Origin of the sequence: Sporanaerobacter sp. PP17-6a (assembly GCF_900095615.1) — a bacterium.
GTDB classification, from domain to species: Bacteria; Bacillota; Clostridia; order Tissierellales; family Acidilutibacteraceae; genus Acidilutibacter; species Acidilutibacter cellobiosedens.
Genome location: NZ_FMIF01000015.1, coordinates 1 through 57,671, shown reverse-complemented (window position 1 = coordinate 57,671; position 57,671 = coordinate 1). Strand labels below are relative to the sequence as shown.

Here is a 57,671-nt window from a genome sequence, read left to right as displayed (position 1 = left end):
TATTGTTGATTTGTTGAATGTCGATACGCATATCGGTTTTTCCTATTCCCATATACGTGATGAATTCCTTTGAGGAAATGGTGTTGTACAAATTCCGGGGAACAATAATAATAAAGGCTGAAATTACAAACACCATAAACATTGTGGTATAAATTTTTTTCCTTGAGAGAACATCTTTAATGGCGAGAAAAATATTTGTATCAAACAGTTTGTTCTTGCTTAAGCTAAAATTTTTTGCACCTAAAAGTTTTTCTTGTGAGGTACCAAAACGTATTGCTTCAGCAGCTGATATTTTTCTAAAGCGTTTTAGAATATTATTCACATAAATAATAATTGAAAGGAATATAAAAAGAACACAAACCATTCCAAAGAGCAAAGCAAAAGAAGAATTTTTACTTTTACCCATATAAAGCCGTATATTTTCAAGAAGCATGCCTCTGAATAAAAACGAAAGTATAAATCCAAGAATACAGCCTATTCCTCCAATTGCCGTATACTTTACAAGGTATATTTTCTTTATATGGTTAACCTTAAGTCCAATTGCTTTCATAACACCTATTTCCCGATAGTCATCCTCTATTTTTGCAAGAAGCGTGAAGCGTATGCACATAAATGCAATTGCAACGACAAGCAGACTTACAATAAGGATAACTCCAATCATCAGTCCGTCGGAAATTGCATTGATCGTTTTTAAAAGGGGATACGTAACCACTGGTCCGTTTGATTCAAGTCCTGCTGAGGTATAAGCAGTTTCAAATGCACCAAGGGTGGATAAGTCTTTTAATCTGAATTCAATTAAATATTCTGTGTTTCCTAAATTCCTTATTTTTGCATAATCATTTTCGTTTACGAGGAACCTTTTTGATGAGGCAAGTAACGAATTCATCTGTGAATCCCGGAGAAATCCCGCAACAGTAAATTCTTTTCCGCATATAACAACCGGCTCTCCCACTTTTGCACTGCCATCTTTCATGTAGGATATGGGAATGTAGATTTCTTCAGGGGATACTTTTATAACTTTCCCGTCAAGGTCAAGGAGATAATCAAATCTTTTACTCTGTGTACATAAGCCGTTATCCTGAACACTATTTGCAAGTGAGTTTTTTCCAATTATAATCTGTGCGCCATCAATGTTGAGAAATTCAAGTACCTGGAATTCATCAACATTGCCGTTTTGTTCTGCAAAGGCCCCAAGCTGTGAAATATCAATTTCTCCTGAGTGCATCTGCATAAAATGCGGAGTTTTTGCTTGTTCCATTAATGTATCTATGGAGCCTAAGAGATTTATTCCAAGTATCGCTGCAAGGGAAACAAGCATAGCTGCGGCAACAACGAATATCATTGTCGTAAGTGTCATAGTCTTACTTTTTAAAATGTCATTGCGAATTATTTTGTAATACATAAGTCACCTCCATTTTTAAAAGAATTTTTCCATTATTTATTGCTGTCTTCATTTTTTTTATCAAACATCTGCATAATATCCGTAAGACTTCCTTTTTCAGCGCCAAGGAGTCTTCCCACGTTGAAAATAAAAGCCTGTATACGTAAAGCCCTTTCTTCTTTTGTCATTTCAACCATATCATTATCAAAAATAGTATTCGTATATGCAACGATCATTTCCATACATTCATATGGGAAAGGCGTATCAAACAGCCCTTGTTTAATTCCTTCACAAATTATTTCCGTCAGTATTGGTACAATGCCGCTTAATATAACCTTTTGTATTTTTTGATGCATAAGTGCATTCTGAGGCTTATGAATATGGTCGATAATCCCATTGCCTCCCTTATTGCTTATATCCAGCGCCATTACAATGCTGATAATACGTTCGTTTATGGGTATATCTTTATCTGCGGCGATTTCCTGTGCTGTACTTAAAAGGCGGACATTATATCTCTCAATTAGAGCGTTCATAATATCTTCCTTCGATTTAAAATGATAATATAAAGTTCCTCGTGCAATCCCTACCTTTTCAAGAATATCATTTGTGCTTGTGGCATCAAAACCCTTTTGACGGAAAAGTTCATCTGCAGCGTCGAGTATTTCATTTTTACGTTCTTCAGCTTGTTTTACTATCCTCATTTTTAATATCTCCTTTATATAGACCGACTGTCTATCTATTATAGAATAATATATTGTTTTGGGGCTGTCAAGAGTGCCTAATAAAAATGTTATAATATAACATATATATAAAATAATAATTAAAAAGAAAGCAGCTGAATATAAAATTAGAAAATTTTTAAATAATATATTGTTTGATGTTAACTAAGGGGGCAAAGAGGATGAAAAGGTTTATTATTCCTTTAATAATCATATTATTAGTCGTAGTCTTATTTAGCATTAATTATAAAAAGAAAGGGACTTTTGAAGAACTGGTATTAAATGAATATTTGGATACTGCCAAAGCCAAAAATTTTGATCAGATTGTTTTTTGGAACGATAATTCTCATAAAACGGAAAACGACACTGACAAGATTGATGAAATACTGAATAAATTTAACAGCCTTCAGGGAACGGAATATAAAGATGGTCCCAATGCTTGGTTCCTTTATACCATCTTTTTAAAGAATAGTACTACCGGTGAATCTTTAGCCGTTTCCGTAATGGAGGATAATTGGCTGTGGATTCATGAGGATGTACTTTCCATAACTGAAAATAAAAAAGACAACATAACCGAGATGAAATACGTAAAGGCAGAAAAATATTTTAAAGTTACAGATGGAAATATAGATTATGATTATTTTGCTACTCTGATGAATTCTATTGATGAGTAAGGCAGATAAAATACTGCCGAATAAAGATTTCAGATATCCCTCGTGGAAAAGTTACGGCGGCAACCTCTTTATGCCGCCGTTTGCTGTTGTATAAGCAAAAAAAATGATGGCTTTGAATTTTGTTTCAAAACTGCCGTTTAAGCTTGATGCTTGCAATAGGCGTGTACGGCCAGTAACAGGAAAATTGGAATTTCAACTGCCGCAGCCACCAGTATAACATCAGGCACCCAAAGGCTAATTTGACCAATATGCAAGTAGTTAAGGTCATACAGTTGATATAGCAGATTATTCCTCATACCAACTCCTGCTGATGGCAAAATAGAACTAATCCAGTTTTCACCCACGGCTGAATACGCAAATATGGGAAGCAAACACGATACAAAGGCAATCAGAATGACAGTCAGCGAGTCTTTGCATTTAGCTGATAAAAATAATGTGAAGCTGACCGTTGCAAGCAAAGAAAGTAACCCACCGGCAGCTAAAACAATTTGTAATTGTCCGAGATTGAGAGCGGGTAGGCTGATCGTTGAGAATAACATCTGCATGGATGTTTTCAGGCACTCCGGCCCAAAGGCAAGATCGGAAATGAGTAAATGTAAAAGGATACATACAACGAAAGTTACAACAAAAATCGTTAAAGCGGCCGCTACTTTCATAATTGCCAACCGGAAACGCCCATGCTTTGTGCAACGCAAAATACTGTCAGAGCCTGTCTGATATTCACTTGAAAATGTAGGTGCGGCAATAGCGGTACAAAGAATGACACATACAAAAATGAAAAATTCAATGTAATCAAAGGCATCCCTTGAATATCCGGCATATAACTGAAAAGGTGTTTTTACCTCTGCGTATTTTTTCACGGCCTTCTCTTGTGCAACTGATCCCTTTTTCTCTAATTGCATGTAATCTTTTAGGTGCTGCACAGTTTGCTCATAAAAGCGATCAAATTCGTCCGGAGAAATATCCTTTAAATCTGCCGCCATACCGGTTTTGGGGTCAGCAAACGCTTCTCGCACTCCTCTTCCTAAAAGTACGCTGATTGGAGAAATCTTTTCCGTATAGACATCAAACGGAAAATTTTCACTGTCAACGTCTCCATATTGGGAAACAGTGTTTTGATATGTTTTCAAGGCAGCTTTGAGCTTTTCGGGTGTAACTTTACCATTATGGACGGAACGAATCGATTTTTTATAGGCAATCGCCTTCAAACCATTTAATTCAACGATTTTTCCGTTATCGTCTTGATAGTTGATGGATTCAAACATTACGGGAAGCCAAGCCATTGCCGCAGCCATTACTAAAGTAATAAGCAGTAGAATCATAGTGCGGTGTGATTTCAACACACGCCTCATTTCCAGCCAATAGATACGCATATGTTATTTTTCCTCCTTTCCAATATCATCTTGTGGGAATAGCCACAAATACAAATCTTCTAAGCGCGGGGAAGCCATAACCGAGTTGCTTACTTTTGGTTCATCGGCCAAATAGCGAATGGATACTTGATTGTTGTCCTCGCCGCGCTGGTTGATAATACGCAACTGCATTTCATACATCGGCAAATTGTCAGCAGGTACTATGCAAGTCCAGACTTTTCCCACGACTTGCTTCACTAATTCGTCCGTTGTGCCGACATCAAGAATTTTACCGGCTTTCATAATAGCATTTTGGGTGGCGATGTACTCAATGTCAGATACAATATGCGTCGATATGAGAACAATGCGGTTATGGGAAAATTCCGAAATGAAATTGCGGAAGCGAACCCGCTCGCCTGGGTCAAGGCCAGCAGTCGGTTCATCCATAACAAGGATTTTGGGGTCGTTCAACACCGCTTGTGCAATTCCAACCCGGCGCCTCATTCCCCCGGATAGTTTTACGATTTTTTTGTTTTTTGCATCAGAAAGGGTGAGGGTATCCAATAGACTATCAATTTTTTTTCTTGTTGTTTTTGTCGGTACGTCCTTAAGGGCAGCAACATATTCCAAATAATCTTTAACAGTAAAATCATGAAAGAAGCCAAATTCTTGCGGCAAAAATCCAAATAGATTTCTGTATTCTTCCCCCATAGTATGAATATTTTTTCCATCATAAAGGACTCTACCGCTGGTCGGTTTCATAATGTCTGCAATCATCAGCATCAACGTAGTTTTACCGGCCCCGTTGGCACCAATCAGGCCCCATACACCCGGCGTAAGGCTCAGGCAGACATCATCAACGGCGGTTTTATCCTTAAACTGTTTGCTAAGGTGTTCAATCGTCAGTTCCATGTCATTTCTCCTTTTCTTCTATTACAAAAGCAAACGCCCTTGTTCAATACATATTGTACTGAGCAAGAGCGTTTGAAACTTTAAGATGAACCGAATAAATTCCTAAGAAAATCCTAACATCGAATTAATGTTTTCCTAAGTCATAGTTGGCAGTGACACGGTAAACGTGACGGTATCATTTTCACTATGAGCGGAAATTTCTCCCCCGTGTAAATGGACTATTTCTTCTGCAATAGATAAGCCAAGTCCCGCTCCCCCTGTATCTGATTTGCGGGCTTCATCTAAACGATTGAATTTCTCAAAAATAGCAGATAGTTGATCAGAAGGGATCGTCTGTCCATGGTTTTCAAATGTAATAACGATTTTATTTTTGTTCGCTTTTGCGGAAATAATAATTTCCGTATTAGGATAACTATATACAACAGCGTTTTTCAGAATGTTGTTGAACACTCTGGCTAACTTTTCTGAGTCTGCATAGACTGTCAAATTTTCATCTGCATGGAGAGTAGCATAATTTCCCTTGGCAGACAATATGGGATAAAATTCATCGATCAACTGTACGAGCATATAGTATAAGTCTACATTCTCTTTGGTTATCTTGATTTGCTGCGCATTGTATCGTGTAATTTCAAAAAATTCATTGATGAGCTTTTCCAACCGTTGTACCTTTTTTAGTGCAATACCTACATATTTTGCCTTTTGTTCAACCGGAATATCGGGTGATTCATCAAGTAAACTTAAATAACCGATAATAGAAGTCAACGGTGTCCGAATATCATGAGCCAGATACATCACTAATTCATTCTTTTTGTTCTCTGTTTCTTTTACCGCCTGCTGACTTAACAGGACAGACATTTTAATTTGGTTCATTTGCTTTTCTATGTTCTTAAGGGGTTCGGATAGCTCTATGGTACTATCGTTTTGCTGATACACAGTTTGGGTAGCATTTATAATTTCCTGTAAATATACCCAGGGCTTTTTCCAATAGTAATAGAAGATGCAGCAAAAACCAATAATCAGATACAAAAAATAGACCAAGTCAATTCTCAAATGAAACCACCTAAAAAACGGATTTGAAGACTGATTAAACCCATAGTCGGTTATCATGACTAAGGCATAACCAACCAGAGTATAGACTAACAGAGTAATATACAGCCGGAGCCGTAATTTATTTTCTATCGGATGATTTTTCTTAACCAATTTTATACCCCACTCCCCATATAGTTTTAATATATTTCGGTTCGTCTAAGGTATCCCCCATTTTTTCACGCAAATGCCGGATATGAACAGTGATCGTGTTATTGCTTTTGCTGTAATATTCATCATGCCATATCTCATGAAACAATTCTTCGGCGCTTACTACGGTTCCTTTGCGTTCAAGCAAAATACGAAGTATGGAAAATTCCGTAGGGGTCAACGAAATAGGCTCTTCATTTAGCAGGCATTCATAGGTTTTTGTATTTACTTCCAACCCAAGATAGGAAAAAACCGGACTTATATCAGTTCCCTCTTTGAAGGAATTGTATTTTTTGTACCGGCGCAACTGCGCCTTTACTCTGGCAACCAGTTCAAGGGGGCGAAAGGGCTTTGTAATATAATCGTCAGCCCCTAAGGTTAAGCCTGTAATTTTATCTGTTTCCTCGTCTTTGGCAGTCAACATAATCACCGGGAAAGTATATTGTTCGCGAATTTTCCGGCAAAGAGAAAACCCACTTATGTTCGGCATCATAATATCCAGAATGGCAAGGTCAAGTTCTTCTGTTTCAATGCAGGTTAAAGCATCTTTAGCAGAATAGAACTTGTAAACAACATAATTTTCATTTTTCAAATAGACTTCTATTAAGTCCGCAATCTCATATTCGTCATCAACGACAAGAATTTTATCGTTCATGGAATAACGCTCCTTTCTGCTATAGCTAAATATATTATACCAGAATAAGTTTCCCCAATTATGAATTTTAACATAAGAATTTACTAAGATTTTCATAAGATAGCAAAGTCATTTTTGTATTCATATAAGGAACAGAGCCGTATGGGATTTTGATACTAAACTTCTATATTTCTATCATATTTGTAATTGTAGCTAAGAATTCATCATAATCACTGCAATTTATTAATTTCTGTACATTTTTAGGTTCTGATAATATTTCAATTAAAATATCAAAGACATCTCTAAAGGTGGAACGATCGGTTTCACTTATTCCTATAAGTACAATGATATTAACATATTGATTTCCCCACTTCATGGGTTTTTCGTTGATTACCATGGATATAAAGGATTTATAAGCATTATGCTTTAAAGAGTGCGGCACAGCTACTAAATTATTAAAGGATGTAGGTGACATTTTTTCTCTTTGCTCTACCTCTTCATAGAACTCAGGATTTGCATATTTCAAGGCAATGACTTCATTTGTCAAATTTTTAATCATTAAATGTTCATCCTTTAAATAATAATTTCTTTTAAATAAAGTACTGCCGAATAAAGATTTCAAATACCCCTCAATTTTTTTTTGCTTCTTTGCTCTTTTTATCATAGTTAGTTTAGAATTTATATTACTTACATCTTCATCACTTATAAATGGTGAAACTACTATTACATTATCATCATCGGATATTATTGGTACACATGAAATTATCATATCGGTTTTAATTTCTTTTAAACAGAAATTGTTTATAGAAACCATATTGATTATTTCTAAACTATTTTCAAAGATTTTTCTAATTTTATTATAAGCCTTTAGATGAGTATCATAATAATCTAAGTATACAAATACAGCCGTAACTTTTTTATTAAAGCTGTTATTTTTCTCTATTTCAGCGCCAATGTGTATTGCAATAAAGGCTATTTCATCTTCAGATATATAAACATCTTCATATCGCTGTAATTCCAATGCAATAAAGACTGCAATTTCATATATTAAAGGGTATGCCTCTTTAATCTTTGCAGTTAAAGGATTTTTTGTATACATACCGTTATATGTTCGTATCATCAAATTACGGATATGTATTGTAAATTTAGGCAGAAATTCATCGTCAAAGATATCGAAGGAAAAGACCTCTTTCACTTTTTCAATAGCTTGCTTTGCTATATCTATATATTTACCTTCAATGAAATCCTGTATATTGTGTGAATTCACTAAAGAATAATTTATTTCCGAAGTGTAGCTTGAAATGGTTAGTGTTAAATAATAAAATTCGGATTCATTCATTGTAATACCGTAAGAATTATTTAAATACTTTTTGATTTCATCTGCAACTTTAGCTTCCTTAGTGTTTTGAATTTTTTCCATTTGAACATCTTCAGCAATATTTAATCCTTGCCTGATTCTTTGAACCATAACTATCAAATGGAGTGTTATATTGTTTAAGGCATAATCGTTGACAAATAGATTATTTTTGTTTAGAATTTTGTGAATTGAGTTTCTTATATTATTGTATTCAGTACTGTTTAATTCCATAGAAAACATAGCAAGAGCTTTCGTCGGAGTGAAATTTTCCGAACTTTCATTGTTTACAATGTATCTTATCATCTTTCTTTTATCTCTTTCAAGTCCAGACAGATAAAAATCCATTGAATTATTTTTTTTAATTACTATACTAAAATTTTTAAAAAATGCCTGCAAACTATTTATATCAGCTAAAATAGTTTCTTCGCTGACAAAAAGATCTGAACTAAGTACAAACAAGTTATAACCTTTAGGATGGGTTATTAATTTATTTCTAATAAAATTTATCCTTTGCTGAGGCGTTTCTACAGTGTTGTATTTATCATTGTTATTTAATATTAAATAGTAATTTTTTTTGTTAATTTTATATCCTCTGGAGGAAGAGAATATTAGCTCGTACCCTTTGTAAGTTGTATTTAGTTGTTTGATATAATTCCTTACAGTTCTTGTAGAAACAGACAGTAATATGGATAGTTCGTCAGAAGTAACCCAATCATTTGTTTTAAGAAGATGTGCTAATAACCTTTTTTTATTTTCCTCCATATTCGACAGCCCCTACTATTTTTTATTATATCTCAGTATATATAAAATAATTTGACATAACAAATATATTTATTTCCTACCCTTGGGAAATAGAAATACTTGTTATGGGAAATACAATTGAATATTCTATAAATTAAGAGAAGTTAATATGAACAAATAACATAGATGGTTAAAGATCAGAAGGAGGAAAACATGAAAAAAATAAGAGTTTTGTTGGTATGCGGTTCTGGAGCCAGTTCCGGATTTATGGCAGTAAATATCAGAAAAGCGGCAAAAGTCAGAGGAATTGATATTCAAGTTAATGCAAGAAGTGATTCCGAAATAGGAAATTATATTGACGATTGTGATTTGATCTTTGTCGGTCCTCATTTAGAGTGCATGATTGATGAAATCAAAGAATATGAAGAAGAATTCCCTGTTAAAGTTGCTTTAATGAAACCGGAGTATTATTCGACTTTAGACGGAGATAAGGCACTGAATCATATTTTATCGTTATTTAATGAAAATTAAAAAATAAAGGAGGAAAAGGGATGGATAAGTTAATAAATTGGTTAGAAAATTCATTTGCGCCCAAATTAAATAAAATAGGTCATTTGAGCTGGGTCGTAATATTAAAGGATTCAGTTATGCAGATATTGCCTTTTATTTTACTTGGTTCGGTATTTTGTGTATTAGGAATTCTTAATGATTATTTTCCGAACCTCCCCAGTTTTTGGACCCCTTTCGGTTGGACTATGGGAAAGTTGTCCTTATTTGTAGCATTTCTTGTACCGTTCAATTATTGTAAGAGAAAGAAATTACGTAAGCAGAGATTAATCGCGGGATTGACCGGATTAATATTTTTCTTGATCTGTACTACGCCGGTTATTGTTAAAGAAGGAACTGTAGGTTTTGATTCATCTGCCCTTGGCGCCGGAGGCATGTTTGTCGCAATTGTTACCGGTATTATTACATCATTAATATTTGGTGCATTTGGCAAGTTTTCGTTTTTTAAAGAAGATTCGCCAATACCGGAATTTGTAAGAGTATGGTTTGATCAAATGCTTCCGATTTTTATAGTCGTATGTTTGGGGTGGCTTGTTGTACAAGTTAAAAATATTAATTTATACAATTTAATTGCTAATCTGTTCATGCCATTGCAGAAAGTTTTAAATACTTGGTATGGGTTTACAATTATGAATTTTATTATATGTTTTATTTATTCCATGGGGATTTCGCCATGGGTACTTGATCCGGTGACTCAACCGGTTAAAATGGCAAGTATTGCAGCAAATCTTGCAATGATAGCTGCCGGGACAGCTACAGTAGCCAATATGAATATGTTTACAGAAGGAACTATTTATGTTACTTATATGTGGGTAGGTGGAATTGCATGTACCATGCCTCTTGTAATCATGTTAATACGCTCGAAAGTAAAGAAATTAAAAGCATTGGGAAGAGCGTGTATTGGGTCGAGTATTTTTAATATCAATGAACCTGTAGTATTCGGATGTATTGCATGGAATCCATTGCTAATGCTGCCCATGTGGTTGCAGGGTATTATCTTACCTCTTCTGACATGGTTCTTTTGTAAGGTTATTGCTTTTGCTCCAATACCAAGGATTCAATTTGAACTATGGTATATGCCGTATCCAATTGGAACCTGGATTTCGACAAGGTCAATTAAAGCAATTTTATTTTTAATTTTGTCTGTTTTTGTGTCAGCATTAATTTGGTATCCATTTTTTAAAGCGTACGAAAAACAAGAATATGAAAACGAACAAGCAAGTATACAAGAATAAATCAAGATAGGAGCAGATAAAATGAATGAAGAAATGGTTCAGAATGCAATGCAGATTATTCTTCATGCCGGAGATGCAAGGACAAGAGTAGAAAAAGCGCTTATTGCGGTTTCTATATTTGATTTTGAAACTGCGGAAAAAGAAATGGAACTTGCTCAAGTGAAGATTACCGAAGCGCACAAAGTTCAAACCGATGCAATTCAAGATGAAATTCGTGGAACGGCATCTGAAAGTTCATTATTGTTCACACATGCACAGGATACCTTGATGACAATTTACAGTGAGATCAATATTGCTAAACAACTTATTAACATTGCTAAAAGTTTAGATCAACGATTAAAAGTTTTAGAAAAATAAAATATATGAATTTCTAAAATTATTATTTAGAGAAAACGGAGGATAAAATGAAAAAAATACCGGAAGGTTTTCCAAAAGAATTCTTGTGGGGAGGCGCATTTGCCGCCAATCAAATGGAGGGTGCTTACCTTGAAGATAGGAAGGGATTATGTGTATCGGATATCAATGAATTCAGGGATGATATATCAATTGAGAAGAAATACAATAAAGAAATGACAAGAAAATATGTTTTAGAAGCATTAAAAAGCAAAAATAGAATATTTCCTAAACGTACTGGCATTGATTTTTATCATACCTATAAAGAGGATCTGAAATTACTGGGGAAGGACGGATTGGGCTTAAAATCCTATAGAACATCTATCAATTGGGCTAGAATTTTTCCTAATGGAGATGACAAGGAGCCGAATGAAAAAGGACTGAAGTTCTATGACAATTTAATCGATGAAATTATTAAAAACGGAATGATTCCCATGATTACCATGTCCCACTACGAAATGCCGTTAAACTTAACTTTAAAATATAAAGGTTGGTATTCAAAAGAAGTGATTGATTTTTTTTCAAAATATGGGAAGGTCCTTTTAGACAGGTATCATGACCGGGTAAAACATTGGATAATTGTGAATCAGATTAATCTGATTAAGCATGAGTCATTTAATCATCTCGGCGTTGCCGAAGATGCAGTTGAAAATGTTATTGAAGCAAAATATCAAGCAGTGTTCAATGAAATGATTTCCTGTGCTCACATTACAAAGTATTCCCATGATAATTATCCTGATGTGAAGATCGGGATGATGTTTTCCGGAGGTCCGGCCTATCCGGCGTCAGGTAAACCTGAAGATGTTTTTGCTGCGATGAAGCATAATCAGATGGAGTATTTGTATGGAGACGTTTTATTGAAAGGGTTTGTTCCGGGATATGCCTATCGCTATTTTAGCGACAATAATATAAACATTGTCATCACAAAAGAGGATGAAGAGATTCTTAGAAATCATTGTGATTTCCTCTCTTTCTCATATTATTATACGATGTTATGCAGCAAAGAAAGTTATGAAAATAGAAATGAAGTTTTCAGAAATCCGGGTTTACCCGCCAACCCGTGGGGGTGGTCAATTGATCCTTTGGGATTAAGGATTTTATTAAATGAATTCTATGACAGATACCAATGCCCCATTTATATTACAGAAAATGGAATAGGGCTATATGACAAACTTGAAAACGGAGAAGTGCGAGACACCTACCGCCCTGATTATTATCGGAAACATATAGAACAAATGAAGGAATCAATAAAAGATGGGGTAGATTTGAGAGGCTATTATGCATGGGCACCCCTTGATATCGTGAGTTGTTCTTCAAGCGAGATGAGTAAACGATACGGGTTTATTTATGTCGACTTAGATGATTATGGAAATGGCTCAGGGAGACGTATAAAGAAAAACAGTTTTGACTGGTACAAAAAAGTAATTGAAACAAATGGAGAAGTTTTATAAAGGGTAAAATATAATTAAATTAATATTGTGTACAAACTTATAAACAAGTTAGGGAAATATAGAACCTAACTTGTTTATTATTAGAATCTAAATATCCTTTATTGTTGGCTTGACAACGATTTCTTTATATGTTACCATATATTTGATAAAACGTTTTATCATTATATAATACAAGGAGAATGCTATGAATAATATTGTTATTTTAGGAAGCCTAAATATGGATTTAGTAATTGATATCGAACATTTACCTAAAATCGGAGAGACGATTTGTGGGCAAAGCATTTCTTATTTTTTAGGAGGAAAGGGAGCCAATCAAGGGGTATGTGCATCCAGAGTGATAGATGGAGTATCATTAATCGGATGTGTAGGAAATGATTTTTTTGGCACTGTATTGTTAAAACAGCTAAAAAAAGAAAGATTAGATATCTCCGGAGTTAATATTATGGAAGGAATTTCAACCGGTGTTGCCTCAATTTTTAAAACCAGATATGATAACGCGATTGTTACTGTTGCCGGAGCCAATAGCTATTGCGATGTTCAAAAAATTAAAGAACAGACAAATCTTATACGAGATTCAAAAGTGCTATTATTGCAGCTGGAAATTCCAATAGATACTGTTACTTATGCTATAAAAGAAGCAAAAAACAGTAATACTAAAGTAATTTTAAATCCGGCTCCTTATCGTAATTTACATAATGAACTGATAGATTCAGTTGATTATATCACTCCTAATGAAACGGAATTTGAATATATGTATGGTTCAGAATTTAATGATGATAAATCCCTGGAGAAAGCAATGGTCTGTTGGCAGATGAGCCATCCTAATACCAGGTTGATTGTTACAAGAGGTAGAATCGGAGCTTCCTATGTTAAGGAAGAAATTGTAGCAACATCGGAATCTTTAAAGGTGAATGTTAATGATACCACAGGGGCCGGAGATACATTTAACGGATTATTTGCCTGCTGTATTGCATCGCAGAAGGAATTGGACTATGCAGTTAAATTTGCAACAACAGGTGCATCATTATCTGTTCAATATATTGGAGCCCAAACAGGAATGCCAACTCTAAATGAAATTAATAAATATATGGTTCAAAATGGGTAGAAGAAATGTTTATAGAGGGCCGTTTACAGGATATAGGCCCGCAGGCCGTTCTTATCTTAATTTTTGTACACTGTTTTTTTCAATTAAAACAGGAGATAAACTTATTATTTGATTTTTTGTAATGTTATTCAAATTTTCTTTTAATAAATCATAAGCTTTCTTAGCTAAAATAGGGATATCTTGGGCAACTGAAGTAATTTCATTTCCTAATAAATAACGATATAATACATTATCATAGCTAATGATTGAAATTTCATCCGGAACACTAATTTTGTGCCGAATTAGATAATTCATACAGCCAAGGGCCATCATATCATTGCTTACAAATATAGCTGTAATATCTTCGCTTATGAGCGTCTTAGTTGCGTTGAATCCTCCTAAATATCTGAAATCACCATCAACAATGTATTTTTTATTTATTTTTATGTTGTTTTCTTTTAGGGCATGACAGTATCCCTTAAATCTTAAAATAGAATTATTTACTTTATCCGGTCCTTTTATGCAGCCTATTTTAGAATGACCATTTTGTATTAAATAGGAAACAGCCTTATAAGCACCCAATTCATTATCATAAAAAACTTGATTACATTCAAAATTATCTAAATTTCTATCTACTAATACAAAAGGAATATTTAAATTTGCTAATAATTCTTTTATCTTTTTTTTATGCCTATAACTTTCTTGACCTAATACTATAAAAAGGCCATCTACCTTTCTTGAACTAAGCAAAGATATCGCCTTACAATCTTCATGATAACTATCATTTGTATTTATAATCATCAAAGAGTAGCCATCCTTTTTACAATTGCTTTCAATACCTTTAGTAAGAGACGAAAAAAATAGATTTTCTAAGTCGGGAACAATTAATCCTAAAATTTTTGATATATTAGTAACAAGGCTTCTTGCAATTAAATTAGGTCTGTAATTACTTTTTTTTGCTATTTTAATTATTTCTTCTCTTTTTTCTTTTGATATTCGGCAAGGTTTATTATTTAACACTAAGGAAACTGCACTAATGGAAACGTTGGCCTTTTTAGCTATACTTTTTAGGGTGACTTTTTGTGACATTACTAATCATGCCTTTCTCTTAGTTAACTCTGTAACCGTATTTTATAATATTGTATAATAAATATAGCATATGTTAAAATATTTATCAATTATTTGAGTCTTCTATTTATTTAAATATAATATGAGGTGATTCAAAATGAGAAAATTCATCATTGCCGCACTTCAATTGAATTCGAACGATAATAAGAAACAGAATTTGAGAAACGTAATAACATTAATTGAAGAAGCGGCAGAAAGAAAAGCCAAAATAGTAGCAATGCCTGAAAATATGAATTATGTCGGAGTCGAAAAAGAATCGGAAACGATTCCGGGATATACAACAAATTTGTTGGCTGAACAAGCAGTTAAGTACAATATATATATCCACTGCGGCAGTATTAGTGAAGATAGTAAAACGGGCAGACCTTACAATACAACGGTATTTATTAATCCGAAAGGTGAAATAATTTGCAAGTACAGAAAACTACACATGTTTGATGTTGACATAAAAGAAGGACCTTCTTTCAGAGAATCCGATAACAAAACACCTGGGAGTGAAATAGTAACCATTGAAACGGAATACGGCAATTTAGGATTTTCAATATGCTATGATATAAGGTTTCCTGAAATGTACAGAATCATGGCATTAAACGGAGCACAAATAATTTTTGCACCGGCCTGCTTTGTAATGAATACCGGAAAGGATCATTGGGAACCTCTATTAAGAGCAAGAGCAATAGAAAACACATGTTATATAGTAGCACCTGCTCAAATAGGGATTAAACCGTCATATCAAGCATACGGAAAAACGTTAATCGTAGACCCGTGGGGAAACGTGATTGCAAAAGCTATGGATAAGCCATGTGTTGTAACGTCAGAAATAGATCTTGATTACCTTGAAAACATAAGAAAGCAGGTTCCAAGTTTAAAAAACAGGCGTTCTGATATTTATGACTTAAAAAAAGTAATTAAAAATAATTAAGATTATATTTTGCAAGTATAAAATTTTATAAACACTCTGTCCTTGACAGTGCTGTAAGATAAGTGCTAACATTGGAGGGTGGGCAATGCCTAAGTGTAGCTTAAGGAGCTGATCTGATGACGCGTTTTCGAGGAATTGTATGTGTAGCCATTTCGGCTATTTTGTTTGGATGCATGCCGTTAATGGCTAAAAAAATATATTTATGTGGAGGAAATCCGGTAAACCTTGCGTTTAACCGGTTTGTATTTTCATTACCAATTTTATTTTTATTAATGAAAAGATTTTCGGACAATATATACATAAATCCAAGACAAATTTTAAAAGTCTTTATTTTGTCTCTCGGATTTTCGGGAACTTCGATTTTGCTTATGTCTTCTTACAACTATATTTCATCATTTACGGCTACAACGATTCACTTTATATATCCCACTATTGTTATACTGATGGATGTTATAATATTTCGTGAAAAGATTAAGCCTGTTAAATATATATGCGCTATCCTTTGTACCATAGGGATCATGCTGTTTTATACTCCGAATCAATCGGGAAATATTATCGGCATAATTTTTGCACTTACTTCAGGAATTACATATGCTTTTTATATAGTTTATCTTGACAAAAGCAATATCGAAGAACTACCGGCCTTTAAACTTGCTTTTTATTTGTCGCTTATTTCATCAATCGAACTATTTTTATTTTCTTTTGCTACAAATAAATTAACATTTAATATTAAACCGTCAGGCTGGATACTAACTATTGTTTTTTCCATTCTTATTTCCACAGGTGCAACTACTTTATTTCAAATAGGAGTAAAAATTATAGGAGATCAGCAAGCTTCTATTCTCAGTACTTTTGAACCAATTACCAGCATGATTTTAGGAGTATTGGTTTTTAAAGAAATGTTGAACATGAAAATTTTTACAGGAGTATTTTTTGTTATCCTATCCATTATATTAATTACTATGTTTGACAGATCTACTGATAAAATAACTTTAAAATAAATTTTTTATAATCTAAAGTGAGTTTCAAAAGGGGCCTCTTATTTGATGGAAGCCCTTTTATTTGTTCCCGAATTCGTTTTAGATTCTTTTTAATAATTCCTCTTTTTCATATTTTTTAACTATACCATACCATTCATCTTGAATTGGTACATTATTTATATGGCAATAGTAGTTCCAGATATCTCCGAAAGGATAAGATTTAAGCTCCTCCATTAAGACTAATCTCTTAGTAAAATCCTCTTCTTCTTGTAGTTTTTTCAACTCGTCATTAGGCAAGAGAAGGGCAAACAATAAAGCCTTTATCATATTTCTGGTACCTAAAACCCAAGCAGCAATACGGTTTATACTTGCATCAAAGAAGTCTAAGCCAATTATTACCCTATTTAATGCATCATTTCTGACTATTTCTTTAGCAATTTCTTGCAATTCATCGTTGAAAGTTATAACATGATCGCTATCCCAACGGACCGGTCTGCTAACATGCAATGCTATCTTATCATTAAACAATAACATTGATGATATTTTATCCGATATGACTTCAGTAGGATGAAAATGTCCCGTATCCAATAGATAAATTTTGTTGTTTTTAGCCGCGTAATTCATGTAAAATTCGTGGGAGCCAACAGTATAGGATTCTACTCCTATTCCAAATAATTTAGATTCAACGGAGTCTATATTGTATTTTTCATCTATTTTTTCTTCAAATATTTTATCTAACGAATCTTTTAGTCTTTTTCTTGGAGTGAGTCTGTCACTGGGGATATCCTTAAATCCATCGGGGATCCAAATATTTGTTAAACACGGTTGACCTAATTCTTTTCCAAAATATTTGCCGATTTTTCTGGACCTCTTACAATGTTCTATCCAGAAATTTCGGATGTCTTCATTCGGATGGGAAAGAGTAGCCCCTTTGGCTTTTGGATGAGAGAACAAAGTAGGATTAAAGTCCAATCCCAGCCCCATTTTTTTAGCCCAGTATACCCAGTTTTGAAAATGTTTTGGTTCGATTTCGTCTCTATCAACGGCTATGCCATTGGTTTCAGCATAAATGGCATGGAGATTGACTTTATGTTTTCCGGGTATTAAACTTAATGCTTTTTCCAAATCCTTTCTTAATTCTTCAGGATTTCTGGCTTTTCCGGGATAGTTTCCCGTTACACCTATACCGCCGGACAATGAACGTTCTTCAACTTCGAATCCTGTAATGTCATCACCCTGCCAACACTGGATTGATATTTTAACTTTAGATAATTTTTCAAGAGCTTTTTCTACGTCTATACCTAATTCTTCATAATCTTCTTTTGCCGATTGAAATCTTTTGTTGATATCCATATTCTACCCTCCTAATTAATGTTATTTAAAAATATATAATCGATTTCAGTTTATGGGATTACGTATGAAATTCATATATAATGAATTGTTATACTAAATTATATATTTAAAAAGAAGGTATTTTAATATCTATATTTGTTTAGTTTATTAACCTTATTTGCATAAAGGATATTTCAGTTAATTGAATTCCTAAAATTTTTAGGAGTTGTATTGTACTTTTCTTTAAAAATTTTATAAAAATATGTCAGGTTTTCATATCCTATGGATTGAGCAATTTCTGAAATCGGTAAATCAGTAGATTTAAGCAGTTCTACTGCTTTGTTTAAACGTTTTTCCTGTAGCAGTTCGTTAAACGTTAATTCTGTATATTTTTTAACAATACGGCTTAATTTATAGTTGGGCTGTATTAATTTTTTGGATATTTCAAACAATGCTGCGGTTTTATAATTTGTATCAATATAGTTTAAGGTATCCAAAACCAATTTTCTTTCATAATTATTGGCGGAATAGCCTTCAATAGAATCGGAGTTTTTGGCTAATTCAATTAATAAAAGACCTATTAGCAATTTTATTTTAGCTTCACTCATAGTGGAAGGCTTGTATAATTCCCATATGATTTTATATATGGTTTCATGAATTTCCTTGTTTTTCGATACTTTGAAATACAAATATTCCGCTTTGGCATGATTTGTATATAATGTGGTCAACAGAAAATTGCAAATAATATTATCATTATCTAAGAAGGTTAAAATATAATTAAAGAATTCCGGTTTTATTATAAAATTAATTGCGATATCCCTGTACTCCGATGGAAGGATTTCGTGATAGATTTGTTGATTTAAAAAGATTAATTCCCCCTCTTTTAGAGTCAGTTCTTGAGAATTAACTATATGTTTAAAGCTGCCTTTATAGACGTATATAATTTCAATAAAATTATGCTTATGCTTGGGGAAATGTATGAATCTGGGATGTTTACGAATAGCTATCAGTTTATTTTTAGTCAATAATTTATTGCTGTCTACAATAAAATCGGCATAGTCCGTATACAGACCTTTGTTTACATTAGCTCCTTTTAGAATATCAATTTCTTCCTTGGTTAATGCCAATAATTTATAATACATTTGATTTTTCAAGGAATCACCCTCTCAATTTTGATTATATATATTCTACTAAATATTGAGCATATAGTTCAAGAGCAGGATAAAAAATAATATTTATTTTTGTCCATATCATTAAGCTGTAATTTTCTTGACAATAAAAATTTAGTTTTATAATATATATGTAAATCTTTTGGACAAACATCAAAGAGTACTTTGGTAACATAAGTTAAGAAGGAGGAAAAATTATATGAATAATTTAGGTTCTAAAGTTTGGATTATTCCGGATGGATTTTTACCTTTAAAAAGCAGTGGAAACCTTAAAAGCCATGAGGCGGTATGTGTGCTAAATTTAGGAGAGAAAGATGCAAATATAAATTTGAGTATCTATTTTGAAGACAGAAATCCTATGGAAAATTTTAAAGCTGTCTGTGGTGCCAAAAGGACTAACCATATAAGATTGGATAAGATCATGGACAACAAAGGGAATAAAATTCCTGTAAATATTCCTTATTCGATAAAAATAGAGAGTGACGAACCCATAATAGTGCAGCATAGCAGGATGGATACAACACAGGCTGAGATGACTTTAATGACAACTATTGCATATGAATTAAAATAATAGGAATTCCAAAGTATAATAAATGCTTCTATTTAAAATCAAACAAAGAAAATATACCAATAGTTTGAAGACCTAATTTAGTTCATTGCAGGTTTCTTCGAATTCATGGTTAATAAATTATGAGTTACTATCTTATCATTATATAGTTTTTCTATTAGTATTCCTCTAATGATACGGCTATTTTATAATAGCCGTATCATATTCTTCAGATCAAATGATTTTAATATCCAAATTTTATCCATTCATTATCTGTATTTACTTTATATTCTATATTTTCCTTTTAAAATTTTTCACATATCTTATATCTTGTCCCCTGCTCGACCTTATAATTTGTTATAATTATGCGCTACTGCCTAAAGCAGTTAGGAAGCTAAATGGCAATTTTTTAACTAAACAGTATTGTCACGTATACAATAGGACTAATCTGATAATTATTCTATTTACTTGATTTAGCATAAAGTTTCAGTACAGTGAATGTTCTGAAAACAACAAAGATTGGGATGAATTGGAGAAGACATTGTTAAATGTCTAAGTTATAATAAAACTAAAGGAGTGATTTGTATGCAAATAGATTCAACAATGATAAGTATCCTTGAAGATATTTGTACTAATGGAAGCCTAAGCATCTTGGAACTGGAATCAAAATATAATTTTACAAAGAGACAGCTCAGATATTGTATAGAAAAGATAGATGAATATTTAATGTCAGAAGGATTTAATTTGATAGTAAATGATAGTGAAGGATTTTTCGCAATTAATCATGAAAGATGTAATGAGCTCATGGGAAAGATAAGCAGTATCAAAGTCAAAAATTATTATTTCAGTAAAGAGGAAAGAATTAGGCTTATAATACTTTTTATTATCAGTAAAGAAGAGGAATTATCACTCCAGCATTTTATTAGTGCCTTAAAGGTAAGCAAAAATACAGTATTAAATGATATCAAGGCTGCTCAGAAATTATTAGATGCATACAATTTAGAAATACAGTATTCAAGAAGCGAAGGATATGAAATCGTTGGAAATGAGTTTAATATAAGAAAATGCTTATTGGAAATGATTAATAGCGTGTTAAACTTGTACAATGAATTCTTAAATATTAAAGAACTATGTCATTTAGAGGAAAAAAATCTAAAAGAATTTAGAGACAGGCTTATAAGTATTGAAGATGAACTTCATGTAACTTTTACAGATGAAAGGATGGAGACAATTTCCTACTGCCTGACGATAGTTAAACGAAGAATATCCCTGGGGAAAAGGTTAAGCAAATCAGATATTATTTATGAAGAATTAATTGACACAAAAGAGTATCAAATTGCCGATCGTTTTATGAGTGAATATGGGGAGTTGTCAAAGGAAGAAAGATTTTTTATAACACTTACTTTATTATCTGCCAATTTATCTACTTTAACTTTGGATGCTCTTTCGGAACCCGTGGTTCTAAAATTAAAAATAGCTATAGAGCAGTCTATTAGAAATTGTGAAATGAAATCCTGCGTATTTATACCGGATAAAAGCACATTGATATCAAATATTTTACAGCATCTAAGGCCTGCCTATTATAGAACAAAATATAATCTGACTTTATTTAATACTTTTGTGGAAGTTGTAAATAAAGAAAGTCATGATAAGTATTTTATAGAATTTTATAAAATCGTGGAAAAATCCTTTGAACCTGTAAACGAAATATTTGGATGTAAGATTCCGGAGATAGAGCTAAAATGTATAACCTTGATAATATTAAGTTGGATAGGGAGACAGGGCAAAAAGATACGCAGAAGCCTTAGGGCCATGATAGTTTGTCCAAACGGTGTATCCGCTTCAGTAGTATTGCATAGTACCTTGAGAGATATTTTCCCTGAAATTTTGTTTTACGAGCCCATGACTATAAGAGAGTTCAAAGAATTTGATGAGAATGAATATGATATAGTATTTGCTCCTATATATATTCATACTAGCAAAAAGCTTTTCGTGGTTAATCTTCCATTAACGCAAAACGGGAAAAACAAGCTCAGAAATATGGTTACGAGAGAAGTATATGGCAGCAGTTCAGTTGTACTGAACGTAGATAGAATATTAGAAATAATCGATGAAAGCTCTGAAATAAAGGACAGAAAAAAACTGAAAGCAGATATAAAGAAATATCTATTTGATGAATTAGGTGCGGAGGACGTTTCTGCAGAGGAAAACGAAACCCCCAATTTATCAGGTTTTATAACAGATAACCATATACAAATAACAGAACAGGTTATAGATTGGAAGCAGGCTATAGAAATTGCATCTATGCCGTTGTTAAAAGAAGGTTACATTAATCAAAGTTATGTACAAGCAATGCTCGATCAATATAGTTGGGATAGCCGCACAGTGATATGGGGATATGATATGGCTTTGGTTCATTCTAAGCCAAGTGCCGGAGGAAACCGGGTAGGTATGGCATTGCTTAAACTGAAAAAAGGGGTTGCCTTTGCAGGAGGAAAGTCTGTTCATGTAGTGGTAGCTCTGTCCGCTATAGATAAAAAACGGCATTTAAAGGCTGTTCTACAGTTGTCAAACTTGGCGCTTAATAAAGAAAACATGGCTTCTATAGTAGAAGCAACAACAAAAAAAGAAATTATTGAAGTATTAAAAAAATATGATGAAAAATTGTAGAAACTAAACAAGGAGGAAGACATGGAAAGTAAAAATATGTTTTTTAAAGAAGCAATATTTTTGGATATAGAGGCCAAAAGTACCGATGATGTTCTTGATTATGTTTATAACAAATTACATTCTTTAGGCTACGTAACGGAGGAATTTAGAGCTGCTGTAAAAGAAAGGGAAAAGAAATATCCCACAGGGTTGCCAGGTCCCATATATGATATTGCCGTACCCCATACTGATCCCGATTATGTTGTTAAACCGTTTATAGCAGTTGCAAGAACAAAGGAAGGAATTCCCTTTGTACAAATGGGAACCAGAGATTTACACCTTAAGACAAGGATAGTTTTTGTTTTGGGTTTTAAAACAGGCAAATATCAAGTAAAAATTTTGCAGACCCTTGTGGACTTGTTCATTCAGGGAACCATGGCTGAAGAATTTATGAAGGTTAATGACGAAGATGAAGCTTTAGAATTATTAAAAAATATAAAAATCGAAGGAAATTAAAAAGGACTCTATTATAAGCATCTTTTAATGCTTGATTATAATAAATAGTACGGCCGTACAGGAATTGTTTAACAAGCTTAGGAGTAATGCCCATATAGATATATAAATTCAGGAGGTGTTAATTGTGAAAAAATTTATTGTTGCATGTAATAATGGAGTTGCTACATCACAGACAATTGCCAGTAAAGTCAATAGCTTGCTGGAAGAGAGAGGAGTGAAAAATGCAAGGGTTGAGGCTGTAGATATAAAATCAATTGATACCTATTTATCTACTGCAGATGCTTATATCTGTGTTATAGCTCCCGATAAGGAATATGATTTGCCTGTAATTAACGGAGTTTCATTTTTAACTGGTGTGGGAGCTGAAGAAGAACTTCAGAAATTAATTGATATAGCAAATAGTTAAATAAAAAACCGTTTATGAGATATGATTGATGATTATTAAATTACGAAGGGAGTGTATTTAATGAGTACTATTATCAATATTTTTAATTTTATAGTAAACGATCTGGGTTCAACTTTGTTCTTACCGGCTTTAATGATGATTTTAGGATTGTGTATGGGAATGAAGGTTAAGAAAGCCTTTTCAGCAGCTATTACCTTTGGCGTGGCTCTTGCTGCCATGTCTTTGGTTATAGGTTATATGACCGGTGCAATTTCACCTGCAGCCCAGGCTATGTCAAAGACTGTAGGTAAAACGTTTGATGTGGTAGATGGCGGCTGGGTGACATTAGCCTCAATAACATGGTCATGGAAGTATGCATTTTTACTTTTCCCATTTCAAATTGTAATAAACCTATTGATGTTTTTCATGGGTAAAACAAAAACTATAAATGTTGACCTGTGGAATGTCTGGGGAAAGGTATTTCAAACTATAGTTATTAAAGCTATCACAGGGAGCATATTGTTAGGTTTAGTTGTGGCTGCATTGAGAATAGTTCTTGAATTGATACTCGGTGATGCATTACAGCCTAGGGTTCTTGAAAAGTCAGGAGTTCCCGGAGTTACTTGTCCTCATAGTTTATTTTTATTCGGCAGCGTTATATATCCTATAGATATGCTTTTAAGAAAAATTCCGGCTTTAAGCAGGAGAAAGTTTGATGCCGCATATTTAAAGGAAAAGATAGGGATATTTGCCGAAAACCATGTAATGGGATTTATTTTAGGTGTTCTTTTTGGACTAGTTGCTAAGTACAGTGTTGTTAAGTCTTTAACTTTGGGGATCACCTGTGCCGCCGCTATGACCTTATTGCCAATGGCCACAAAGTTATTTATGCAAGCCTTGGCTCCTATATCGGACGCTTGCACATCTTTTATGAAGAAGAAGGTTAAAGGCAGAGAGGTATTTATTGGTCTTGATGCACCTATAATCTTAGGTAATCCCGAAATCTGGGTCTCATGTATGATTACCATACCGTTTCTTTTAATCTGGGCAGTAGCATTACCTCAGAACAGGATGCTTCCTTTTGCAGGGATAGTTAACTTAGCATTGGCATTATGTGCTTTCTATGTTTGTGACGGGAATCTTGTCAGAATGTTGATAATAATGTGCGGTGTCGGCGCTCCGATATTCCTTCTTTGCGGTACTGCTATGGCTCCTATGATTTCCGAACTTGCTGTGCAAAATGGGTTCATTGCTGCCGGGACACTTGTTTCTAACTCTGCTTTAGATGCACCGGTCTTTTGCTATGCGTTCTCATTTATATGGAAGATTACGAAAGGTAATTTATTACCGTTAATCTGTGTAATATACTATATTTTCGGATATATATTGATGATCCGTGATTTGAGAAAAACTTATGCTAAACAAGATTCAACCAATGTAGTAAGTGATTAAAAAATGCAAGTAATATATAAATTTATATAAATTTTAAGAATGGAGTGATATTAAATGATGGATTATGAAATTAAAAAATCAATAGTGGATGTAGCTCATATGATGAGTGATAGGGGATTGGTTGGCACTTATGAGGGCAATATTTCTGTAAAGGATGGAAATAGAGTTTATCTTACACCTTCGGGACAGAGCAAGGAACTTCTAACAGAGGGAAAAATAATTGTAACGGATTTAGATGGTAAGGTATTGGAAGGACAATTAACTCCAACTTCCGAAACGCCGATGCATACGACCGTTTACAAAATTCGTCCTGATGTAAAGTCTGTCGTTCACTGCCATGCGCCTTTCTGCACAGCTTATGCACAGGCTAATATCCCTATAGAAAGTAAGATAAGCCCGGAATTTATGATTCTTTTTGGAAAAGTACCTGTAATCCCTTACGGAACCCCGGGGACCCTTGATATAATTAAGGGCATTGATGAGTATTTAAAGGATTATGATGTGGTATTATTGGCAAATCATGGTGTACTGGCAGTCGGCTCATCGCCATTGGAAGCTTTTTCAAAGACATTGTCCTTAGAAATGCTTCTTCGTACTGAATTTATCAGAAAGACTATTGCAGGAGATAAGAATACTGATTTACCGGAAGCAGAATGTGCTAAGCTTATTGCTATGGGCAAAGGGAAACACGGTAATCCGGCATTAAGAAAGTAACCGTAAGGAGCACAAAATGTATAAGGAAACAGTTACGATTGTTAACCCTACGGGATTGCATGCAAGACCTGCGACAACTTTTGTCAGATGTGTATCAAAATTTAATTCTCATGTCTTAGTTAAAAAGGTAAATGAAGGTAAAATGTTTGATGGCAGATCTATAATAATGCTTTTATCATCGGGATTGGAACAAAATACTGAAATTGAAATTTCAGCAGAAGGTGATGATGAAGAATTAGCTGTAAAGTCCTTGGTAGAGTTTGTTAAAAGTTTGAAAGACTAAAAATGTATCTGAAAATATAGAAAAGTTTTATAATATAATTTTAAAAAGTCGTGTATCTGTTTGGTATGCGACTTTTTAAAAGGAGGTATATACGTCTATCTTTCGATGCAGGTATAATATTTTCTAATAAAATATTGGTAATGGTGTAAAGTACCGTAATGGAGGGAATTATGAAAAAAATAATAAATGATCCTAAAAACTTTGTAAATGAAATGATAGAAGGGATATTATTAGCTCATCCTAAAGATTTAAAATTCATTAATAATGACTTAAGATGTCTTGTGAGAGCAGATGAAAAGAAGAAAGGTAAAGTCGGAATTGCAACCGGAGGAGGCTCCGGACATCTTCCTTTATTTCTCGGATATGTAGGCAAGGGGTTAGCTGATGGAGTTGTTATCGGAAATGTTTTTGCTTCGCCGAGTGCGCAACAGATGTGTGAAGTAACTAAGGAAATTGATAGTGGAGGCGGAGTACTTTACATTTATGGAAATTACGGCGGAGATGTGATGAATTTTGATATGGCGGCAGAAATGGCAGAAATAGATGATATAAGGGTAGAACAAATTTTATGTACGGATGACGTGGCTTCTTCGCCAGAGAGTAGTAAAACCAAGAGAAGAGGCGTGGCGGGTTTATTTTTTGCATACAAGATCGCAGGAGCTTATGCCGAAGAAATGGCTAACCTTGATGAAGTGAAAAGGGTTGCGGAAAAAACCGTTAACAATACGAGAACCATGGGAGTAGCACTAAGCCCATGCATAGTGCCTGAGGTAGGGAAACCTACATTTGTCATAGGCGATGAAGAGATGGAAATAGGAATGGGAATTCATGGGGAACCCGGCATAAGCAAAGACAAACTCATGACTGCAGACGAAATAGTAAAAATAATGATAGATAAAATAGTAGAAGATTTGCCGTATAAATCGGGAGATGAAGTTTCCGTACTTGTAAATGGTTTAGGGGCAACACCTAAAGAAGAATTATATATATCATATCGAAAAGCACACAAATTATTGGAGAGCAACGGTATAAAAGTTTATAGAACATATATCGGAGAGTTTGCGACATCTATGGAGATGGCAGGAATGTCTATATCGCTTTTAAAACTTGATGATGAACTTAAAAAATTGCTTGATGCACCTGCATATTCACCGTTTTTTCAGCAGATGAAATAAAGCATGTTATGGAGGGGAAAAATGGAAGAATTTAAAATAGGAGATATAAAAAAGATATTTGAATCCATAAGGGATACTATATTAAAAAATAAAGATTATCTTACGGAACTTGATTCCAGGATGGGTGATGGGGATTTAGGACTTACCATGAGTAACGGCTTTGCCACTATTGTTGATGAAATTGAAAAAATAAGCGAAGATGATATAGGTATTCTTCTTATGAAATCAGGTATGATAATGGCAAATGCCGTTCCTTCAACTATGGGAACCTTGGTGGCCACGGCAATAATAAAAGCAGGAAAAACTGTAAAGGGAAAGCAGCAGATAGGCTTAAAAGATACAATTGACATGGGAAGTGCTGCCATTGATGGGATAATGCAAAGAGGAAAAGCAAAAAGAGGAGAAAAAACCATATTGGATTCTTTGTATCCGGCTCTTGAGGCTTTACAGGATGTATATAAATCAAAAGGCACTTTTAGTGAAGCATGGGAAAAAGCATATGAAGGTGCCGCTAAAGGAGTTTTGGAAACAAAAAAAATGAAATCCGTACATGGAAGAGCAGGGTGGTATGCAGAAAAAACTGTAGGATATCAGGATCCCGGTGCTATGGCAGGAGCGTTTATTATTGAAGGTATAAGAAATTATATATGCGGTATGTCAACATAAAAGGAGTGGAGAGATGGATATTATAAATTTGGCTTTCGATTTTGGAGCGTCCAGCGGACGATTGATGATGAGCAGATTTGACGGAAGAACAATTAAACTGGAAGAAGTGTACAGGTTTCCTAACGAACCCGTTTGGTTTAACGGAAGATATTATTGGGATTTTTTAAGATTATTCCATGAAATGAAAGTAGGCCTGAAAAAGGCTGTCCAAATGGATGCCAAAATTGCAGGTATCGGAACAGATACTTGGGGTGTGGACTACGCTTTTTTGGATAAGACAGGTCATATATTATCTAATCCGATTCACTATAGAGATGAACGAGGGAAAGGGATGTTAAATGAGATTGAAAAGGATACCTCCGTTGATTTTGATGAAATCTATAAAGTAACCGGCATCCAAAATATGAATATAAGTAGTATGTATCAGCTTTATAGGGATACTATAAGATTTTAGAACGCAAAGAAAGAGCTACCAGTACTTTGCGTAGAATAAATATGATATAATATTTAATCGGCGCAGAGCACTGGTTTTTAGATGTTTATTCATTTATATTCGAATCCCTTTTCAGCTTTCTTATCTTCAGACTGAATCTTAAAAGATTTATAACCAATAATATTTCGGCAATTCCGAGAACTATTAAAGAAATTAATTTGTTTGTTTCGGCGTTCAAAAAAGATGATCCTGATTGAGAACCAAAATTTACAACAATCATCATTACTCCTATAAAAATTAACATAGAAATGGTGGGTTTTCTCATAATCTCCAAAGCATTAATTTTGTCTTTAATACTTGTATAGATTTCAAAAGGACCATCATTTTCTTTTTCCAATATTAAAAATTCTTTTTTTATCATTCCCCTTGAAGTAGCTAACCTTCCTCCCTTGTCAGCATAAGGTCTCCATCTTATGTTTCCAAAAGAAACCTTTCCTACGCTTCCCGGTTTTTCTATATATCTTATGTTCGAGTCTTTTAAAAATCTCTCATAATCATTTAAACTTTCATATGATCGATTTGCAACATAATCCACGGCATATCTGTATTTGCCTCTTTCACATTCTTTAAAATAAAAGAATGTATTATCCACTTTTATCAATCTGTAACCTTTATCCGACATTTTATTTAACCACTTGGTTAATCCATCAATTGGACTAAAAAAGAATTTAAATTTTCTAATCATAATTAACTCCCCTTTTCTCTAAAACTTTGACCCCTATATCATAGACTTCTTTTAATCTTGAAAGTTCTTGTTTTACTTGGTTTAGTCCATCTTCGGTTATGATATAATTCTTTTTTCGTTCTTCCGGATCAGTGGGATAGGGTTTAATCCATCCTTTTCTATTGAGGTTATTTATTGCACCGTAAAGTGTGCCCGGACCCAAGATAACCCTGCCTTTAGTCTTTTCTTCCACGAATTGCATTACTCCATAACCATGATTTGGTTCAATCATAGCTAATAATATTAGAAAAGCAGTTTCGGTTAAGGGACCGTTTGTTTCTGATTTTTTCATCATTTGTCTCCCTTTTGTATCTATTTCAAATCAGCAATTTTTTCATATTTAATTATATCGCCTTACGTACTACGTTTCAAGTAGTAATTTGATAAATTTCTTCGTTTAAGCCCGGCTGATAAAATGTACTTTCCTGTTTTAGCCATAATGTTTAAATTGCAACATATTGAAGGAATAGATTCAATATTTACTATAGTGTTTTATAGCGATTATAATGTAATTAAGTTCTGATGATATCTACTATACAAATTATATAAAACGTTATTCCTATAGAATTTTTAAAGAAAACGGTTAATTGAAAATAAATAATAAATTTATTTAAGGTGAAAGGTGAAATAATATTAAGATGGAACGGAAAAGTTTTATTAAAATTAAGAAGTTAATTCATATAAAGATTAAATAACAAGGGTGATAACGTGAAAACACTTACTGAAAGACAATTCGAAATTTTATCGTTTCTTATTAATAAAGAAAAACCTGTTTCAGCCAAAAATTTAGCAAAAAAATTTGGAGTCAGTACAAGAACTGTCAGGTATGATCTTGACGACATAGAGTACTTCTTGAAGGGAAGTACAGTTAAATTGCAAAAAAGAAACAAGGTAGGTATTTGGATTGATAACCCAAAAGAGGCAAAGAAGATGTTTTTATCGGAAGTACCTCAAGAAGAAAAAAATTCATGGAAAGTGGTATCTAAAGAGGATAGAAAAAAAGGTATCATTGAAACATTGTTAAAGTGTGAAGGTTATACTACAATAAGTGAGCTGTCGGATATTCTTGAAGTAAGCTATTCAACAGTTAGAAAGGATCTAAATGAAGCTGATAAGTGGTTTGAGCAAAGAGGAATAAAGATAATCAGAAAGAAAAAACATGGTATTTGCATTTCAGGAAATGAATCAAATATAAGGAAAGCAATATCCGAAGTGTTGGAATATAGGAATTTGGAAGATGCGGAATTCGGGATTTTTGACGAATGGTTATTTTCTGATGTTTCCATAAACGTATTATACAATTATATAAATAAAGTGAGCAAAGAACTTAAAGTAATTTATTCCGACGAATTTTCAACAAAGTTATTAATTCATATAGGTATATGCATAAAGAGATTGAGGCAAGGGAAAAAAATAAACGTAAAAAAAGAGGATATAGATGTATTAAAAGACACTAAGGAGTTTATTGCGGTGAAGAAATATATTTCCGATATTGAAATGTATCTTGGATTTAAAATACCTATCGGAGAAATATGGTATATAACAACTCATGTAATTTGTACTAAGATTATTGAAACCTACAGAGGTAAAAGCAATGTTTCTTTGTACACAAAAGAAGAATTGGAAATTACTCAGAGATATATTTCAAAGATTAGTGATGCTTTATCACTAAACTTAAGAAAAGACAATATCCTTATAAAAAATCTTTTAATGCATATCAAACCTACTTTAAATAGGTTAAAATACAAAATGCCTATAGAGAATCCGATTTTAGAGGAAATTAAGAGATGCTACCCCCGAGTTTTTGAATTAGTAAAAGAAATATCAAATGAAATATCGAAGGAAAAAGGAATAGTAATAAATGATGATGAAATAGGTTTCATAGTAATGCACATATGTGCATCTATAGAAAGAATACAAAAAAATATGAATAAAAAGAAGTTTCGAATTTTAGTTGTCTGCGGTGGGAGTATCGGTACCTCTAAGCTATTATCTTCCAGACTGAATAGTGAGTTTGAAGAATTAGAAATATCTTATGAGATACCGGTTAGTCAAATTAGCAGTTATATAAATGGCAATATTGATTTTTTAATATCAACTGTTCCGATAGATGAAGTCCTTATAAAACCTGTTATAACAGTTAGCCCCCTTTTACCGGAAGAGGATATTGTTAGAATAAAAAGCCTAATGAAGGTTTTGAGAGGAGAAAAAATAAAAACAGAAAACCAAACAGTAGATGAAATCATGTTTATTATTAATCAATTTTGTAATGTTGAAAATACACATGAGCTGAAAGATGCATTAGAAAAATCTTTTGATGAAAAATCAAATTATTATAAAAATATTGAAGAACAAAAATTGTTAACAGAAATGATTGACTTAAAGAGAATCGAAGTAAAAGTAAAATGCAGCGATAAATATGAAGCAATAAGAAAGGCAGGTAGTATGCTCCTGAAAGAAGGATATATAGAGGAACCTTATATTGATGCCATGATAAAGTTATGTGAAGAGTTAAATTCATATATAGTTATAGCACCAAAGGTGGCAATGCCTCATGCAAAACCGGAATCCGGAGCAAAAAAAACAGGGTTTTCTATAATTACATTAAAAGAACCGATAATTTTTGGCCATAAGAAAAATGATCCTGTTAGTTTGGTGATAGGGTTTTCAGCAATAAACAATACCGGACATATTAAAGCCATGCGAGAGTTATTATCTATGCTCGGTGAGAAAGAAACAATTGAAAAAGTTATAAATAGTACTTCGAAAGAAGAACTTTATAAGAATATTCAGCAATTTGAAAAGGTTTATCTACAGTAAGTGAATTTATAATTATTAAAGAAAGAAGGTGAAAATATGGCTAACAAAAGACTTACGGTTCTTACGGTTTGTGGTGCAGGAGTTGGATCATCGTTAATGGTTAAGATGAATGCGGAAGATATATTAAGCAAACTTGGCATAAAGGCTAAAATAATTAATTCAGATGTTACAAGCGCAAAGGGAAATACTGCAGATATATTGGTAACTACAATGGATATTTATAAACTTATTAAGGATATAAATGTGAAGCAGGTAGTTATACTTGACAATCCGGTGAGTGCAAAAGAGTTAGAAGAAAAACTTATTCCTGCTTATGAAAAAGCACTATGTTAAAAATTGAATTTTAAAGAATTTAAAATGTGAAGGGAGGAAAATTAATGAATATATTAAACTTTATTGCCATTAATATAATAGGAGAACCTGCTATTCTTTTTGGTATTGTTGCACTTATAGGGTTATTGTTACTTAAAAAATCTTTTCCTGATATACTCATGGGTGTAGTAAAAACAATAATAGGTTATTTTATTTTAGTAATAGGGTGTGCACCATTACAGGAAGCATGTACACCGATTGGAGTATGGATAAACGGTCTTCTGGGGGTAAAAGGAATAACTCCGCAAAATTGGATAATTATGAGCGCCACCACCGCAAAATATGGTTCAGAGGTAGGGCTTACAGTACTTGTAGCATTTATCATTAATTTAATATTAGCTAGAATAACGAAACTTAAATATGTAGCTTTAACAGGTCAAATCCTCGTCATCTGGGCCTCTTTTGCTGTAGGAGTTCTGGGGGGGTATGAAGGAGTTTCGACTTTTCAAATAGTTCTTTTTGCCGGCTTATTTTGTGGTATATATAATTGGCTTGCGGTTGCCGTATCTCATTATTTTATGAAAAAAAGCGGTCGCATGACAGATGAATTTGGTCTTTATGTAACGGAAATTACGGGTATAGCGCTCACATCTTGGCTTGCACCATTAGTAGGAGATAAGGACAAGCGTAGTGATAATATAGAAGTTCCGGAGAGTTTAGAATGGATACGTGATACTACAGTAAGTGTTTCTATAGTAGCCATGATTATCTGGTCAATTATTGGGATAATAGCCGGAAAAGAAGCAGTTGAAGCATTATCTGGAGGACAGAACTGGATTATATTCTTATTGTTTTTAGGATTTAAATTTGGTGCTGGCCTAACTGTAGTACTTTATGGTGTTCGTATGATGTTAGCAGAAATAGTTCCTGCCTTTAAAGGAATAGCGACAAAAATGATACCAGGAGCTATTCCGGGTTTGGATTATCCAACGGTATTTCAATTTGCACCAACAGCCGTGTTTATAGGATTTATAGCTAATTTAATAGGTGGAATAATAGCATCTTTTGTAATGGTAGGAATAGGAATGAAAACAGTTATATTACCTGCTGTATGGATGAATTTTTGGACAGGAGGAATGTTAGGTGTATTTGCTGATGCTTATGGAGGCAAAAGAGGAAATGTTGTAATGAATTTAATTTTAGGTTTCTTGACCCCATTTGGGTGGGCTCTTGCTTATCCGCTGTCCGGATTTTTAATGACTACAAATGCAACTGCAGATTATACGGATACCAGTACGATAGGATATTTGTATGAACTTATAGCAAAATTTGTGTTTGGGAAATAACTTTGTAAGTCTAATTTTTATTAATTTAAATTACACAAGAGACTTGTAAAAAATATATACAAGTCTCTTGAATTTTATCAAGTAAATTATTTGTTATTTTTCTTTTCTTGATATTTAATATATTACCCGATGCTTTATATTTGTTGCCCTGCAAAAAAATATATGCCTGTTTTGCAACATTTATAGTGAAACGAAATCAAGTTTACTTGCTTATTGAACTGAATATATAATTAAGATGAAATATGAGTTATTAAAAAATTTAGAGAAATAATTATTGTTTTATATCGGATATAAGATAATGAAAAAATTAATTTATAAGGATATGGAGGAGAACAATTGCTAACAGATATGATCAGCTTAAATAGGATTGCGGTGAATGTTGCCTGCAAGAATAAGGATGAGGCTATAAAGGTAGCAGGTAAACTGCTGTTAAAAGACGGCTATATAAAAGAAAATTATATTGAGAGTATGATAGAGCTTTCAGAAGAATTAAATGCTTATATAGTTTTGATACCGAAGGTTGCTATGCCCCATGCAAGGCCGGAGGACGGAGCATTAAAAACAGGATTTTCTATAGTAACTTTAAAGGAACCTGTTTGCTTTGGTAACAAAAAAAATGATCCTGTATACTTGGTAATAGGTCTTTCGGCAGTTGATAATGTAAGCCATCTTGAAACTATGAAACAGTTATCAATGATGCTTTGTGATGATGACGTGGTTAATAATATAATTAAAAGTCAATCATGCGAGGAATTGTATAAGTATATTGAAGACTTTGAGAAGAAGACATTGAAGTGCTAAATTAGTAAACTCATAAAATATTTTTATGTTGTAGATAAAAGGAGAAATCTTAATGAAGAATTTTAAACTGTTGATAACATCTCATTCTTTTGGTAGCTGTGAGAAAGAGGTGTTTACAGAATTAGAAAATGCAGGAATATCGTACAATTTAATAAAAAGTAATACAATTTTAAAAGAAAATGATTTGATTGACGTTATAGGCGATTACGATGCTGTAATTGTTGGAGCGGACATAATATCCGAGAAAGTCATTGATGCGGCAAAAAATTTAAAAATCATATCAAAACATGGAGTAGGTTTAGATAATATTGATTTGGAAGCTGCAAAGAAAAATGATATAAAGGTTACTGCAGCTAAAGGGTCCAATAGTTTAGCCGTGGCAGAATTAGCGGTTTCAATGATGACTGCATTAGCCAGAAATATAACTCAATCCACTGATGAAATTAAGAAGGGAATTTGGAACAGGAAAAAAGGAACGGAATTGTCCGGCAGAACCTTAGGAGTTGTAGGAACCGGTGCTATAGGAAAGAAAGTTATTGAACTTTTGTATGGATATCACATGAATATATTAGCATATGACCTTTATCAGGACAATAAATTTATAGATAGTCATAACGGAAGATATGTCAGCTTGGATGATTTATGTAGGGAATCAGACTTTATAACTTTACATTTACCTCTTATGAAGGATACAGAAAATCTTATAGACGAACGCAGGTTTAGTCTTATGAAAGACGGTGTATTTTTAGTAAACGCTGCAAGAGGAGGGCTTGTAGATGAAGCCGCGTTATATAAATTTTTGCAGTCCGGTAAATTAGCCGGAGCAGCTATAGATACTTTTGCAGAAGAACCTCCTGATAAGGACAGCCCTCTTCTTAAATTAAACAATTTAATTTGTACACCCCATATAGGAGCTTATACCTATGATGCTATAAATAAAATGAGTAAGTACTCTGCAAAATCGGTAATCGAGTTTAAAAAACAGCTTTACAAATAATATTTATGAGAAAGACAATAAAGAGAAATTTTGGGGAGGCGGCAAATGGCAACGTTAAGTTCAGAGGAAATATATAGTATTGTTAAAGAATCATTGAGAGCCGTTGGTACTAGCAAAGCTGCTGCGGAAGCAGTAGCTGAAACAACATGCCAAGCTGAGCTGAGAGGCATATCTTCACATGGATTACAGATGATACCGGTATATGTAGAAAGAATCTTAGAAGGAGGAATTCAGGGTAAGGCAGAACCAACTGTTTCAACTGGTGGGGACAATATCCATATAATTGACGGTAATGGATGCTGCGGTCAGCTTGCGGCTAAAAAAGCTATGGAACTGGTTATTGAAGAAGTTAAAAAAAACAGAGTATCAATGGTAGGAGTTAAAAATACTAACCATTGCGGTATGCTGGCGTATTATACTGAAAATATTTCTAAAGAATACTCTATAGCTTTTATGTGTACCAATACAAATCCAAATGTCGCAGCATTTGGAGGGGCAGAGAAAGTTTTAGGAACTAATCCCTTTTCTGTGGCATTACCGTGGGATAAGGAATCTATAGTTATAGATATGGCTACGACTTCCATTGCCAAAGGGAAAATATATGAGTATGCGATGAAAGGGATAAGTATTCCCGAAGGATATGCCTTAGATAAAGACGGCAAAGCTACTACAGATGCAAATGAAGCTTTAAATGGAACATTGCTTCCCTTTGGAGGTCATAAAGGTTATGCATTATCTATTCTTGTAGAGATATTGGCAGGAGTTATTACCGGCGGAGGATTTTCTAAAAATGTATTTTCACTGCACTCAGATATAAGTAAACAACAGAATGTCGGAATGTTTCTGATGGGTATACCCATAGAGCCTTTAATGGGAGAAAAAATGTATAAGGAAAGAATCAAGGAATTTGTATCGATAATTAAAGGAAGCAAATTGGCAGTAGGATTTAATGAGATATACATGCCGGGAGAAATTGAGGCAAATAGAAGAAAAGATAGACTTCGTAATGGAATTGAAGTCAATGATGATATCATAGAAAAACTGAAACAAATAATAAATAGCAAAAAAATACTGTAAAATAGGGAGGATGATTATTATGTATAAAATGAAGGGATGTATTCCGCCTATGGTAACTCCTTTTAAGGAAAATGGTGATTTGGACAAGGAATCCTTAGAAAAATTAGTAAGCTTTCTGTCGGATAATGTTCAGGGGTTGTTTATTAACGGCTCTTATGGAGCGGGAGCTCTTATGACTTTGGAAGAAAGAAAGGAAGTAGCAGAGATTACAAAGAAAACAGCAGGCAATAAAGTTCAGGTTGTTGTACAAGTAGGAACAACTTCCAACAGAAGTTCGGCTGAGCTTGCATCTCATGCAAACAGTATAGGAGTCGATGCTGTAGCTGCGGTCGGTCCGTATTACTATAAGTATAATGACGATAGCATTTTATATTTCTTTGATGATATTATAAAAGCTTCAAAGGGTACACCGGTGTATGTATATAACAATCCGCAGTTTCAAGGTTATCCCATGTCCTTAAATCTTATAAAAAGACTTAGAGATATAGGCGTTCACGGCATTAAAGATGCTACTTTTGATATTATGACCCATGCACAATATCATAGAATTTTAGGGCCCGATGGTTTTGATATAGTTTTAGGTACCGAGGCAATGTGGCTTTCGGCTTGCGCTTTAGGGACCAAAGCCTTTATACCCGGGTTAGCTAACGCATTTCCGGAAATAAACGTTCAGATGTACCAAGAAGGCATAAACGGAGAGTTTGATAAATGCAGGAATACACAGTTTAAGATTAATAAGATGAGAGATATTATGTATTTGGCGGGATCCACACAACTGGCTATATATGCCATGTTAGAGATTAGGGGAATAATTAAAGCTTATCCCCGTGCACCGTTTATTCCTGCAGGAGAGAAAGAAAAAGAGGCTATCAAGAAAGAACTGATTAAGTTAAACGTGCTATAAACTAATTATACGAGGCCTATAAATAAAAATATAGGCCTATTTTTCAATATGGAGGCTATATAGATGAAAATACATGATATATCGGTAAAAATAGAAAAAAACATGATGAAATATTATTCTTTGAGAGATGTGATTCATACTTTCGAAAGGGATTATTCGAAAGGTGATAATATGTCATTATCATCGATTTCTATGCAAATGCATTTGGGTACCCATTTAGATTCGCCATATCACTATATTAAAGAAGGAAAAAGAATTGATGAAATACCTTTGGAAAAATTTTGCGGAAAAGTACAAGTTATAGAAATAAATGAAAAAGAAATAAAAGCAGAAGATATTAAAACCAAAGGGATAAAATGTGATAAGCTGTTGTTTAAAACCCCTTATTCAAAGGATCTGAACAATAAAAACAAAGATGCATCTCTCAGCTATTTTTCTGAAGATGCCGCCGATTATTTAGCTGATACAAATGTGGATTTAATCGGAATAGACAGTTTTTCTATTGACAGAAGCGGTGCTAAAGAGAAATATGTTCACAAGAAGATATTAGGTGCAGGTAAGATTGCTTTAGAGGGAATCAATTTATATGATATAGATGAAGGATTTTATTATTTATATGCCTTTCCTCTAAATATAAAAGGTGCCGAAGGGGCACCGTGCAGAGCAGTGCTTATAGAAGGAGAGATATTATGAAGGTTTTAATAACGGGAGCAACAGGACTTTTCGGAGAGGACATAACAAGGGTATTTGCCGAAAAGCATGAAGTTATTGCGGTAATGGGGAAAAAGGAATTAGATATTACCAATGCCCAAGAAGTGTTTTCTTATATTGAAAAAGCAGAACCCGATTTAGTTATTCACAGTGCAGGATTTAGGATGGTGGATGAAGCTGAAAAAAATCCGACTAAGACAATTGCGATAAATTCTTTGGGGACTAAAAATGTGGCGCTGGCAGCTTCGAGATGCGGTGCAAAACTTATATATATAAGCAGTGATTCGGTTTTTGATGGAGAAAAAAATACTCCTTATAATGAATACGATAAAAAAAATCCGGTAAATGTGTATGGTTATAGTAAGCTTATGGCAGAAGAGGAAGCAAGGTGTTATAATAAAAAACATTTTATTGTAAGAGTACCGCTACTTTTTGGCGCATCAGGGCATAGGGAGAATAATTATATTTATATTATGCGAAATAAAATATTGAATGGACAAACATTGGAATATACAACCGATCAAATGTGTTCGCCGACCTATACGACAGATGTGGCAAAAGCTCTTTTGGATATGGCTGATACAGAATTCTACGGAGTATATCATATAGCCAATGAAGGTAAAGCATCAAGATATGAATTTTATAAAAAATGTGCTGAATTATTGGGGTTGAATACACAAAATATTATACCTGTGTTACAAAGTGAAAAGACTGTAAGAAGGCCTAAAAATACCATGTTTGAAAGTATTGCATATAAAATGACTTTCAACACTACGCTGAGAAAATGGGAATATGCCCTTGAGGATTGCATAGAGGAAATAAAAAATAATATTAAAAAATAATATATCCCTACCTTAAAAAAGTAGGGATATATTATTCTTTATATCCTTGACATTATAATAATAAGTAAATATCATATATCGTATAGTGATTTAAACAGTTTAATGAATTAGTCGTTAACCGTTCAAAACTTGACAGCACTCTCTTGCCTATTGGAGACGGGCTTATTGTTGCGGTAAAAAAGATGGGAGGCGGCTTTAATGAAAAATTATGTCTTGGGAATACTGACGGAGAACTATGCTAAGGAGATTTGTGATTGGAAATATGAAGGAGATTATTCCGTTTATAATTTTTCGGATTGGGGTACTGTAGTTAAAAACGGTTGGGACTTATCTTTAAGAGATAAAAGAGAAAAAGAATTTTTATCCATATTGCTTGATGGAGAACTGATTGCTTACGGAAGGATAATCGAAGATAGGGGAAAGACATTTATCGGCGTTGGATTAAAGCCATCCTGGTGCGGAAAAGGATACGGAAAGGACATTATGAACTTATTGATTGAAGAATGTAAAAAAAGATTTCCGGATAATCCGATAGCCCTTGAAGTTAGGATTTTCAACAAAAGAGCAGTTAAATGCTACCAGACCGTAGGGTTTCGTATTAAAGATAAGTATATAAAAAATACTTTCAATGGTAAAGATGAATTTTATTATATGGAGTATGAAAGGTGAAATCAAGTTCTCCTTAATATAAATTTTCCGTAAAATGGGGTTCAAAAAAGGCTTCCTTAATGTTAGTACTTTATTATAGAAGCCTTTTTTATAATTGAATATTGTTTACAGTTATAATATAATATGAACTAACTCTATAGTTAAATGAGGTGTAAAATTATGAAAAGCGTTAAGCCGGGCCGTGGACCTTCTGGGATGTCCTTTATAGGGTCCATATTTGCGGTGATATTTGGAATATTTTGGACTGCTATAGCTTTTAATATGACCGAATCAATTTTATTTCCCATGTTTGGAGTATTGTTTATAATAATGGGAATTGTTCAAGCTGTTTATCATTTCAAAAATGCTACGGGGAAAAATCGATTTTCGGAATTCGATATAACCGATTCTTCCGAAGAAGAAGATCCCATAGAAAAATGGGTGGATAATAAATCGAAAATATTATATTGTCCTTATTGCGGAGCTAAAATAGATAAAGAATTTTCATTCTGTCCTAAATGCGGTAAAAAATTGGACAATATTAAATGAAAGTGGTGTGGAAATGGTAGGAATTTTATTTTCTCTCCTTACGGGGATATTGGTAAGCCTTCAGGTAGTATTTAACAATCGCGTAAGTGACAAAATAGGGTTGTGGGAAACGACCGTAATTGTTCATGCTGTGGGACTTATTTTCGGAATTATACTTATGGCTGTCCTTGGCGACGGGAATTTAGGCAAGATAGGTGAGGTAAAAAAGCTGTACTTAATAGGCGGAATGTTTGGAGTAATTATAGTATACAGTTCTATGGTAGGAATAATCTTATTGGGAGCTGCTTTTTCGACTTCGGTGATGCTTATAGCTCAATTGATAGTGGCAACAGCTATTGATGCCTTCGGACTTTTTGGAGCATCTCGGATAGAATTTGATTTTACAAAGTTATTGGGAGTTTTGATTATGATAATTGGGATTATCGTATTTAAATTGAGAGGATGAAAATAAGGGGAACAGAGAAACTAATTAGTTTCTCTGCTCTTTTCCTATATCTTTTCTGTAAGCCATGTTTTCAAAATGTATTTTGTCTATGTTTTTATATACTTTATTTCGTCCTTCATTGAAATTGCCTGCAAGAGTGCCTACAGTGAGGACTCTTCCTCCGTTTGTAACTATTTTATCGGTTTTTCTCGTTCCCGCATGGAATACCAATATGTCCTTATCCAATGAATCCAGTCCGTATATGGCGTTTCCCTTTTCGTAGAATTCGGGATATCCGCCTGAAGTCAAAACAGTACAGATGCATACTTTATCTGTCCATTTTAAATCCTCTTCCGAGATGGTTCCGTCTATAGTCTTTAAAAATATATTGAACAGATCACTTTCCAATCGGGGGAGAAGAACCTCCGTTTCCGGGTCCCCAAATCTCACATTAAATTCTAAAACTTTTACATCATCCGATGTAATCATAAGGCCCACATATAATATTCCTTTATAATAAATTTTTTCTTCGTGAAGACCTATTAGTATCCTGTCTAATATCTCGGTTTTTATTTTATTCATTAACTCTTCGTTTAATATTTTATTGGGGGAAATAGAACCCATTCCTCCGGTATTAAGGCCCTTGTCATTGTCCAATGCTTTCTTATAATCCTTGGCACTCTCTAAAGGTATAATCTTTTTGTTATCAACCAAGCACATAAGAGATGCTTCAGTTCCCTTAAGATATTCCTCAATTATAATTTCATTTCCCGAATCGCCGAATTTTTTATTTTTGAGGATATCTTCAATTGCTTTTTTAGCATCATCAATATTTTCGCATATAATGACACCTTTTCCTGCCGCCAGTCCGTCGGCTTTTATTACTAAAGGAAAGGCAAATTGACTTAATCCATTTATTGCATCTTCTGCTTGATTGTATGTGGAATATCTTGCTGTAGGTATTTGATATTTTTCCATAAATTTTTTGGCATATTTTTTACTTCCTTCGAGCATTGCACCTTTTTTATTCGGGCCAAATATCTTCATACCATTTTCAGTAAATTTATCTGTTATTCCCAATACTAAAGGTACTTCCGGACCGACAACCGTCAAATCTATTTTTTCTTGGATTGCAAAGGATAAAAGAGTATCAATGTCACCGGGATTTATATTGACGCATTGGGCAAGTTGAGCGATACCTTCATTTCCGGGAGCACAAAATATTTTTGATACATTGGGACTTTGAGATAATTTCCAAACGATGGCATGTTCTCTTCCGCCTCCGCCTATAACAAGAACTTTCATGTTTTTACCTCCATTTATCTTAATGTTTGAAATGTCTCATGCCTGTAAATAGCATTGATATTTTATACTTATCAGCCATATCTATTGAATCCTTATCCCTTACTGAACCGCCCGGCTGAATAACAGCAGTAATTCCGGCTTTTGCAGCTGCTTCAATGCAGTCGGAAAAAGGGAAAAAGGCATCCGATGCCATTACACTTCCGCGAACACTTTCTTCACCTTGCCTTATGGCGTTTTCCAATGCCCATATTCTGCTGACCTGTCCGGGGCCTACAGCTACGGTTCCTTGATTTTTAGCCAATACTATGGCATTTGATTTAGTATTTTTGACTACCTTCCATGCAAACAATAAATCCTTCAATTCTTCATCGGAAGGTTTTCTTTGAGTAACTATTTTTAAATCCTCATACATTTTTCCCTGATTTCTGTCTTGAAGGAGAACTCCCCCCAATACTTTTTTCATATCATAAGTTGAATATTTGTTATAGTTTATATGAGGCAATCTTAATAATCTGATATTTTTCTTAGCTTCTAAAATTTTCAAAGCAGATTCAGAATAAGAAGGTGCTATAACAACTTCTATAAAAATATCTTTTATCATCTTTGCAGTATCAACATCTATTTCATCATTTGCGGCTATTATTCCTCCAAATATAGACTGTTTATCCGATTCATAGGCTTTTTTAAATGCTTCGGCTATATTTTTTCCGCTTCCTACTCCGCATGGATTGGCGTGTTTTACGGCTACAACGGTTGGAAGGGTAAATTCTTTAAGAATTTCCAATGCTCCGTTTCCGTCACCGATATTATTGTAGGATAGTTCTTTCCCATGAAGTTTAACTGCTTCCGAAAGTGTACCTGTGGTTTCCAGTTCTTCAGTATAAAATGCAGCCTCTTGATGAGGATTTTCTCCGTATCTCAAATCCTGTTTTTTTTCAAAGGTTAAAGTTACGGTATCCGGGAATTTAATATTCGTTTTTTTATTAAAATAGTGAGAAATCAATGCATCATAGTTACTTGTATGCTGAAAGACTTTGGCGGCAAGATATTCCCTTGTTTTGTATGATACTTCGCCTTTATTTTCAAGCTCATCTATTATTGTATTATAATCCTTCGGGTCTACTATTACCGTTACGAATTTGTAATTTTTTGCGGCAGCCCTTAACATGGAAGGTCCGCCTATATCAATATTTTCTATTATATCTTCATGAGTCGATTCTGCCTTTAGAAGGGTTTCTTTAAAGGGATATAAATTATTCACCACCATATCTATAGGCTTTATGCCCAATTCTTTCATAGTCTTTAAATGGTTTTCATCATCCCTTAATGCTAAGATACCACCATGTATTTTAGGATGAAGAGTTTTTACTCTTCCGTTAAAACATTCGGGAAATCCCGTGACATCTGAAACATCAGTAACTTTTAGTCCTGAACCGGAAAGAATCCTTGATGTTCCTCCCGTAGAAATAATCTCCCATCCCATATCGGAAAGCTTTTTAGCAAATTCTATTATTCCTTTCTTATCATAAACACTTATCAATGCCCTTTTCATATTTTCACTCCTTTATCGATACTTTTCTTCCGTCTATGGTTATTCTGCCTTCACAATATAATTTTACTGCTTCCGGAAGAAGTGTATGTTCTATTTTTAATACTTTATTTTGAAGAGAACCTACGGTATCACTTTCATCTATCATCACCGGCCTTTGAAGTATTATAGGGCCGGCATCTGCTTCTTCGTTTACAAAATGGACAGTAGCTCCTGTAACTTTTGCTCCGTAATCCAACACAGCCTTATGGACCTTTTCTCCATAGTAGCCCTTTCCGCAGAAACTTGGGATTAAAGAAGGATGGATATTTATTATCTTATTTTTGTATTCATTAATAAATTTGCTGCTCAAAATTTTTAAATATCCTGCCAATACAACAAGGTCCACATCTCTTTTTTTAAGCTCATACATAATCGCCCTGTTGAATTCTTCTTCATCTTTAAAGATTTTTTTGTCGATATAAGCGGTATCTATTCCGTTATTTTTAGCCCTTATAAGCCCGTAAGCATTTTTTCTGTTGGATATGACTACTTTGATTTTTGCGTTTATGTTTCCGGCATTTATATGGTCGATTAACGACTGGAGATTCGTTCCGTTACCGGATATGAGTACTCCCATATTTACCGGCGACATATTGACAGACCTCCGTTTCCTTTAATAACGCTTCCTATTATATAGGCTTCTTCATTTTTACCTTTTAAAAATTTTATTATATTGTCAGCGTCTTTTTCGTCAACTGCCATTACTATTCCTATTCCCATGTTGAATGTGGAATACATCTCATCGATATCGATATTTCCAAGTTCTTGGATGAGTTGAAAGATAGGAGGGATACTGACATGGTTTCTGTCTATAAAGCCTGTCAATCCTTCAGGGAACATTCTCGGTATATTTTCATAGAATCCTCCTCCGGTTATATGGCTGATTCCCTTTATATCGAATTTATCATTCAGTTCCGTTAAAGGGTCATAATATATTCTTGTGGGCTTCAGGAGTTCTTCTCCCAAGGTGGTACCCAAATCCTCTATATATTGATCAATTTTATATTTTTTAATATCAAAGAACAGCTTCCTTACCAAAGAAAATCCGTTACTGTGCAATCCGCTGGAGGGAAGGCCTATAAGAACATCACCTTTCTTAATTTTTTCTCCCGTTATGATTTTTTTCTTGTCCGCTATTCCTACGGCAAATCCTGCCAAATCATATTCGTCTTCTTTGTACAATCCGGGCATTTCCGCTGTTTCTCCTCCTATAAGAGCACATTTTGCCTTTATGCATCCGGTGGAAATACCTGATACTATTTTTTCTATTTTTTCGGGATTTAATATTCCTGAGGCTACATAATCCAAGAAAAATAGCGGCCTTGCTCCTTGACACAATATATCGTTTACACACATGGCCACACAATCCTGTCCAATTGTATCATGCTTATCCATCATGAAAGCAATCATCAGTTTGGTTCCCACACCGTCGGTGCCTGATAACAATACAGGTTCTTCAAATTCATTTTTATTTAATGCAAACATTCCGCTGAATCCGCCTATGTCCGACAAAACTCCTTCCGTAAATGTGCTGTGTACGTGGGCTTTCATGCGTTTAACTGCTTCATATCCCGCATTTATATTTACTCCCGAATCCTTATAAGTCAGTCCTTTATTATTCATCTAATTCCAACCCCTCTCTTGGTATTTCCATAGGATAATCTCCGTTGAAGCAGGCAGAACAGAACTGGTCGCTTTTCCCCGTGGATTTAATAAGACCTTCTTGAGATAGAAATCCTAAACTGTCCGCATTAATCATTTCACATATTTCATCAGAGGTCTTATTTGCACCTATCAGATATTTTCTGTAAGGAGTATCAATGCCGAAATAACAAGGGTATGATACCGACGGAGAGCTTACTCTTAAGTGAACTTCTTTAGCTCCTGCTTTTTTAAGCATATTTACGATTCTTTTACTCGTTGTCCCTCTTACGATTGAATCATCTACAAGAACTACCCTTTTTCCTTCAATATTTTCTTTTATAACATTTAATTTTATTTCTACTCCTTTTTCTCTTGCCTTTTGATTTGGACTTATAAATGTTCTTCCTATATATCTGTTTTTTATTAAGCCTATGCTGTAGGGTATGCCTGATTCTTCCGCATATCCTATGGCAGCGGGAGTACCGGAGTCCGGAACGGAGATTACCACATCGGCGTCTACCGGATATTCACTTGAAAGTATTTTTCCGGCTTCTTTTCTTGCGGAATAAACGTTTATACCGTCTATTATACTGTCAGGTCTGGCAAAATAGATAATTTCAAATATGCATAATTTTTTTCTGTTCCATTTATCGTTGAATATACTTCTTATGCCGTTTTTATCTATTATGACTATTTCTCCGGGTTCAATATCCCTTACAAGTTCCGCTCCTATAGCATCCAACCCGCAGCTTTCCGAAGAGAGAACGTATCCGTCATCTGTTTTTCCAAGGCAGAGAGGCCTTATACCCTGATTGTCTCTTACACCTATGAGTTTATCTTCCGTCATTATTATAAGGGCGTAAGAACCTTTTACTATTTCCATTACTCCCTTTATGGCTTTTTCTATATCATCTTTATAATACCTTGCTATCATATTAGCCATGACTTCACTGTCGTTTGTGGTTTGAAAAGACACTCCTTCTGATTCAAGGATCTTTCGTATACTTCTGGCATTTACTATATTACCGTTGTGAACCAGTGCCATTTCTCCGTTTTTACATTTGACAATCAGAGGCTGAGCATTTACCGCTAAACTTTCTCCTGTTGTAGAATATCTTACATGACCTACCCCTATATTTCCCTCTAATCTTTCCAATTTATTTTTATCGCTGAATACCTGAGATACAAGGCCCATATCTTTATAGCAGTCTATTTTACTATCTTTGCTTACGGCAATTCCGGCACTTTCCTGACCTCTGTGCTGAAGGGCATAAAGACCGTAATAGATCATATGGGAAACATTTTGCACTTTTGAATATACTCCCATAACTCCGCATTCTTCTTTTAACTTATCTTCATCCATCAAATCGAAACCCATTTTATGTTCCTCCTGACTGCTGCTTCTATTTAGATAACCTGGATAATACTTCCTCATAGGCTTCCTCCACATTTCCCAGATCTCTTCTGAACCTGTCTTTGTCTAATTTTTCATTAGTCTCAACATCCCAAAGTCTGCATGTATCGGGAGATATTTCGTCTGCAAGAATTACTTTTCCGTCATATAATCCGAATTCCAATTTAAAATCAATTAACTTCATCTTTTTTTCTCTGAAAAATTTAATCAATATATCGTTAATTTTAAAAGCGTAATCTTTTATTATATTCAACTGTTCATCCGTTGCAAGTTCCATGGCTTTTATGTGATAATCATTAACAAGGGGATCTCCGAGTTCGTCGTTTTTGTAGCTGAATTCAAGAACGGTACTTTTTAATTCGGTCCCTTCCTTAAGTCCGAGCCTTTTTGACAGAGAACCTGCCGCAACGTTTCTTACTATAACCTCCAAAGGAAGTATTTTTACGGCCTTCACGAGCATTTCCCGGTCGCTTAAAAGTCTTTCAAAATGAGTGGGGATATTTTCTTTTTCAAGGAGTGTAAATAATTGAGCCGACATTTTATTGTTTATTACTCCTTTTCCTACTATGGTTCCTTTTTTTACTCCGTTGAAAGCAGTAGCATCGTCTTTATATTCTACAATATACTTTTTATCATCATCGGTTTTAAATACCTTTTTAGCTTTACCTTCATATAACATTTCAAGTTTTTCCATCCCGACTACCTCCATTAAATTAATTTTTGTTGAATTTCTTTATCTTTTTCGTTGATTTCTTCCGCCATTTTTTTTCTGTATTCTCTAAGTTTTATTTTTAAATTTTCATCCTTTACGGATAATATTTGAATTGCTAAGAGAGCAGCATTTTCCGCTCCGTCTATTGCCACGGTAGCCACGGGAATACCTTTAGGCATTTGAACCGTAGATAACAGAGAATCCAGTCCGTCCAAAGTCGATGATTTTATCGGCAATCCGATAACCGGTACAATACTTACTGCCGCTATTATTCCTCCAAGATGGGCAGCCTTTCCTGCAGCCGCTATTATTACATCAAAGCCGTTTTTTTCTGCATTTTTTCCGAATTCAACTGCTTCATCCGGAGTTCTGTGAGCCGATATAACTCTTACTTCCGTGCCGACTCCGAATTCCTTTAAAATTCTAAAACTTCTTTCCACTACGGGAAGATCAGAATCACTTCCCATAATTATTGCGACTTTCATAATACTTCCTCCCTTATTTAAAATAGCTGATTCCGGCCTCAAACAATCTTTGATCCGATTTGCCGGCGATGTTTTTATATAGATGCTTTCCTATTCTTTCCGAATGTCCCATCTTGCCTAATATTCTCCCATCAGGGCTGGTTATTCCTTCTATACATTGGAAAGACCCGTTGGGATTGAAGCTGCCGTCATAATTGGCGTTTCCGTAGAAGTCAACGTACTGAGTAGCTATTTGCCCATTTTTTGTCATTTCTTTAAATATTTTTTCGTTTGAGATCAATCGTCCTTCTCCATGGGATATAGGAATGGTAAATATATCTCCTACTTTTACATTGCTGAACCAAGGAGAAAGATTGGAAACCACTTTTGTTTGAACCATACGGGATATATGCCTTCCGATTTTGTTAAAGGTCAATGTAGGAGATTCCTCATCCATTTCTCTTATTTCCCCGTAAGGAAGGAGGCCTAACTTTATAAGGGCCTGAAATCCGTTACATATTCCCAATATGAGGCCATCTCTATTATTTAAGAAATTAGTTACTTCTTCTGCTATATATGGATTTTTGAATACAGTTGCTATAAATTTTCCGGAACCGTCAGGCTCGTCTCCTGCACTGAATCCTCCAGGCAGAGCTATAATTTGGCTGTTTTTGATCTTTTCTGCCATTGATTTTATAGAGTCCTTTATATCCTGAGGAGCTAAATTTTTGAATACGAAGATGTCAACATCGCCTCCCGCCTTTTCAAAAGCTCTTTTCATATCGTATTCACAATTTGTTCCGGGGAATACGGGGATGAAAACTTTTGGCTTTGATGTTGAAAATTTTGCCTTAAATGTATTCTCCCTTTCATAGCTGATATTTTCAGCACTATCATTTATGCTTCTTCTTATGGGAAATACATTGTTTAAAGGTTCTTCCCATTTTTTTATGGCACATTCCAAGTCTATCTTGGTGCTATTTATATTTATTACCGAATTTTTATTTGTACGTCCGATTATTTCATATTTTAAATTTCCCAATAGTTCATTTAAATTTTCTTTTTCATCTATTTCCAAGATTATTGAGCCGTAGTCGGGAGAAAATAATTTTTTTCTTGTCATTTCACGGGTAAATACCATCCCTATCTTGTTTCCGAAGGCCATTTTGCTTATTGATGCAGCTATTCCGCCGATCCCTATGGTATAAGCCGAGAGTATTTTTTTATTTATAATCAATTCATGTATTGCCGAAAAATTTTTATTGAGTGTTTCAAAGTCCGGCAACTGATTTTCTTTTCGCGGAGATTTGATTATAACAATTTGACTTCCGACTTTTTTAAACTCCGGCGATATTATGTTTTTCGCATTGCCTACACATACGGCAAAGCTCACTAAGGTAGGAGGAACATTTAAATCGTTGAAACTTCCCGACATGCTGTCCTTTCCTCCTATGGCTGCAACTTTAAGATTTTTCTGTGCTTCGTAAGCTCCCAATAGAGCAGACAGAGGCTTTCCCCATTTTTTATCATCAGTTAATTTTTCAAAGTATTCCTGAAAGGTAAGTTTTATATTTTTGTGATTTCCTCCCATTGCCACAATTTTTGCGACTGAATCAACTACCGCATACATTCCGCCATGGAATGGACTCCAAGTGGAAAGTTCGGAATCGAATCCGTAAGCCATGAGGGTACATGTATCTGTATATCCTCTTAGAACGGGAATTTTAGCCGTCATTCCCAAAGAAGGGGTGAGCTGATATTTTCCTCCGAAAGGCATCAATATAGTACCGGCACCTATGGTGGAGTCGAATCTTTCGACTAATCCCTTTTGGCTTGCTACATTGATGCTTTTTAAATTATCTATAAAAGCAGTTTTTAAAGAATTTTTATTTAAACATTCGGGGATTGTATTAAAATAATTTTCAGAATCGGGTTCTTCCACATAGACATCAGTGTTTTGCTGAGCGCCGTTGGTATCTAAAAATTTTCTGTCTATATCCAATATTTTTTTGTTTTTCCACATCATCTTTAATCTGTTGTCGTCCGTTACTTTTCCTACTATTGTTGCTTCGAGATTTTCTTCTTCCACATATTTTTTCATCAATTCTAAATCTTCTTTGTTTATTACTACTGCCATTCTTTCTTGAGATTCGGATATGGCAAGTTCGGTTCCGTCAAGACCTTCATATTTCTTCAATACATTATCCAAATTGATTTCTATACTGTCAGTCAGTTCCCCTACAGCCACCGAAACTCCTCCGGCTCCAAAGTCATTACACCTTTTTACTATTTTACTGAATTGAGGATTTCTGAATAATCTTAACAGTTTCCTTTCTGTTGGAGCATTTCCTTTTTGTACCTCTGAGCCGCAGGTCAATATGGATTTGTCCGTATGGGATTTAGACGAACCGGTAGCTCCGCCGCAACCGTCTCTCCCTGTTCTTCCTCCTATTAAGATGATTAGATCTCCTGTTTTTGGCTTTTTTCTTATTACATTTTCTTTTTTGACAGCTGCTATTACCGCTCCTATTTCCATTCTCTTTGCTACATATCCTTCGTTGTATATTTCAGATACATGACCTGTAGCTATGCCGATTTGATTTCCGTAGGAGCTGTATCCTCTGGCGGCTTCCGTAGTTATTTTTCTTTGGGGAAGTTTTCCGGGAAGAGTGTCTTCTATACTTTTTCTCGGATCTCCGCTTCCTGTAACTCTCATTGCCTGATATACATAGGCTCTCCCTGATAGGGGGTCTCTTATAGCTCCTCCCAAACATGTTGCAGCGCCGCCGAAAGGTTCTATTTCGGTAGGATGATTGTGAGTTTCGTTTTTAAACATTACAAGCCATTTTTCTATTTTACCGTCTACATCCACATCTACATTTATACTGCAGGCGTTTATTTCGTCGGAATCGTCCAAATCATTTAACAATCCTCTTTTTTTAAGTTCTTTCATTCCGATAACTGCAATATCCATCAGACAGACATTTTTTTTACTGTTGCCGTAAACATATTCCCTTGTACTGAGATATTCTTCATATGCTTTTTTGATAGAATCACAATAAAAGCCCTTATCGAAATTTACGGAATTTATTTTTGTCTGGAAGGTGGTATGCCTGCAGTGATCCGACCAATAAGTATCTATGACTTTTATTTCAGTTATAGTGGGATTTCTCTTTTCCGTGAGCTTAAAATATTCCTGGCAGAACTTAATATCCTCGATGCTCATGGCAAGACCCAAAGTATTTTTAAATTCTTCCAACTCTTTGGGGGATTTTTCGATGAACCCGTCTAATGTTATTACATTGTCGGGAGAAATTATTTCATTTTCCAGATTATCAGGTTTGGTTAATTCTGCTTCTCTGCGGTCTACAGGATTTATACAATAATGTTTAATCTTTTTAAATTCTTCATTTGTAATATTTCCCTTAAGAATTATTATTTTTGCCGTATTTATAATCGGTTTTTCTTTTTCCGTCAGTATTTCGATGCATTGGACGGCAGAATCCGCTCTCTGGTCGTATTGACCGGGCAGATATTCTATCCCAAATATTTTCCATTCATCTTTTGTTTCTATTTTTTCTTCATATACCGTATCCACATTTGGTTCAGAGAATATGGTTTTTAATGATTTTAGGTATGCATCATCGGAAATTTCCTGGATATCATATCTGTTTAAAATTCTTACTTCTTCCAATCCTTTTATGGATAAATTTTGTTTTAAATCATTATATAGCCGTTCTGCTTCTATGTTGAACTTTCTTTTCTTTTCTACAAATATTCTTCTTACCGGACTATTCACAATTATACCTCCTAAAAAATAATAAACCCAGGCAGAGTAAGATCACTACAAGTGAAACCTACCCCCTGGGTTTTATCCTGAAGGCATTACATAAGCAATACAAATAAGCACCTTCGGAATCCTAAGTGCATTTTCATTCATAGTCAAGTAATTTACGGTCACTTGGTAGAGACTTCTCAGCCATATTGTGAGATTTATATGAACGTACATTATATAAAATTGTCTTACAATGACATAATATCAGTAAAAAAAAGATAAGTCAATAGAAAATTATTCATATAATAATAAACAATAAAAGTTTTTTTATATTTATTGTTTTTTTATTGACAAGAAATCCGTATACCTCTAAAATTAGAGATGTATATTGGATATATTGATTTTAATGTTTTTTATCTTCACTTTAAGTTAAGGTAAATAGGTTAAGCTGTGGGAGCATATCGCCGGTTAAACAGGTGATATGAGGGGAGAAGTATTACTGCTTATTGATGAAGTTCTCATATAACTTAATTTTGGAGGAAATGAGTATGAATTTGATGGAATATATGAATGGTGGAATTGAACGAATTGTTCGGAAGGCATTAAAGTCGTCTTTAAAAAATCCTCGTGAAAGTGCTTTTCTCTTAAGATATATGATTGCGCAGAAAGATGCCGTAAAAAAACGTAATCAGTTGGAATCACAAGGTACACATATTCCGTCTTTTCTGATTGCAAGTATTACGACACAATGTAATATGTTTTATAAGGGGTGTTATGCAAGGGCAAATCAATCCTGCAGTACTTACCCTCAACAGGAGAAGCTGACTTGTGATCAATGGAAACGAATTTTTCAGGAAGCCAATCAGCTCGGGATCTCGTTTATTCTTCTTGCAGGAGGAGAACCCCTTTTGTCCAGATGTATTATAGAAACAGCAGCTGAATTTCCCGATGTTATTTTTCCTATATTCACGAATGGAACTATTATGGATGAATCGTATATTGATTTATTTGACAAGAATAGAAATCTTGTTCCGGTCTTCAGCATGGAAGGCGGCCTTATTGAAACGGATAAAAGGCGGGGAGAAGGAGTATATACGTCATTGGTCGGGAAAATGAAGCAAATGAATACTCGGGGAATATTTTATGGTACTTCTATTACCGTCACTATGGAAAATTTGGATGTTGTAACGAGTAAGGAATTTATCGACACATTATATAAAGAAGGATGCGGCGTTGTATTTTATATTGAATATGTTCCGGCTGAACCTTCAACTGAAAATCTTGTTTTGACCGAAGGAGGAAGAAAGATCTTAGAAGAACGGCAGGATATTTTAAGAAAACAGTACGAAGATATCATCTACTTATCATTTCCGGGAGATGAAAAATACATGGGAGGATGCTTGGCCGCAGGCAGGGGATTCTTCCATATAAATACTGCAGGCAGAGCAGAACCTTGTCCTTTTTCTCCTTATTCTGATATGAATTTAAAAGATTGTTCCTTGTTAGAAGCACTTCAATCTCCCCTTTTTCAAAAGCTGAACACCCAAGGATTGATGAATGAAGAGCATGAGGGAGGTTGTGTACTGTTTGGGAAACAGGATGAGATAAGGAAATTGCTGGGATATAACGACACAAATATAAAATAAATCTTATCAATAAAAAAGAAGTATCTTAATACTTCTTTTTTTAGATATCTTGAGATGCCTTTATTAGCCTGCCGATGTTTTGGCTTGTTGTTTCAACATTTTGAGAACCGTCTTTAAGAGCATGTTCTAATGTGGTGACTTTGGAGAGTATATTAAATATTGCCGTTATGCCGTGATCATACAGTTTTTCATATCCCTTTCCGATTCTGCCCGCAAGGACTATGACGGGAACATTGTATTTCTTTGCCACGGAAGCTACTCCAAAAGGGGTTTTCCCAAAGAGAGTCTGAGAATCTATGCTGCCTTCTCCCGTAAATACAAAATCTGCATCTTTTATATGAGATTCCAAATTGGTGTAATGAATAATGAGATCTACTCCCCTGACCAATTTTGTATCGAGAAAAGCTAAAAGGCCTGCTCCTAATCCTCCTGCTGCCCCTGCTCCGGAAATATTTTCAACATCCTTTCCGATTTGTTCTCTTATCACTTTAGCATAATGTTTTAAATTATTATCCAATTCTTTCACCATTTCTTCAGTTGCCCCCTTTTGGGGACCGAATATATAGGAAGCCCCTTCTTTTCCTGTTAAAGGATTGGTTACATCGCAGGCAACTTCTACTTTGACCTTTGATAATCTGGAATCTAAATTGCTTATATCAATTTTGTGAATTAAATTCAAATTTTTCCCGCCTCTTGGAATTTCCTCATTATTTTTCGTCAGAAACCTTACGCCGAGAGCCTGAAGCATTCCGGCGCCTCCGTCATTAGTTCCGCTTCCTCCGATTCCGATTATCAGATGATTTGCGCCTTTCTCAAGGGCGGCTTTAATTAATTCGCCGGTACCGTAAGTAGTGGTTACAGATGGATTTCTTTTATCTTGGGGAACCAATTGGATACCGCTGGCTGATGCCATCTCTATTACAGCTGTCTTTTTGTCTCCAAGGATTCCAAAGTTTGCAACAACAGGATTTCCTAATGGATCCGTAACTGATACATTATAAATTTTTCCCGATGTTGCTTCAACTAAAGATTCAACTGTGCCTTCTCCTCCGTCAGCCATTGGGATTTTTATATACTGGGCCTGAGGGAAAACAACCTTTAATCCTCGTTCCATGGATTCGGCAACTTCCTTAGCACTCATGCTTTCTTTAAAAGAATCCGGAGATAATACAAATTTCATCTATTTATTTCACATCCTTTTTCGTCATTCTCTATTCTTTTCCGCAATATTGCTTTACTTGTCGCATAATTTATACAATTATTATATAATATTACTGAAGTAATGTCACTTAAAACAACAAAAGTTTTAAAGTGATGGACTGCTGCTTAGTATTACAATTAAGTTATATTATAATATAATTAATCTTATTAAAAATTAATAGTGTATAACTGATTTAAAAATTTTTGATATTAAATATATAATATTAAAATTAGGAGGTAATATTATGGTATTTGACGGACATTCGGATATTCTAACAGATGTAGCTATTAAAAGGCTTAATGGTGAAAAAAATGTTTTTAGAAATCATCATCTTGAAAGATTAAAAAAAGGGGAAGTGAACGGAAGCATATTTGTAGTTTGGGTAGATCCTCCTTATACGGACGAAAATCCCGCTTGGAGAATGCTGGAGATTTTAGGAGCACTGTCCGAGGAAATTAAAGATATGAAGGATTATGCAGAGATCGCCCATAATTATGAAGATATGAAGAGGATACAAGACCAAGGAAAATTTGCGATAATTCTTGGAATAGAAGGAATGAGCGGGCTTAGAGGAAATACAAGTTTAATAACAATGTTATATGAATTTGGAATAAGACACGGGATGCTTACTTGGAATGAAGAAAATGAGTTTGCTACCGGAAGCAACGGAAATCCTGAAAGGGGCATAACCCAATTGGGAATTAAAGCACTTCATAAGATGGAGGAACTGGGAATGATAATTGATGTATCCCATGGAAATGAGAAAACTTTTTGGGATATATGTAATCATACACGAAAACCTTTTATCGCTTCTCATTCTAATGTTTATAATTTATGCCAATCCAAAAGAAACTTAAAAGATGACCAGATAAAAGCTATTGCGGAACGTAATGGAGTTATAGGAATGAATTCATGGCCGGACTTTATAGATAAAAAAAATCCGACGGTAGAAAGATTGGCAGATCATATAGATTATATAGTAAATTTGGTAGGAATAGATTATGTCGGATTCGGATTTGATTTTTGTGACTTCTTATCTGGAGATACCACCAATAGTTTTCAAGAAAGTGAAACTACAATGGCAAAGGGAATCGAAGATGCATCAAAGATACCCCAACTGATTAAGATATTATCAGATAGGGGATATGGTCAAGAACAGATAGAGAAGATTACCCATAAAAATTTTGAAAGAGTAATAAAGGAAATACTGAAATAAACTATTTATAGTAGTTAAATATTATAGTGTAAATTTTAAAAGTATATCTTCTTTTCAGAAAGGATAGAATTCCGATAGTTTAAATGAAATATTTTGTGCTATAATATATATAAATTATGAATAATTTTTTTAGTAATATTTTTTAGAAAAATATTACTAAAAAGGGAGGGAAAAAGGCATGACCCTTGAAAAAAAAATTGAACAAATATTAAAAGACGAATTGAGGCCGGAGAATATTAAAACCATTATTGACATGGCTGAATTTCTAAAATTTAAAGAGACTCAGGATAAATGGAATGAAATAAACGAACAGGAGCATGAATATATAACTGAAGAAGAACGTCTTCAGTTAGAGAAGATTAAATTAAAAGGTGAATTTATCGATCAAGATGACATTTTAAAAGAATTAAAGGTTAATAAAAATGAGATATAATATTAAATATGAGAAAAATTGTCTCAAGTATCTAAAAAAATTAGATAAAAATACACAGTTAAGGATAATTAAATCTATAAATCAGCTTCCATTTGGAGATGTTAAAAAATTGCATGGGAATATGGAAGATTACAGATTGAGAGTTGGTAAATATAGAATTATATTTAGCAAAGATGAAAAAAATTTAATCATAAATATTATTCAAATTGCATCTCGAGGAGAAGTTTACAGTAAATTATAAATTAATTTTCTAATAATATTGCAATAAGAGCAGTAGGTTTTATGTGGAAAAGCTTACTGCTTTAATTTTTATATTATTTATTGAAGAATGTTGTTAGGTATGACATACTATAGTTAAAATGAATTTGAATAAAATTAAAGGGGAGGGTTAAAAATGATTCGTGATTTGATATTAAAAAATCGTTCTTATAGGAGATTTTATCAGGATGAAAAAATTGAAAGAAAAACTATTGAAGAACTAATCGATTTGGCCAGATTATCATCTTCAGGAGGAAACCTCCAGTCTTTAAAGTATATTATTTCCTGTGACGATGATAAGAATAAAATCGTATTTTCCCATTTAAAATGGGCGGCATATTTTAAAGATTGGGAAGGGCCGGAAGAAGGGGAAAGACCTTCGGCATATATTATAATGCTGAGGGATAATAAAATCAGTAATAATCAACTTTGGGATCATGGAATTGCTTGTCAGAGCATACTTTTGGGAGCAGCTGAAAGAGGGCTTGGAGGCTGTATGTTTGGTTCGGCAGATAAACAAGGATTGAGAAAAGATCTCCGTATACCTGAGGAATATGAAGTATTGCTTGTGATTGCTTTAGGAAAGCCGAGGGAAAAGGTTGTTCTCGAGGAGCTGAGGGAGCCTAATGATGTTAAATATTGGAGGGACGAAAATCAAGTTCACCATGTTCCAAAAAGAAAATTGAAGGATATAATATTGGATTAACACAAGGGGACGGTTCTTTTGTGCTGTTCTTATTTAGGAAAAGAGGTCATCCACGGAACTCTTTTCCTATTTTTTTCTTTGACATTATAGAAATTAAATAATATTATGTATTTGAACATTTTCTATTACAGAAAGGGGAATAATTGTGAATAAAACAGCTATTATAACAGGAGCATCTAAAGGAATCGGAAGACAGATGGCGAAAGCTTTTGCTGAAAACGGATATAACTTGTTAATAAATTATAATAATTCTAAAAAAGAAGCGGAAGAACTGTGCCAGCAATTGAATTCAAAAGGAATAATAGCTTATGCTTACAGAGCTGATGTTTCGGATAGAAAACAGGTGGATTCCATGGTTGAATTTTGTATAAAAAGATTCAGAAACATAGATTTACTCATTAATAATGCAGGTGTTGCTCAATCTATACTTTTTACAGATATTACTCAGGATGATTGGAAGAGGATGATTGATATCAATTTAACCGGAGTTTTTAATTGTACTCAAAGTGTGGCTAAATATATGATATCCGAGAAAAAAGGAAAGATCATTAATATTTCTTCCATATGGGGAATGGTAGGAGGATCATGTGAGGTTCACTATTCCACAGTAAAGGCAGGAATTATAGGATTTACAAAAGCATTAGCTAAAGAACTCGGCCCTTCTAATATTCAGGTTAATTCCATAGCTCCGGGAGTAATACAGACCGATATGTTAAAAGGGCTAAATGATAAGGATTTGGAAGAATTAAAATATGATACGCCCCTTATGAGACTGGGAACGGCTGATGATATTGCAGAATGTGCTTTGTTTTTGGCATCCGATAAAGCGGATTTTATAACAGGCCAGGTAATAAGCCCTAACGGAGGGTTTGTAATATAATTTCATTCTAATTGAATTTCCAAAGAAGGCTTCCTTGATTTATTAACATTATTATTAATTTTTAATAAAAACCTTTTTTATAAAAATATAAATATTTTTGTTTACAAATATAAATATTGTGATA

At 34.1% G+C, this 57,671-nt stretch carries 57 protein-coding genes and 1 riboswitch (1 of these 58 running past the window's edge); of the genes, 36 read left to right on the top strand and 21 right to left on the bottom strand.

The genetic code is table 11. The features are described from left to right. Both PP176A_RS07435 and PP176A_RS07430 read right to left on the bottom strand, forming a co-directional pair. Nucleotides 1-1,402, bottom strand: the 5' portion of a protein-coding gene (locus PP176A_RS07435) for an ABC transporter permease (protein WP_071139837.1). The gene continues 917 nt to the left of window position 1, outside the view; the window shows 1,402 of its 2,319 coding nt (coding positions 1-1,402); its start codon is at nucleotides 1,400-1,402; the stop codon falls past the left edge of the window. A 32-nt stretch (nucleotides 1,403-1,434) separates the two neighbouring features. After that, nucleotides 1,435-2,082, bottom strand: coding sequence for a TetR/AcrR family transcriptional regulator (locus PP176A_RS07430; RefSeq protein ID WP_071139836.1), 648 nt, complete (start codon nucleotides 2,080-2,082; stop codon nucleotides 1,435-1,437). A gap of 200 nt (nucleotides 2,083-2,282) precedes the next feature. Between PP176A_RS07430 and PP176A_RS07425 the strand changes: the two genes are divergently transcribed. Further along, nucleotides 2,283-2,774, top strand: a complete 492-nt coding sequence (locus tag PP176A_RS07425) for a hypothetical protein (RefSeq protein ID WP_071139835.1) — start codon at nucleotides 2,283-2,285, stop codon at nucleotides 2,772-2,774. A 137-nt stretch (nucleotides 2,775-2,911) separates the two neighbouring features. Here PP176A_RS07425 and PP176A_RS07420 read toward each other — a convergent pair whose 3' ends face one another. From PP176A_RS07420 to PP176A_RS07400, 5 genes are all read right to left on the bottom strand, one after another. Further along, a complete protein-coding gene (locus tag PP176A_RS07420) occupies nucleotides 2,912-4,147 on the bottom strand; it encodes an ABC transporter permease subunit (RefSeq protein WP_071139834.1) in 1,236 nt (411 codons plus the stop codon). Nucleotides 4,148-4,150: 3 nt separating this feature from the next. Next, complete coding sequence (locus PP176A_RS07415; RefSeq protein ID WP_071139833.1) at nucleotides 4,151-5,038, bottom strand: ABC transporter ATP-binding protein; 888 nt, start codon at nucleotides 5,036-5,038, stop codon at nucleotides 4,151-4,153. A 135-nt stretch (nucleotides 5,039-5,173) separates the two neighbouring features. Continuing rightward, nucleotides 5,174-5,893 carry a sensor histidine kinase gene (locus tag PP176A_RS07410; protein ID WP_441296104.1) on the bottom strand — a complete coding sequence of 240 codons (720 nt, stop codon included), beginning with the start codon at nucleotides 5,891-5,893 and terminating at the stop codon, nucleotides 5,174-5,176. A gap of 337 nt (nucleotides 5,894-6,230) precedes the next feature. After that, a complete protein-coding gene (vanR, locus tag PP176A_RS07405) occupies nucleotides 6,231-6,929 on the bottom strand; it encodes a VanR-ABDEGLN family response regulator transcription factor (RefSeq protein WP_071139831.1) in 699 nt (232 codons plus the stop codon). A gap of 163 nt (nucleotides 6,930-7,092) precedes the next feature. Continuing rightward, on the bottom strand, nucleotides 7,093-9,027 hold the full coding sequence (locus PP176A_RS07400; RefSeq protein ID WP_071139830.1) for a BglG family transcription antiterminator: 1,935 nt from the start codon (nucleotides 9,025-9,027) through the stop codon (nucleotides 7,093-7,095). Between the two features lie 192 nt (nucleotides 9,028-9,219). Here PP176A_RS07400 and PP176A_RS07395 point away from each other — a divergent pair, with 192 nt between their 5' ends. The 5 genes from PP176A_RS07395 to PP176A_RS07375 all read left to right on the top strand — a co-directional run bounded on the left by PP176A_RS07395 (nucleotide 9,220) and on the right by PP176A_RS07375 (nucleotide 13,757). Further along, on the top strand, nucleotides 9,220-9,537 hold the full coding sequence (locus PP176A_RS07395; RefSeq protein WP_071139829.1) for a PTS sugar transporter subunit IIB: 318 nt from the start codon (nucleotides 9,220-9,222) through the stop codon (nucleotides 9,535-9,537). A 20-nt stretch (nucleotides 9,538-9,557) separates the two neighbouring features. Then, nucleotides 9,558-10,808: a PTS sugar transporter subunit IIC gene (locus tag PP176A_RS07390; protein ID WP_071139828.1), complete on the top strand. Its 1,251-nt coding sequence runs from the start codon at nucleotides 9,558-9,560 to the stop codon at nucleotides 10,806-10,808. A 21-nt stretch (nucleotides 10,809-10,829) separates the two neighbouring features. Further along, nucleotides 10,830-11,165: a PTS lactose/cellobiose transporter subunit IIA gene (locus tag PP176A_RS07385; RefSeq protein ID WP_071139827.1), complete on the top strand. Its 336-nt coding sequence runs from the start codon at nucleotides 10,830-10,832 to the stop codon at nucleotides 11,163-11,165. A 47-nt stretch (nucleotides 11,166-11,212) separates the two neighbouring features. Then, nucleotides 11,213-12,652 carry a glycoside hydrolase family 1 protein gene (locus tag PP176A_RS07380; protein ID WP_071139826.1) on the top strand — a complete coding sequence of 480 codons (1,440 nt, stop codon included), beginning with the start codon at nucleotides 11,213-11,215 and terminating at the stop codon, nucleotides 12,650-12,652. A gap of 184 nt (nucleotides 12,653-12,836) precedes the next feature. Continuing rightward, complete coding sequence (locus PP176A_RS07375; protein ID WP_071139825.1) at nucleotides 12,837-13,757, top strand: ribokinase; 921 nt, start codon at nucleotides 12,837-12,839, stop codon at nucleotides 13,755-13,757. A 51-nt stretch (nucleotides 13,758-13,808) separates the two neighbouring features. Here the strand turns inward: PP176A_RS07375 and PP176A_RS07370 are convergent, their stop codons facing one another. Continuing rightward, complete coding sequence (locus tag PP176A_RS07370) at nucleotides 13,809-14,825, bottom strand: LacI family DNA-binding transcriptional regulator (protein WP_071139824.1); 1,017 nt, start codon at nucleotides 14,823-14,825, stop codon at nucleotides 13,809-13,811. Nucleotides 14,826-14,961: 136 nt separating this feature from the next. Between PP176A_RS07370 and PP176A_RS07365 the strand changes: the two genes are divergently transcribed. After that, a complete protein-coding gene (locus PP176A_RS07365; RefSeq protein ID WP_071139823.1) occupies nucleotides 14,962-15,786 on the top strand; it encodes a carbon-nitrogen hydrolase family protein in 825 nt (274 codons plus the stop codon). Between the two features lie 116 nt (nucleotides 15,787-15,902). Further along, nucleotides 15,903-16,787 (top strand): DMT family transporter, encoded by an 885-nt coding sequence (locus tag PP176A_RS07360; RefSeq protein ID WP_071139822.1) that lies wholly within the window; start codon nucleotides 15,903-15,905, stop codon nucleotides 16,785-16,787. Between the two features lie 78 nt (nucleotides 16,788-16,865). Here PP176A_RS07360 and rhaA read toward each other — a convergent pair whose 3' ends face one another. Both rhaA and PP176A_RS07350 read right to left on the bottom strand, forming a co-directional pair. After that, on the bottom strand, nucleotides 16,866-18,119 hold the full coding sequence (gene rhaA, locus PP176A_RS07355; protein ID WP_071139821.1) for an L-rhamnose isomerase: 1,254 nt from the start codon (nucleotides 18,117-18,119) through the stop codon (nucleotides 16,866-16,868). Between the two features lie 173 nt (nucleotides 18,120-18,292). Continuing rightward, nucleotides 18,293-19,252, bottom strand: a complete 960-nt coding sequence (locus PP176A_RS07350; RefSeq protein ID WP_143037660.1) for an AraC family transcriptional regulator — start codon at nucleotides 19,250-19,252, stop codon at nucleotides 18,293-18,295. A gap of 214 nt (nucleotides 19,253-19,466) precedes the next feature. Between PP176A_RS07350 and PP176A_RS07345 the strand changes: the two genes are divergently transcribed. The 10 genes from PP176A_RS07345 to PP176A_RS07300 all read left to right on the top strand — a co-directional run bounded on the left by PP176A_RS07345 (nucleotide 19,467) and on the right by PP176A_RS07300 (nucleotide 28,108). Next, the gene (locus PP176A_RS07345; protein WP_071139820.1) at nucleotides 19,467-19,838 is read left to right on the top strand and encodes a sensory rhodopsin transducer; all 372 of its coding nucleotides are present in this window, start codon (nucleotides 19,467-19,469) and stop codon (nucleotides 19,836-19,838) included. A gap of 561 nt (nucleotides 19,839-20,399) precedes the next feature. After that, entirely contained in the window at nucleotides 20,400-22,484 is a 2,085-nt protein-coding gene (locus PP176A_RS07340) for a BglG family transcription antiterminator (protein WP_071139819.1), read from the top strand. 21 nt (nucleotides 22,485-22,505) lie between these two features. Next, entirely contained in the window at nucleotides 22,506-22,979 is a 474-nt protein-coding gene (locus PP176A_RS07335; protein ID WP_083381846.1) for a PTS sugar transporter subunit IIA, read from the top strand. A 124-nt stretch (nucleotides 22,980-23,103) separates the two neighbouring features. Next, entirely contained in the window at nucleotides 23,104-23,385 is a 282-nt protein-coding gene (locus tag PP176A_RS07330; RefSeq protein WP_071139818.1) for a PTS sugar transporter subunit IIB, read from the top strand. A 60-nt stretch (nucleotides 23,386-23,445) separates the two neighbouring features. Beyond that, entirely contained in the window at nucleotides 23,446-24,816 is a 1,371-nt protein-coding gene (locus PP176A_RS07325) for a PTS galactitol transporter subunit IIC (protein ID WP_071139817.1), read from the top strand. A 54-nt stretch (nucleotides 24,817-24,870) separates the two neighbouring features. After that, nucleotides 24,871-25,530, top strand: coding sequence for a class II aldolase/adducin family protein (locus PP176A_RS07320; RefSeq protein ID WP_083381845.1), 660 nt, complete (start codon nucleotides 24,871-24,873; stop codon nucleotides 25,528-25,530). Nucleotides 25,531-25,546: 16 nt separating this feature from the next. Further along, nucleotides 25,547-25,813, top strand: a complete 267-nt coding sequence (locus PP176A_RS07315; RefSeq protein WP_071139816.1) for an HPr family phosphocarrier protein — start codon at nucleotides 25,547-25,549, stop codon at nucleotides 25,811-25,813. A gap of 170 nt (nucleotides 25,814-25,983) precedes the next feature. Beyond that, the gene (locus PP176A_RS07310) at nucleotides 25,984-26,988 is read left to right on the top strand and encodes a dihydroxyacetone kinase subunit DhaK (RefSeq protein WP_071139815.1); all 1,005 of its coding nucleotides are present in this window, start codon (nucleotides 25,984-25,986) and stop codon (nucleotides 26,986-26,988) included. A 21-nt stretch (nucleotides 26,989-27,009) separates the two neighbouring features. Beyond that, nucleotides 27,010-27,654, top strand: a complete 645-nt coding sequence (gene dhaL, locus PP176A_RS07305) for a dihydroxyacetone kinase subunit DhaL (protein ID WP_071139814.1) — start codon at nucleotides 27,010-27,012, stop codon at nucleotides 27,652-27,654. 13 nt (nucleotides 27,655-27,667) lie between these two features. Next, nucleotides 27,668-28,108, top strand: a complete 441-nt coding sequence (locus PP176A_RS07300) for an FGGY family carbohydrate kinase (protein ID WP_071139813.1) — start codon at nucleotides 27,668-27,670, stop codon at nucleotides 28,106-28,108. Between the two features lie 85 nt (nucleotides 28,109-28,193). Here PP176A_RS07300 and PP176A_RS07295 read toward each other — a convergent pair whose 3' ends face one another. Both PP176A_RS07295 and PP176A_RS07290 read right to left on the bottom strand, forming a co-directional pair. Beyond that, nucleotides 28,194-28,832 (bottom strand): DUF2812 domain-containing protein, encoded by a 639-nt coding sequence (locus PP176A_RS07295; RefSeq protein WP_083381843.1) that lies wholly within the window; start codon nucleotides 28,830-28,832, stop codon nucleotides 28,194-28,196. Next, a complete protein-coding gene (locus tag PP176A_RS07290) occupies nucleotides 28,825-29,163 on the bottom strand; it encodes a PadR family transcriptional regulator (RefSeq protein WP_200796093.1) in 339 nt (112 codons plus the stop codon). The genes PP176A_RS07295 and PP176A_RS07290 overlap by 8 nt, the downstream gene beginning before the upstream one ends. 416 nt (nucleotides 29,164-29,579) lie before the next feature. On the opposite strand from PP176A_RS07290, the gene PP176A_RS07285 reads away from it, so the two are divergent. From PP176A_RS07285 to PP176A_RS07230, 12 genes are all read left to right on the top strand, one after another. Beyond that, nucleotides 29,580-31,691, top strand: coding sequence for a BglG family transcription antiterminator (locus PP176A_RS07285; RefSeq protein ID WP_071139811.1), 2,112 nt, complete (start codon nucleotides 29,580-29,582; stop codon nucleotides 31,689-31,691). A 36-nt stretch (nucleotides 31,692-31,727) separates the two neighbouring features. Further along, a complete protein-coding gene (locus PP176A_RS07280; protein WP_071139810.1) occupies nucleotides 31,728-32,024 on the top strand; it encodes a PTS sugar transporter subunit IIB in 297 nt (98 codons plus the stop codon). Nucleotides 32,025-32,068: 44 nt separating this feature from the next. Beyond that, nucleotides 32,069-33,349 carry a PTS ascorbate transporter subunit IIC gene (locus PP176A_RS07275; protein WP_071139809.1) on the top strand — a complete coding sequence of 427 codons (1,281 nt, stop codon included), beginning with the start codon at nucleotides 32,069-32,071 and terminating at the stop codon, nucleotides 33,347-33,349. 336 nt (nucleotides 33,350-33,685) lie between these two features. After that, a complete protein-coding gene (locus PP176A_RS07270) occupies nucleotides 33,686-34,150 on the top strand; it encodes a PTS sugar transporter subunit IIA (RefSeq protein ID WP_071139808.1) in 465 nt (154 codons plus the stop codon). A gap of 52 nt (nucleotides 34,151-34,202) precedes the next feature. Then, nucleotides 34,203-35,147 carry a phosphoglycerate dehydrogenase gene (locus PP176A_RS07265; protein WP_071139807.1) on the top strand — a complete coding sequence of 315 codons (945 nt, stop codon included), beginning with the start codon at nucleotides 34,203-34,205 and terminating at the stop codon, nucleotides 35,145-35,147. 45 nt (nucleotides 35,148-35,192) lie between these two features. Further along, nucleotides 35,193-36,224, top strand: a complete 1,032-nt coding sequence (locus tag PP176A_RS07260) for an Ldh family oxidoreductase (RefSeq protein ID WP_071139806.1) — start codon at nucleotides 35,193-35,195, stop codon at nucleotides 36,222-36,224. Nucleotides 36,225-36,243: 19 nt separating this feature from the next. Beyond that, complete coding sequence (locus PP176A_RS07255; RefSeq protein ID WP_071139805.1) at nucleotides 36,244-37,128, top strand: dihydrodipicolinate synthase family protein; 885 nt, start codon at nucleotides 36,244-36,246, stop codon at nucleotides 37,126-37,128. Nucleotides 37,129-37,191: 63 nt separating this feature from the next. After that, a complete protein-coding gene (locus PP176A_RS07250; RefSeq protein WP_071139804.1) occupies nucleotides 37,192-37,821 on the top strand; it encodes a cyclase family protein in 630 nt (209 codons plus the stop codon). After that, a complete protein-coding gene (gene rfbD / locus PP176A_RS07245; RefSeq protein ID WP_071139803.1) occupies nucleotides 37,818-38,681 on the top strand; it encodes a dTDP-4-dehydrorhamnose reductase in 864 nt (287 codons plus the stop codon). The genes PP176A_RS07250 and rfbD overlap by 4 nt, the downstream gene beginning before the upstream one ends. Before the next feature lie 198 nt (nucleotides 38,682-38,879). Continuing rightward, nucleotides 38,880-39,350 (top strand): GNAT family N-acetyltransferase, encoded by a 471-nt coding sequence (locus tag PP176A_RS07240; protein ID WP_071139802.1) that lies wholly within the window; start codon nucleotides 38,880-38,882, stop codon nucleotides 39,348-39,350. A 159-nt stretch (nucleotides 39,351-39,509) separates the two neighbouring features. After that, nucleotides 39,510-39,878 (top strand): zinc ribbon domain-containing protein, encoded by a 369-nt coding sequence (locus tag PP176A_RS07235; protein WP_071139801.1) that lies wholly within the window; start codon nucleotides 39,510-39,512, stop codon nucleotides 39,876-39,878. 13 nt (nucleotides 39,879-39,891) lie between these two features. Then, nucleotides 39,892-40,323, top strand: coding sequence for a DMT family transporter (locus PP176A_RS07230; RefSeq protein ID WP_071139800.1), 432 nt, complete (start codon nucleotides 39,892-39,894; stop codon nucleotides 40,321-40,323). A gap of 24 nt (nucleotides 40,324-40,347) precedes the next feature. Here the strand turns inward: PP176A_RS07230 and purD are convergent, their stop codons facing one another. Genes purD through PP176A_RS07190 form a run of 8 tightly spaced genes read right to left on the bottom strand, consistent with a single transcriptional unit; the run spans nucleotide 40,348 to nucleotide 51,231 of the window. Further along, entirely contained in the window at nucleotides 40,348-41,607 is a 1,260-nt protein-coding gene (gene purD, locus PP176A_RS07225; RefSeq protein WP_071139799.1) for a phosphoribosylamine--glycine ligase, read from the bottom strand. 19 nt (nucleotides 41,608-41,626) lie between these two features. Next, on the bottom strand, nucleotides 41,627-43,159 hold the full coding sequence (gene purH / locus PP176A_RS07220) for a bifunctional phosphoribosylaminoimidazolecarboxamide formyltransferase/IMP cyclohydrolase (protein ID WP_071139798.1): 1,533 nt from the start codon (nucleotides 43,157-43,159) through the stop codon (nucleotides 41,627-41,629). Nucleotides 43,160-43,163: 4 nt separating this feature from the next. Next, nucleotides 43,164-43,790 carry a phosphoribosylglycinamide formyltransferase gene (gene purN, locus PP176A_RS07215; RefSeq protein ID WP_071139797.1) on the bottom strand — a complete coding sequence of 209 codons (627 nt, stop codon included), beginning with the start codon at nucleotides 43,788-43,790 and terminating at the stop codon, nucleotides 43,164-43,166. Next, nucleotides 43,778-44,821 carry a phosphoribosylformylglycinamidine cyclo-ligase gene (gene purM, locus PP176A_RS07210; protein WP_071139796.1) on the bottom strand — a complete coding sequence of 348 codons (1,044 nt, stop codon included), beginning with the start codon at nucleotides 44,819-44,821 and terminating at the stop codon, nucleotides 43,778-43,780. Before purM ends, purN begins: the two co-directional genes overlap by 13 nt. Beyond that, nucleotides 44,814-46,220 carry an amidophosphoribosyltransferase gene (gene purF, locus PP176A_RS07205; protein WP_071139915.1) on the bottom strand — a complete coding sequence of 469 codons (1,407 nt, stop codon included), beginning with the start codon at nucleotides 46,218-46,220 and terminating at the stop codon, nucleotides 44,814-44,816. Before purF ends, purM begins: the two co-directional genes overlap by 8 nt. A 25-nt stretch (nucleotides 46,221-46,245) precedes the next feature. Beyond that, the gene (purC, locus tag PP176A_RS07200; protein WP_071139795.1) at nucleotides 46,246-46,950 is read right to left on the bottom strand and encodes a phosphoribosylaminoimidazolesuccinocarboxamide synthase; all 705 of its coding nucleotides are present in this window, start codon (nucleotides 46,948-46,950) and stop codon (nucleotides 46,246-46,248) included. Between the two features lie 14 nt (nucleotides 46,951-46,964). After that, on the bottom strand, nucleotides 46,965-47,453 hold the full coding sequence (gene purE, locus PP176A_RS07195) for a 5-(carboxyamino)imidazole ribonucleotide mutase (protein WP_071139794.1): 489 nt from the start codon (nucleotides 47,451-47,453) through the stop codon (nucleotides 46,965-46,967). Between the two features lie 13 nt (nucleotides 47,454-47,466). Continuing rightward, nucleotides 47,467-51,231: a phosphoribosylformylglycinamidine synthase gene (locus tag PP176A_RS07190; protein ID WP_071139793.1), complete on the bottom strand. Its 3,765-nt coding sequence runs from the start codon at nucleotides 51,229-51,231 to the stop codon at nucleotides 47,467-47,469. Nucleotides 51,232-51,351: 120 nt separating this feature from the next. Beyond that, nucleotides 51,352-51,453, bottom strand: a riboswitch (purine riboswitch). Nucleotides 51,454-51,755: 302 nt separating this feature from the next. On the opposite strand from PP176A_RS07190, the gene PP176A_RS07185 reads away from it, so the two are divergent. Further along, nucleotides 51,756-52,853 carry a radical SAM protein gene (locus PP176A_RS07185; RefSeq protein WP_200796092.1) on the top strand — a complete coding sequence of 366 codons (1,098 nt, stop codon included), beginning with the start codon at nucleotides 51,756-51,758 and terminating at the stop codon, nucleotides 52,851-52,853. A 40-nt stretch (nucleotides 52,854-52,893) separates the two neighbouring features. Here the strand turns inward: PP176A_RS07185 and PP176A_RS07180 are convergent, their stop codons facing one another. After that, entirely contained in the window at nucleotides 52,894-54,033 is a 1,140-nt protein-coding gene (locus tag PP176A_RS07180) for a glycerate kinase (RefSeq protein WP_071139791.1), read from the bottom strand. Nucleotides 54,034-54,298: 265 nt separating this feature from the next. Here PP176A_RS07180 and PP176A_RS07175 point away from each other — a divergent pair, with 265 nt between their 5' ends. The 5 genes from PP176A_RS07175 to ymfI all read left to right on the top strand — a co-directional run bounded on the left by PP176A_RS07175 (nucleotide 54,299) and on the right by ymfI (nucleotide 57,547). After that, a complete protein-coding gene (locus tag PP176A_RS07175; protein ID WP_071139790.1) occupies nucleotides 54,299-55,270 on the top strand; it encodes a dipeptidase in 972 nt (323 codons plus the stop codon). 178 nt (nucleotides 55,271-55,448) lie between these two features. Then, on the top strand, nucleotides 55,449-55,703 hold the full coding sequence (locus PP176A_RS07170; protein ID WP_071139789.1) for a hypothetical protein: 255 nt from the start codon (nucleotides 55,449-55,451) through the stop codon (nucleotides 55,701-55,703). Next, the gene (locus tag PP176A_RS07165) at nucleotides 55,693-55,944 is read left to right on the top strand and encodes a type II toxin-antitoxin system RelE family toxin (protein ID WP_083381842.1); all 252 of its coding nucleotides are present in this window, start codon (nucleotides 55,693-55,695) and stop codon (nucleotides 55,942-55,944) included. The genes PP176A_RS07170 and PP176A_RS07165 overlap by 11 nt, the downstream gene beginning before the upstream one ends. Nucleotides 55,945-56,097: 153 nt before the next feature. Next, entirely contained in the window at nucleotides 56,098-56,667 is a 570-nt protein-coding gene (locus PP176A_RS07160; RefSeq protein WP_071139787.1) for a nitroreductase family protein, read from the top strand. A gap of 145 nt (nucleotides 56,668-56,812) precedes the next feature. Further along, nucleotides 56,813-57,547 (top strand): elongation factor P 5-aminopentanone reductase, encoded by a 735-nt coding sequence (ymfI, locus tag PP176A_RS07155; RefSeq protein ID WP_234958866.1) that lies wholly within the window; start codon nucleotides 56,813-56,815, stop codon nucleotides 57,545-57,547. Nucleotides 57,548-57,671: the final 124 nt, after the last annotated feature.

Bases quoted from the DNA above. Each gene is read 5' to 3' on its own strand.
- purH (WP_071139798.1), bottom strand. From the start codon at position 43,159: ATGAAAAGGGCATTGATAAGTGTTTATGATAAGAAAGGAATAATAGAA.
- purD (WP_071139799.1), bottom strand. From the start codon at position 41,607: ATGAAAGTTCTTGTTATAGGCGGAGGCGGAAGAGAACATGCCATCGTT.
- PP176A_RS07265 (WP_071139807.1), top strand. From the start codon at position 34,203: ATGAAGAATTTTAAACTGTTGATAACATCTCATTCTTTTGGTAGCTGT.
- vanR (WP_071139831.1), bottom strand. From the start codon at position 6,929: ATGAACGATAAAATTCTTGTCGTTGATGACGAATATGAGATTGCGGAC.
- PP176A_RS07185 (WP_200796092.1), top strand. From the start codon at position 51,756: ATGAATTTGATGGAATATATGAATGGTGGAATTGAACGAATTGTTCGG.
- PP176A_RS07400 (WP_071139830.1), bottom strand. From the start codon at position 9,027: ATGGAGGAAAATAAAAAAAGGTTATTAGCACATCTTCTTAAAACAAAT.
- PP176A_RS07165 (WP_083381842.1), top strand. From the start codon at position 55,693: ATGAGATATAATATTAAATATGAGAAAAATTGTCTCAAGTATCTAAAA.
- PP176A_RS07230 (WP_071139800.1), top strand. From the start codon at position 39,892: ATGGTAGGAATTTTATTTTCTCTCCTTACGGGGATATTGGTAAGCCTT.
- PP176A_RS07425 (WP_071139835.1), top strand. From the start codon at position 2,283: ATGAAAAGGTTTATTATTCCTTTAATAATCATATTATTAGTCGTAGTC.
- PP176A_RS07315 (WP_071139816.1), top strand. From the start codon at position 25,547: ATGTATAAGGAAACAGTTACGATTGTTAACCCTACGGGATTGCATGCA.
- PP176A_RS07275 (WP_071139809.1), top strand. From the start codon at position 32,069: ATGAATATATTAAACTTTATTGCCATTAATATAATAGGAGAACCTGCT.
- PP176A_RS07335 (WP_083381846.1), top strand. From the start codon at position 22,506: ATGGAAAGTAAAAATATGTTTTTTAAAGAAGCAATATTTTTGGATATA.
- PP176A_RS07380 (WP_071139826.1), top strand. From the start codon at position 11,213: ATGAAAAAAATACCGGAAGGTTTTCCAAAAGAATTCTTGTGGGGAGGC.
- PP176A_RS07325 (WP_071139817.1), top strand. From the start codon at position 23,446: ATGAGTACTATTATCAATATTTTTAATTTTATAGTAAACGATCTGGGT.
- purM (WP_071139796.1), bottom strand. From the start codon at position 44,821: ATGAATAATAAAGGACTGACTTATAAGGATTCGGGAGTAAATATAAAT.
- PP176A_RS07360 (WP_071139822.1), top strand. From the start codon at position 15,903: ATGACGCGTTTTCGAGGAATTGTATGTGTAGCCATTTCGGCTATTTTG.
- PP176A_RS07420 (WP_071139834.1), bottom strand. From the start codon at position 4,147: ATGCGTATCTATTGGCTGGAAATGAGGCGTGTGTTGAAATCACACCGC.
- purF (WP_071139915.1), bottom strand. From the start codon at position 46,220: ATGGGTTTCGATTTGATGGATGAAGATAAGTTAAAAGAAGAATGCGGA.
- PP176A_RS07320 (WP_083381845.1), top strand. From the start codon at position 24,871: ATGATGGATTATGAAATTAAAAAATCAATAGTGGATGTAGCTCATATG.
- PP176A_RS07240 (WP_071139802.1), top strand. From the start codon at position 38,880: ATGAAAAATTATGTCTTGGGAATACTGACGGAGAACTATGCTAAGGAG.
- PP176A_RS07370 (WP_071139824.1), bottom strand. From the start codon at position 14,825: ATGTCACAAAAAGTCACCCTAAAAAGTATAGCTAAAAAGGCCAACGTT.
- PP176A_RS07395 (WP_071139829.1), top strand. From the start codon at position 9,220: ATGAAAAAAATAAGAGTTTTGTTGGTATGCGGTTCTGGAGCCAGTTCC.
- PP176A_RS07290 (WP_200796093.1), bottom strand. From the start codon at position 29,163: ATGAAAAAATCAGAAACAAACGGTCCCTTAACCGAAACTGCTTTTCTA.
- rfbD (WP_071139803.1), top strand. From the start codon at position 37,818: ATGAAGGTTTTAATAACGGGAGCAACAGGACTTTTCGGAGAGGACATA.
- PP176A_RS07255 (WP_071139805.1), top strand. From the start codon at position 36,244: ATGTATAAAATGAAGGGATGTATTCCGCCTATGGTAACTCCTTTTAAG.
- rhaA (WP_071139821.1), bottom strand. From the start codon at position 18,119: ATGGATATCAACAAAAGATTTCAATCGGCAAAAGAAGATTATGAAGAA.
- PP176A_RS07430 (WP_071139836.1), bottom strand. From the start codon at position 2,082: ATGAGGATAGTAAAACAAGCTGAAGAACGTAAAAATGAAATACTCGAC.
- PP176A_RS07410 (WP_441296104.1), bottom strand. From the start codon at position 5,893: ATGTCTGTCCTGTTAAGTCAGCAGGCGGTAAAAGAAACAGAGAACAAA.
- PP176A_RS07175 (WP_071139790.1), top strand. From the start codon at position 54,299: ATGGTATTTGACGGACATTCGGATATTCTAACAGATGTAGCTATTAAA.
- PP176A_RS07310 (WP_071139815.1), top strand. From the start codon at position 25,984: ATGAAAAAAATAATAAATGATCCTAAAAACTTTGTAAATGAAATGATA.
- purE (WP_071139794.1), bottom strand. From the start codon at position 47,453: ATGAAAGTCGCAATAATTATGGGAAGTGATTCTGATCTTCCCGTAGTG.
- PP176A_RS07235 (WP_071139801.1), top strand. From the start codon at position 39,510: ATGAAAAGCGTTAAGCCGGGCCGTGGACCTTCTGGGATGTCCTTTATA.
- PP176A_RS07345 (WP_071139820.1), top strand. From the start codon at position 19,467: ATGAATAATTTAGGTTCTAAAGTTTGGATTATTCCGGATGGATTTTTA.
- PP176A_RS07250 (WP_071139804.1), top strand. From the start codon at position 37,192: ATGAAAATACATGATATATCGGTAAAAATAGAAAAAAACATGATGAAA.
- PP176A_RS07300 (WP_071139813.1), top strand. From the start codon at position 27,668: ATGGATATTATAAATTTGGCTTTCGATTTTGGAGCGTCCAGCGGACGA.
- dhaL (WP_071139814.1), top strand. From the start codon at position 27,010: ATGGAAGAATTTAAAATAGGAGATATAAAAAAGATATTTGAATCCATA.
- PP176A_RS07365 (WP_071139823.1), top strand. From the start codon at position 14,962: ATGAGAAAATTCATCATTGCCGCACTTCAATTGAATTCGAACGATAAT.
- purC (WP_071139795.1), bottom strand. From the start codon at position 46,950: ATGGAAAAACTTGAAATGTTATATGAAGGTAAAGCTAAAAAGGTATTT.
- PP176A_RS07340 (WP_071139819.1), top strand. From the start codon at position 20,400: ATGCAAATAGATTCAACAATGATAAGTATCCTTGAAGATATTTGTACT.
- PP176A_RS07415 (WP_071139833.1), bottom strand. From the start codon at position 5,038: ATGGAACTGACGATTGAACACCTTAGCAAACAGTTTAAGGATAAAACC.
- PP176A_RS07170 (WP_071139789.1), top strand. From the start codon at position 55,449: ATGACCCTTGAAAAAAAAATTGAACAAATATTAAAAGACGAATTGAGG.
- PP176A_RS07180 (WP_071139791.1), bottom strand. From the start codon at position 54,033: ATGAAATTTGTATTATCTCCGGATTCTTTTAAAGAAAGCATGAGTGCT.
- PP176A_RS07295 (WP_083381843.1), bottom strand. From the start codon at position 28,832: ATGATTAGAAAATTTAAATTCTTTTTTAGTCCAATTGATGGATTAACC.
- PP176A_RS07160 (WP_071139787.1), top strand. From the start codon at position 56,098: ATGATTCGTGATTTGATATTAAAAAATCGTTCTTATAGGAGATTTTAT.
- PP176A_RS07390 (WP_071139828.1), top strand. From the start codon at position 9,558: ATGGATAAGTTAATAAATTGGTTAGAAAATTCATTTGCGCCCAAATTA.
- purN (WP_071139797.1), bottom strand. From the start codon at position 43,790: ATGTCGCCGGTAAATATGGGAGTACTCATATCCGGTAACGGAACGAAT.
- PP176A_RS07375 (WP_071139825.1), top strand. From the start codon at position 12,837: ATGAATAATATTGTTATTTTAGGAAGCCTAAATATGGATTTAGTAATT.
- PP176A_RS07385 (WP_071139827.1), top strand. From the start codon at position 10,830: ATGAATGAAGAAATGGTTCAGAATGCAATGCAGATTATTCTTCATGCC.
- PP176A_RS07260 (WP_071139806.1), top strand. From the start codon at position 35,193: ATGGCAACGTTAAGTTCAGAGGAAATATATAGTATTGTTAAAGAATCA.
- PP176A_RS07280 (WP_071139810.1), top strand. From the start codon at position 31,728: ATGGCTAACAAAAGACTTACGGTTCTTACGGTTTGTGGTGCAGGAGTT.